This is a genomic window from Dactylosporangium sp. NPDC050688, from assembly GCF_040654515.1.
In the GTDB taxonomy this organism is placed as follows: Bacteria; Actinomycetota; Actinomycetes; order Mycobacteriales; family Micromonosporaceae; genus Dactylosporangium.
Genome location: NZ_JBFAIC010000001.1, coordinates 216,127 through 273,797, shown reverse-complemented (window position 1 = coordinate 273,797; position 57,671 = coordinate 216,127). Strand labels below are relative to the sequence as shown.

Below are 57,671 nucleotides of genomic sequence, written 5' to 3'. Positions count from 1 at the left end.
GCGCGTTGCCGCGCGACTCGGCGGGTTGCCGCTGACGCACGGCTTCCGCGATCGGGTGGCCCTCTCCGTCGGCGTCAAGACCGCGGACGACGACCTCAACGGCCGCACTTCCGACATTGTCGTGTCGAAGGGGGTCGCGCCACCCGAAACGGTCTGGCTCGCCGCGGCCGACGTCCTGCTCGCGGTCGAGATCGTGTCGCCGGGGTCGGAGCGGACCGACCGGTGGCTCAAGCCGCGCGAATACGCCGACGCGGGGATCGCCCACTTCTGGCGGGTGGAGCCCGACGGGACCGTGCTGCGGTTCCGGCTCACCGACGGGGTCTACGCCGAGGTCGGCAAGGATCCCCTCGACGCGCTGCTCGACGGTGATGTGCCGGAGCTCGGCTGAGACGCCGGACACACCGCGTCACGTTCCGGGGGCTGCGCCGTCTCATTCCACATGAAGCGAACAGTGCTCGTCACCGGCGCGACCGGGACGCTCGGGCGGGACCTCGTCGCCGTCCTCAGGGACCGTGGCCACGAGGTGCGCGGGTTGAGCCGGTCGAAGCCGGGCCACACGCACGGCGACCTGCTGACCGGGGAAGGGCTCGCCGCGGCCGTCGACGGGGTGGACGTCGTCGTGCACGCGGCCACCGACGGCCGCAGGGACGTCGCCGCCACCGCGAAGCTGATCGAGGCCCTCGAAGCCGGCGGCCGGCCGCAGCTGGTGTTCGTGTCGATCGTCGGGGTCGACCGGATCCCGCTCGGCTACTACAAGGACAAGGTCACGATCGAGCGGATGGTGGCCACGTACGGCGGGACCTCCCTGCGCGCGAGCCAGTTCCACGAGCTGGTGCTGACGCTGGCGAAGGCGCTGACGAAGCTGCCGCTCGTCGGCTTCTACCCGGCGTTCGACCTGCGGCCGGTCGAGGTGCACGACGTGGCGGTGCGGCTCGCGGAGATCATGGAGGGTGACCTGCCGGCGAAACCCGGCGACTTCTCCGGGCCGCAGCGGCGCAGCGCCCGTGACCTGTGGCAAGTCTACCTGCGGCAGGCCGGCAAGCGGCGGCTGCTGGTGCCGGTCAGGCTACCCGGCCGGATCTTCCGCGCGCTGCGCGCCGGCGCGGGGACCGGCCCCGGCGGCGGCGTCGGGACGTGGGAGGAGTTCCTCCTGCGGCGCCGGGGAGTGGCGGATCCGCCGCATGCCGACCGCCGCCGCGATGCCCGCGGCGGCCACGTCGGCGATGGTGAAGAGCAGGCGCGACACGAGCGTCAACGCCCACGCCGTCGGCCACGGCACCCCGAGGCCGGCCAGGCCGAGGGCCACCAGGAACTCGCGGGCGCCCAGGCCCGACGGGGCGATGATCACGAACGTGCTGATGCTCATCGCGAGCGCCATCGCGAAGATGCTGCCGGCGAGGCCGTCCAGCCCAGGCAGGTGCGCGCGGACCAGGAACCACAGGTGCAGGCCCGCCGCGAGATACCCGGCGACGCACCAGACGAGGCACTCCAGCAGGTGCCGCCAGGTGATCGGCCGGTCCAGCGGCGGCCGGCGCAGCACCCGCATGGCCCGGCTGACCAGCCAGGTCAGCAGCGGCGGGTAGGCGCAGGCGACGGCGAGCGGCAGCAGGATGATCGACGCCCACACCGCGATCGAGCCGAACACCTCGTGCCCGGAGGCCCGCACGCCGTCGAAGGCGGTGCCGAAGCCGGGCGAGGTCAGGACCAGCCCGGTCGTGACGCCGAGGCCGCTCACCAGGACCGAGCTGATGAACACCTTGGACCGCGACACGCCGGCCCGGCGGCCGAGCTCCATCTGCACCACATACGCCCACACCGAACCCGGCAGGTACTTGCCGAGCGAGCCGACCAGCATGATCGGGGCGGCGTCGCGGACCCGCAGCTTGTGATCGACGCTGCCGACCATCGCCCGCCACGCCATCATCGTCGTCCACAGCGACAGCACGGCGCCGAACAGCGCGGCGATCAGCGACGGCCACGACAGGTCACGGAACGTCTCCTTGACCGCGGACCACTGGTTGATCGTGGTGGCGACGATGAAGTAGACGATGCCGAGCACGGCGAGGACCCGGACGACGGTGATGAGGCGGGCCCGCCAGGGCTTGGCTGGTGCCACTTCGACGACAGGCTGACCCACAGACGGGAACGCTAGCACGGCTACGATGCGACGGTCCGAGCCCGAGGAGGCAGCGTGCGGTACGTCGTCATCGGTGGTGGCATCGTCGGCCTGGCCACGGCGCACCGGCTCACCCTGGAGCACCCCGGCGCCGAGGTCACCGTCGTGGAGAAGGAGCTGACCTGGGGCGCCCACCAGACGGGCCACAACTCGGGCGTCATCCACGCCGGCGTCTACTACAAGCCCGGCAGCCTCAAGGCGACGCTGTGCAAGGCCGGCAGCGCCTCGATGGTGGCGTTCTGTCGGGAGCACGACATCCCGCACAAGGTGACCGGCAAGCTGATCGTGGCCACCGACCCCGCCGAGCTGCCTCGCCTGCGCGGCCTGTACGACCGCGCGCTCGCCAACGGCCTGCCCGCCCGGCTGGTCGACGCCGCCGAGGCCCGCGAGTACGAGCCGGAGGTCGCCTGCGTCCAGGGCATCCATGTCGCCTCGACGGGCATCGCCGACTTCGGCGCCGTCTGCGTGACCCTCGCGGCACTGCTGGAGAAGGCCGGCGCGACCCTGCGCCTCGGCGCCCGCGTGACCGGCATCTCCACCCTGCACGGCGAGACGGTCGTGCACACCACCGTCGGTGACGTGTTCGGCGACGTCCTGGTCAACTGCGCCGGCCTGCACGCCGACCGGGTCGCGAAGATGGCCGGCATCCGGCCGCCGGCCCGGATCATCCCGTTCCGCGGCGAGTACTACGAGCTGCGGCCGGAGCGGCGTCACCTGGTCAACGGCCTGATCTACCCCGTGCCGGACCCGCAGTTCCCGTTCCTCGGCGTGCACCTGACCCGCATGGTCGACGGCAGCGTCCACGCCGGGCCCAACGCGGTCCTCGCCACCGCCCGCGAGGGCTACTCCTGGTCGCGCATCCGCCCGCGCGACATCGCCGACACGGTCAGCTACCCCGGCATGTGGCAGCTGGCCCGCAGGCACCTGCGCTACGGCCTCACCGAGGTCCGCCGCTCCCTGTCGAAGCAGCGCTTCGCCGCGAGCCTCGCCCGCCTGGTCCCCGCGGTGACCGCCGCCGACCTGGTTCCGGCCTCGGCAGGGGTACGGGCACAGGCCATCACCCCGTCCGGCGCCCTCGTCGACGACTTCCTCATCGTCGCCGAGGGCCGGCAGGTCCACGTCCTGAACGCCCCTTCGCCGGCCGCCACCAGTTCCCTGGAGATCGCCAGGTACATCGTCGACCGCCTACCCCGCTGAGCGGTAGGGTGCGCGCGTGCGAACGGTTGCCGGAGTGCTCGCGGTGCTGGTCCTGCTCTCCGGCTGCGACGATGCCGGCGCGCATCCGGGGCCCGCGGCGTCCACCGCCCCGGCCGCCCCGGCCGCCGCGGCCGGCGGCGCCTGCCAGCTGCTGGACTTCCCGGTCGTCAACGCCAAGCTCGGCCTCGACCTGGCCGTCGCCGCCGCGGCGACCCAGGACAACACCTTCACCTGCGTCCTGCAGCCCAGCGGCGGCGCCACCCCGGACCTGATCCTGTCGGTGACCGCCACCACCATCGGCGCCGACATCTACGCCTCCGCCGTCCAGCCGAAGGGCGCCGCCCCGGTCGAGGGTCTGGGCGCCGCCGCGTACCAGCTGACGACCCCGGCCACGGACACCGCCGGCCCGGGCGCGGAAGTGGGCTGGCTCGCCGGCAACAAGCGCATCATCCAGCTGTCGGTCCACCTGACCCACGGCACCGCGGACACCGCCGGCACCGACCTGCTGCCGAAGCTGGTCAGCCTGGCGAAGCTGATCGACCTGAGCAGCCTGTAGCGGCCATCCGGTTTGTTGACCTTGGAGACTCTGACACGTCCTGGCGGGCCAAGGCCTCCAAGGTCAGACTGACCCGGGGAACAGCGACCGGGCCTCGGCGCGCAGGATCGTCAGGAACGCGGCGACCGTGGCCGGCACCGTCCGACCCGCGGGTGTCGCGGCCAGCACGCTGCGCGGGGGCACCTCGTCCGGGTGCAGCGGCAGGAGCGCGACGTCCGCCGGTGCCGCCCGTGCCGCCAGCGCCGGCACCAGGGTCACCCCGAGGCCCGCGGCCACGAAGCCGAGCTTCGCGGTCCACTCACCGGCCACGAACGCGATCCGCGGCCGGAACCCGAGCCGCACGCTCGGCGCCAGCAGCGTCTCCTCCGGCACCGCCGAGCCCGCGATCCACGCCTCGTCCTCCAGCGCCGCCAGGCGCACCACCGACTCCTCCAGCGCCGCCAGGCGCACCACCGACTCCTCCAGCGCCGCCAGGCGCACCACCGACTCCTCCAGCGCCGCCAGGCGCACCACCGACGGGGACCCGGCGAGCGGGTGGGTCCGCGGTACGGCCAGCAGCACCGGCTCCGACAGGACGTGGTGGACGGCGAAGCGGGGATCGGCGCAGGCTGTCACCAGGACCACGTCGGCGTCGCCGGCGAGCAGGGCCGACAGCAGCGTGCCGGTGACGCCCTCGATGAGGGACAGCCGGACGTCGGGGTGGCCGGCACGGAAGCGGGCCAGCGCCCGCGGCACCAGCGTGGCGTCGGCGGTGGCGAACGCGCCGACGCGCAACCGGCCGGACGTGCCGGCGTGCACGGCGGTGACCTCGCGCCGGGCGAGGGCGAGCCGGTCGAGGATCGCGGTGGCGTGGGTGAGCAGGCAGGCACCCTCGGCGGTGAGCGCGACGCCGCGCGGCAGGCGGTCGAACAGCCGGGCGCCGACCTCCAGTTCCAGCGCCGCGATCTGGCGGGACACCGCCGACTGGGTGTAGCGCAGCGCGGTCGCGGCGGCGGTGATCGAGCCGTGCCGGGCGACCTCCCGGAACACCTCCAGCATCTCGGTCTGCACCGGCAGACATTCTCACACCGCATGGCAGGCATGCCAGACATTCGCTGGTGGCATGCGAGCGTGCCGCATACGGTCGCCGCATGCAGAAGATCGCTGTGCTCGGGCTCGGGCACATGGGGGCGCCGATCGCCGCGCGACTGGCCGCGCACGGGTTCGCGGTCACGGGGTGGAGCCGCACCCGGCGGACCGTCGAGGGGGTGGCCGTCGCGCCGGACCCGGCGGCCGCGGTCCGCGATGCCGACGTCATCATCACGGTGCTCACCGACGGCGCGGTGGTGCGTGACGTCGTGACCGCCGCTGCGGTGCCGGGGCCGGCGGCGCTGGTCGACATGTCGACGATCGGCCCGGACGCCGTGCGCGACCTCGCCGCGGTCCTGCCCGCCGGCGTGGACCTGGTCGACGCCCCGGTCGCGGGCAGCACCGGCGCCGCCGCCGGTGGCACGTTGCGCATTTTCGCCGGCGGTACCGCGGCCGCCGTCGACCGGGTCGAGCCGGTGCTCGCCACGCTCGGGACGGTGCACCGGTGCGGCCCGTCCGGCAGCGGTGCGGCGATGAAGGTGGTGCTCAACACCGCCCTCGTGACCGCGCTCGCCGCCCTGACCGAGGTGCTGCAGGTGGCCGACGCCGTCGGGGTGCCCCGCGCCGGGGCGCTGGAGGCGTTGCGCGGCGGCCCGCTGGGCAGCGCGGTCGAGCGGGTGACGGGCGCGCGGGCCGCGCACTTCCCCGTACGGCTGGCGCAGAAGGACCTGGCGCTCAGCCTCGGCGACCGGGACCTGCCCGTGGCGCTCGCCGCCGCACGGCACCTCGCCGCCGCCGACCCCGAGGCGGACCTGACCACCATCGTGACGGAAGGACTCGCATGCTCGTCATAGACAATCCCGCGACGGTCGCGGCGCCGGTCGGCGCGTACTCGCACGTGGCCCGCGTCGACGTCGGCACGGGGACGCTGCTGTTCCTGTCGGGGCAGATCGCCCTGGACGACGACGGCACGCTGGTCGGCCCCGGCGACATGGTCGCGCAGGCCACCCGCGTGTTCGAGCTGATCGGCGCGGTCCTCGCCGCGCACGGCGCGACGTTCGCCGACGTGGTGAACATCCGTACGTTCCTGACCGACATGGCGCAGCTGCCGCAGTACGGCCAGGTCCGCCGGCAGGTGTTCCCGGGCCCGCCGCCGACCAGCACGACCGTCGAGGTGACGCGGCTGTTCCGCGACGGGGCGCTGCTCGAGGTCGAGGTGGTGGCCGCCGTCGCCGGCTGAACCGTCCTGACCTGATCCTTACGTTGTCCCGCGGGCCGCGCTTACCCGCGGGACACATCATGTCTGGCATGAGACGAACGATCGCCATCGCGCTCGCGGCCGCGCTGCTGTTCGCCGGCGGCTGCGGGCGGCAGGACCGCAAGGACCGGCGCGACCAGCGCCCGGCCGCGGTCTCGACCCAGCCGGCGGCTCAGGACGCCCCGGCGACGGCAGCGGACACCACCGGCACCGGCGACGTCGACCAGCTGCTCGACCAGGTCGACCAGCTGCTCGACCAGGTCGACCAGCTGCTCGACCAGGTCGACCAGCAGCTGTCCGGGGACGCCCAGCCCGCCGGCGACGAAGACTGAGAGGGATCCATCGTGAAGCGCACCCTGATCGCCCTGACCCTCACCCTGAGTGTCGCGCTCGTCGCCGGTACGGCCGGTGCCGCGGCCGCCGAACCCTCGGCGCGACCTTCCGTACGCGCCGCGACCCTGGACGCGGTGAAGGACGCCGTCGCCGCCCGGATCGACCAGCGGCTGGCCGCGCTGCAGAAGTTCGAGACCGGCCTGGCCGCGGCCAAGCAGGTCCAGGCCGCGCACCGCGACACGCTCACGAAGCTCATCGCCGGCCAGCGCGCCGGCCTCACCGCCCTCAAGACCAAGGTCCAGGGCGAGACGACCGCCGCCGCCGTGAAGGACGACGCCGTGGCGATGGTCACCGGGTACCGTGTCTTCGTCCTCACCGGCCCGAAGGTCCGCCTCACCGCGGCCGTCGACACCGAGCTCGCCGTCATCGCCAAGCTGCGCACCATGCCCGGCGCCGACACCGGCAAGCTCGACGCCATCGAGGCCACCCTCAAGGGCAAGGTCGACGCGCTCCTGGCCATCCAGCCGGGCCCGGACGCCGACGCGATCAAGTCCCAGCTGCAGCCGGTCCGCGCCGCCGCGAAGACCGCCCACACCGACCTGAAGGCGCTGCGCAAGGCCACGAAGTAGCCCTCCGACCGGTCCGGCCGGCCGCCACGAGCGGCCGGCCGGTCAGGGCGTGACGATCTCGATCGAGGCGGCCGGGTGGCGGGCGCGGAGGGCCTCGGCGCGCACGCGGGCGTCGCCGGACAGGGCGAGCAGGCGCACCGGGCCGGGCATCCGGGTGACCACGGCGTCGAGGCGGGCCGGGGAGTTGATGGGGCCGACGTGGTACGTGGCGCCGGCCATCATGCCGGAGGTCCGCTGCAGCGTGGAGATGAACAGGGTCAGCCGGTAGGACTCGTACCCGGGGTCGTCGCCGATGACCACGACCGGGCGGCCCGGGCCGAGGGCGAGGGCGGCCCCGGCGTAGGCGCGCTGGTCCGGCCCGGCGCCGGCCAGCCAGCCGGCGGGCGCGTCGAGGTGGTCCTGCCGTTCGCCGGCCCGTGCGCCGCCGATGAGGGCGACGACCGCCATCAGTACCAGTGCCGCCTTGAACTGCGCATGGGGCAGCGGGCGGCGCGGCAGGTGCAGGGCCACGGCCCCGGTGCCGGCCAGCAGCAGCGCCAGGACCAGGAACAGCGCCTTGTTGGCGTAGTAGCCGCTGCCGGAGCCGAACAGCCGCTGCACGACCAGCATGCCGGCGGCGAAGCCGGCCACGGGGACGAAGACCAGGGCGTACGAGCGCCAGATCCGGCTGCGCCGGCCGCGCCCGGTGAGCATGCCCGAGGCGACCAGACACAGCAGCACGGCGAGCCCTTCGCGGCCGACCCGCAGGGATCCGACGCTGAGCAGCGCGCCGGCCTGACCGGCGACGAGGACCCCGACGGCGAGCGGCACGGCGCTGGTGACGGCGATCGCGAGGGCGAGGGCGGGGACGCGCCGGGCGCGGTGCCGGCGGCGTTCCCGCATCAGCCACAGGATCGCGGCGAGCCCGACCGGCGGCAGGTACAGGTAGTACGTGAACCCGACGGCCGCGAGCAGGGCCGCGACGAGCAGCAGCTGCTGGCGGGGGCGGGGCACCGGCCGGACGAGGACGCTCAGCAGCATGACCGCCTCGGCGAGGCCGAGCACCTGGCTCGGGTACCCGAGCCGGACGAGGTCGAGCAGCTCGCCGAACGCGCACAGGGCGGCGATCCCGCCCGCGACCACGACCGTGCGGGCGGGGGTGAGCCCGCCGGCGCCGATCCACTGCGCGGCCCAGACAAGGGTCGCGGCGAGCAGCAGGTACCCGCCGGCGACGAAGGCCAGGTAGTGGTCGAACATGCCGGCGCCGGAGCCGTGCGCGACGGCCGAGGACCGGACGAACCCGTCGAGCAGCCCGGCGGTCACGTGCTCGCCCTGCGGGTAGGTGACCATCCCCTCGAAGACGAGGCTCCTGCCCTGCGCCGGCTGCTGGAAGAGGTACCCGCCGGCGTGCCGGATCGCGTCGAACAGGGCCGCGTGCCGGGCCAGGTCCTCGCCCTCCATGACGAGCGCGAGCCGCCCGGTCCGGCCGTCGCGCAGCAGCGGCCAGGCGACGACCGCCCCGACCGCGGCGACGGCGGCCGCGGCGATCACGTCGACGGCGCCGGGCCTCGGCAGCGACGGCCGGCGCCCGGTCCTGGCGGCGGCGAGGATCAGGACGGTCGCGGCGGTCCCGCCGGCGGTCACCGGGTGCAGGCCCCACGGCCACACAGCGAACACCAGCGCGCCGAGGCAGGTGAGGCCGAGCAGCAGCCCGGTCGCGAGCATCACCCGGTCGAGGACGGTCCGCCCGCCCCGCAGCAAGGCGGCGGTGGCGACCAGCAGCAGCGGCGGGACCAGGACGGCCACTCCGGCGAGGTACAGCAGCGCGATGACCAGCCATGCGGCCGCCACCAGCGCGGCTGTGACGAGTTGCTTGGGTACGGCTTCCGCGGGCGCGGTCAGCGGTGTGGCGTCCGTGCTGAGGGGTACGGATACTGGCACGACCCACTTAACGACGAAGTCGGGCATCTGGTCGTTTGTCATGATGTGTTGTCTGATCGCTACTCGCCCCGCGCGAACGCCCTCGGATTCCTGCGGCTGTGCCTCGCCCTCACGGTCCTGGTAGGACACTCGTGGCCCCTCGGTGCCGGGCGGCCGACGCCCGGCCTGCGGTTCTCCCACGGGCAGGCGGACGTCGGCACGCTCGCGGTCGACGGCTTCTTCGTCCTGTCGGGCTTCCTGGTCACCGCCAGCGCGGCCCGGCTGGGGCCGGTGCGGTTCGCCTGGCACCGCGGCCTGCGAATCTTTCCGGGGCTGTGGGTGTGCCTGCTGGTCATCGCCGGTTTCGCCGGATTTTTCGCCTCATTTCCGGAAGCGCTGGCGTTCGCCCGCGGCAACGCGCTCGGGCAGCCGCACGAGTGGGGCATCGGCACCCTGTTCAGCGACAACCCCTACAGCCGGCTCACCGGCGGCGGCTCGGTCGTCAACGGCTCGCTGTGGAGCCTGTCGTTCGAGCTGTTCTGGTACGGCGTGTTCACCGCCCTCACCGCCTGCGGCGTGATCCGCCGCTGCCCGCGGCTCGTGCTGCTGCTCACCGCCGGCGCGTACACGGTCCTGATCAGCGACTTCCTCCACCAGCTGCCGGCGACGCCGTACACCGTCCCGCGACCCCGCGGCACGGTCGGCCCGATCCCGCTGTTCGGCGCACTGGACACCCAGACCCTCGTCTACCTGGGCTTCCTGTTCCTGCTCGGCGCGTCGGCGCAGCTGTACCAGCACCGCGTCCCGATGCACCCCGCCCTGGCCGCGCTCGCCGCCCTGGTCCTGCTGGGCACCCTGCGCCTCGGCGGGTTCCACGTCCTCGGCTACCCGGCGTTCGCGTACCTGCTGCTGTGGGCCGCGTGCAGCCTGCCGCCGTGGTCGCACCGGATCGGCCGGGCCCGCGACTACTCGTACGGCATCTACATCTACGCGTTCCCGACCCAGCAGACCCTGGCCGCCCTCGGCGTCCACCACTGGGGCCTGCCCGCCTACGTCGCGGCGTCGGCCCTGGTGACGACGGCGCTGGCGGCCGCGTCCTGGCACCTCGTGGAGCGCCCCGCGCTGCGCCTCAAGGACTGGACCCCGCCGGTGTTGCGGCCCCGCCCGGTACCGCCGCCGCCCGCCGAGGCCCCGGAGCCGGCCCTGCCCCGGACGGGCTGAACGGTCCGCGCCCTGGACAACGGAACGTCCCCCGGACGGTAGTGCCCGGGGGACGTCCCTCTGGTCAGACTCAGCTGCAGCCGCTGGTCGAGCCGCAGCCCTCGCAGACGTAGCAGCTGCCCGCCGGGCGCATCTTCGTGCCGCAGGTGAAGCACAGCGGCGCGTCGGCGGCCTTGCCCTGGACCAGTTCGAGCAGCTCGGTCGACGAGCCGACCCGGCGCGGCGCGGCGATCTCGACCGGCTTCGCGGCGGGAGCACCGGCGTCAGCGGACGTGGCGGCCGTCGCGTGCTTCGCGGTGGCCTCCACCGGGGCCGAGTTGCGCATCTCGGTCAGGTCGACGTCCGGCTCGCCCGCCTCGGCGCGCAGCTGGGCCGCCCGCTCCGCCGAGGTGAGGATGCCCAGCTCCGAGCGGGTGTCGAAGTCCAGGAAGTCCAGGGCCAGGCGGCGGAAGATGTAGTCCATCACCGAGGAGGCCAGGCGGATGTCGGGGTCGTCGGTCATGCCGGCCGGCTCGAAGCGCATGTTGACGAACTTGCTGACGTACGTCTCCAGCGGCACTCCGTACTGCAGGCCGATGGAGATCGCGACGGAGAAGGCGTCCATGACACCGGCGAGGGTCGAGCCCTGCTTCGACATCTTGAGGAAGACCTCGCCGAGGCCGTCGTCCGGGTACGACGACGCGGTCAGGTAGCCCTCGGCGCCGGCGACGGAGAACGACACGGTCGAGCTGGGCCGCTTCTTCGGCAGCCGCTTGCGCACCGGCCGGTACTCGATGACCTTCTCGGTCTTGACGACCTCCTGGACGGCCGGGGCCGGCTCTTCCTTCTTGGACTTGTTCACCGCGGACAGCGGCTGGCCGACCTTGCAGTTGTCGCGGTAGATCGCCAGGGCCTTGAGGCCGAGCTTCCAGCCCTGGAAGTAGATCTCCTCGACGTCCTCGACGGTGGCCGCCTCCGGCATGTTGACCGTCTTGGAGATCGCGCCGGAGATGAACGGCTGGATGGCCGACATCATCCGGACGTGACCCATGGGAGCGATGGTCCGCTCGCCCATGGCGCAGTCGAAGACGGCATAGTGCTCGGCCTTCAGGCCGGGGGCGTCGACGACGTGCCCGTGCTCGGAGATGTGCTCGACGATCGCCTCGACCTGCTCCTCCTGGTAGCCCAGGTTGCGCAGGGCCCGCGGGACGGTCTGGTTGACGATCTGCATCGAGCCGCCGCCGACGAGCTTCTTGAACTTGACCAGAGCCAGGTCCGGCTCGACGCCCGTGGTGTCGCAGTCCATCATCAGGCCGATGGTGCCGGTCGGGGCGAGGACGCTGGCCTGCGAGTTGCGCCAGCCGTGCTTCGCGCCGATCTCGTTGCCGCGGGCCCACTCGGCGGTGGCCGCGGCCTTGATTGCCACGTCGACGCCGCCGGCGGTGCTGATGGCGTCGTTGGCGGTGGCGTGCTGGCGCATGACCCGCTGGTGCGGGGCCGCGTTGCGGGCGTAGCCGTCGTACGCGCCGACGATCCCGGCCAGCTCGGCCGAGCGGCGGTACGCGGTGCCCGTCATGAGGCTGCTGATCGTCGCGGCGACCGCGCGGCCACCGTCGGAGTCGTACGCCAGACCGCTGGCCATCAGCAGCGCGCCGAGGTTGGCGTAGCCGATGCCGAGCTGCCGGTACGCGCGGGTGGTGGCGCCGATCTTCTCCGTGGGGAAGTCCGCGAAGCAGATCGAGATGTCCATGGCCGTGATGATGAACTCGACGGACTTGACGAACTTCTCGACCTGGAACGTGCTGTCGGCGTTGAGGAACTTCATGAGGTTCAGCGAGGCGAGGTTGCAGCTGGAGTTGTCCAGGTGCATGTACTCGCTGCAGGGGTTCGACGCGGTGATCCGGCCGGTCTCCGGGCAGGTGTGCCACGCGTTGATCGTGTCGTCGTACTGGATGCCGGGGTCGGCGCACTCCCACGCGGCCTGGGCGAGCTTGCGGAACAGCTCACGGCCCTTGACCGTGGACACGACGCTGCCGTCGAGGCGGGAGCGCAGCGCGAACTCGGCGTCGTCCTCGATGGACTGCATGAACTCGGCGGAGACCCGGATCGAGTTGTTGGCGTTCTGGTACTGGACGCTGACGATGTCCTTGCCGCCGAGGTCCATGTCGAAGCCGGCGTCGCGCAGCGCCCGGATCTTGTCCTCTTCGCGGGCCTTGGTCTCGATGAACTCCTCGACGTCGGGGTGGTCGACGTCCAGGATCACCATCTTGGCCGCGCGGCGGGTCGCGCCACCGCTCTTGATCGTGCCGGCGGACGCGTCGGCGCCGCGCATGAAGCTCACCGGGCCGCTGGCGGTGCCGCCGCTGCTCAGCAGCTCCTTCGAGGAGCGGATCCGCGACAGGTTCACGCCGGAGCCGGAGCCGCCCTTGAAGATCAGCCCCTCCTCCTTGTACCAGTCGAGGATGCTGTCCATCGAGTCGTCGACGGCGAGGATGAAGCAGGCGCTGACCTGCTGCGGCGACTGGGTGCCGACGTTGAACCAGACCGGGGAGTTGAAGCTGAACACCTGGTGCAGCAGCATCCAGGTCAGCTCGTGGGCGAACACCTCGGCGTCGGCGGGCGTGGCGAAGTAGCCGTGGTCCTCGCCGGCCTTGCGGTACACGGTGACCACGCGGTCGATCAGCTGCCGCAGCGACCATTCGCGGGCGTCGGTGCCGACAGCGCCGCGGAAGTACTTGGTGGTGACGATGTTCGCCGCGTTCACGGACCAGAAGTCGGGGAACTCGACGCCGCGCTGCTCGAAGTTGATCGAGCCGTCGCGCCAGTTGGTCATGACGATGTCGCGACGCTCCCACGTCACCTCGTCGTAGGGGTGGACCCCCTCCTTCGTCCACACCCGGTCGACGCGCAGGCCCTGTGCCTCCTTGCGCGACGCTGTCTTGGTCTTCGTCTCCCCCGCCATCCGCGGCCCCCTCATGTCTTCTGTGTTCTTTTGTCGGTGGTGCTTCGCTGGTGTGCTGCCGGTGCTTGCGCTTTGGCCTTTTCGTCTCAGCCGACGGGCTCGGCGGCGCGCTCCCCCTGTGATGGTGCTGCGTGGTGCTGTGTCGCGCTCGCCGGGCGGTTCGCCGCCGCGCGGAGCGAGGCGATCTCGCGCTCGAAGTCCTGCAGCGAGTCGAACGAGCGGTAGACGCTGGCGAAGCGGAGATACGCCACCTCGTCGAGCTCCCGCAGCGGCGCGAGGATGGCCAGGCCGACCTCGTGGCTGGGCAGCTCGGCGGCGCCGCGGGCGCGCACGGTCTCCTCGACCTTCTGTGCGAGCACCGCGATCGCGTCCTCGTCCACCGGGCGGCCCTGGCAGGCCTTGCGGACCCCCGCAATGATCTTGGATCGGCTGAACGGCTCGGTGACGCCGCTGCGCTTGACGACCGCGAGGACCGCCTCCTCGACCGTGGTGAATCTCCGGCCGCACTCGGGACACGACCGGCGCCGGCGGATGATCTGGCCGTCCTCGGCCTCCCGCGAGTCGACCACCCGCGAGTCGGCGTGTCGGCAGTACGGGCAGCGCATGCGGTGGCCTTCCAGTCTACGTCGGATATGTCCTGATAAAACGCACACGAACGCCCAGTGGCGGGCCCGGATCACAGGCCTCCACTGGTCTTCACCGTCAGTAAGGGTGATTGCCGAATCCACAACCTGTGGACGACTTACAGCCCTGTAACTACTACATCTAGGGGATGACGCTATGCCGACGCCTACGCGGACGCAAGTTGATCCGCGATTTCGGACCCTCGCGTGTCACACGCCACTTGCCAGGTGGCCCGTTTGCCCTGATCAGCCCCGTCGGGGCAGGGTCAGCCGCTGCCCGGCGTCAACACCGTAGTCGTCCAAGTGGTTGAGACGGCGGATCTCCTCGATCGTCGCGTCCCGCCCGCGGGCCCCGGAGTGCCGGGTCGCGATGTCCCACAACGTGTCGCCCGGCTGCACGATCACGACCGGTGCCGGCCCCGGCTCGCCGGCCGCCTGGCCCGGCGCCGACACGAGCGTGATCAGTGCGCCCGCGACGGCCAGCAGGAGGCAGAACAGCACCACGCGACCCCGGCGGGTGAGGCGGATGGGTGGGTTCTGGGCGTGTCGTCGCACGTCGGCCCTCGATTCCGTACAGCCGTTCGATCGAACGGACGTACGATGGTCTACCAGAGCGGGAAGACCCGAGTCCAGCGACGCGCCGAAAAAACGGCGCGCCACGTAGTACAGATGTTTGAAACTGTCACACCTCGGCGATACGGTGATCCACACACGATCGAGACGTTTGATCGGGATACCCGAAATTTGCGACAGCCAGCGCCGTCACACCCGGTGGCGGTCAAGGTGGCGGGCCACCCCACGGCCCGTCCGCACCCGCGGCAATCCCTGGCGCGGGTGCCAACAAGAGGGAGGACGACGTGTCAGCCGACGACCGCACCGACGAATCCGCCGAGGTCACCGCGATCGGCAGCGGCACCACCCGCCGCGCGAGCACCCGCCGCCGCGGAGGCGAGCCGGAGATGCGCGCGGTCACCGCGGTGGTCAGCGCCTTCCCCGACCTGTTCGCCGCCGACCTGACCGTCCGCCAGCGGCGCATCCTCGAGTTCATCCGCAGCGCCGTGGATCGCAACGGCTACCCGCCGAGCGTCCGCGAGATCGGCGAGGCCGTCGGCCTGGTCTCCCCCTCCAGCGTTGCCTACCAGCTCAAGGAGCTGGAGCGGAAGGGTTACCTGCGCCGCGACCCCAACCGTCCCCGCGCCGTCGACGTGCGCCCGCCCAGCGAGCTCATCTCCGTCGACGAGGAGGCCGAGCGCGCCGCCCGCCCCTCCCCGGCGTACGTGCCGGTCCTGGGCCGCATCGCCGCCGGTGGCCCGATCCTCGCCGAGCAGGCCGTCGAGGACGTCTTCCCCCTCCCCCGCGAGCTCGTCGGCGAGGGCACCCTCTTCATGCTCCAGGTCAAGGGCTCCTCGATGATCGAGGCCGCCATCTGCGACGGCGACTGGGTCGTCGTCCGCCAGCAGCCCACCGCCAACAACGGCGACATCGTGGCCGCCATGATCGACGGCGAGGCCACGGTGAAGACCTACCGCAACCGCGACGGCCACGTCTGGCTCATGCCGCAGAACCCGGCCTTCGACCCGATCGCCGGCGACCACGCCACCATCCTCGGCCGCGTCGTCACCGTCGTCCGCCGCATCTGACTCTGACGACCGCTCACCCGCGCGGCCTTCGGCCGCGCGGTTCCGGCCCTGCGGAGCGGCCTCGGTCGGAGCGGTCTCGGCCGCACGGTCTCGGCCGCACGGTTTCAGCCCCGCCGTTTCGGCCTCGCGGAGCGGTCTCGGGTCGAGAATTGCCCGGCCGGCTTCCAGCCGAGGTAGGCCTGCACCAGTTCCGTCCGGTCGGCCCTTGTCGAGCCGGGCCGCCTTTCCAGTCGGCTGGTCTCTGGGGCCGCCTGGCCTTTCGCGCCGCCGTCGGGCCTGGCCTGCCTTCGCGCCGTCTTCGGCGCTTGCCTGGCCCTTCGCTGGCGGGCTTTTTCGAGCCGGTCGCCCAGCGAGGCGGCCGAACAGCCGTCCGAACCGCAGCGCTGGCTGCGCCGCAGTGCTGGCTGCGCCACAGTGCTGGCTGCGCCGCCCTCCGTGCCCCGGCCGCGCGCCGCCGTTCGTCCCGAGTTGCCCCCGGTGCCCCGTCCACGCCGATCCCTGTCCTCTCTACGCTGCTCCCTACCCCAGCCGCGCCGCTCCCTGCGCTGGCTGCGCGGCCGTCTGCGGCCTCGGCTGTGTCGCGGCACCGGCGGCGGGCCGGGCACAACCCGGTGGATTTCCGGAACCCGGTGGATCCCTGTTGCCCACGCCACAGCCAGCCACCGGGTAGTTGGGCCGGCCGAGGCGGGCGAGGACTGGGATGCCCAGGCAACTCCCGTGTGCCGCACTTCGAACACGGCTGCAACCGGCGCGCGCCAGCCGCTGCCAGGGCAGGCGACGCCCGGCCCATCGTGGTCCGCGAGACGGGACCCAGGCCGGAAAACGACGTTGCACCACTAGACGCCGCAGAGTGTTGAGCCGGTCGCGTAGCGGGGATGACCAAGCGGGCCATCCACACCGCAACGCCGGCCCCGCCGCCGTCTGTGCCCTCGGCTGCGTCGCAGCACCAGCGGCGGGCCGGGCACAACCCGGTGGATTTCCGGAACCCGGTGGATCCCTGTTGCCCACGCCACAGCCAGCCACCGGGTAGTTGGGCCGGCCGAGGCGGGCGAGGACTGCGACGCCCAGGCAACTCCCGTATGCCGCACTTCGAACGCGGGCTGCAACCGGCGCGCGCCAGCCGCTGCCAGGGCAGGCGACACCCGGCCCATCGTGGTCCGCGAGGCAGGGCCCAGGTCGGAAAACGACGTTGACCACTACACGCCGCGGCGTGTAGTGGTCAACTTTTCTATGTCGGACGGGCTCGTCGGCCCGTCACTGGAGAAGTCTCTTGGTCAGCCGGTGTGCTCGGCCATGGCAAGGAACTTGCGCTTGCTCTCCAGGGCCTTCTCGGCCTCCTTGATGCGGCGCTGGTCGCCGGCTGCCTGGGCGGAGGCGAGCTGCTGCTCCGCGCGGGCCACCTGCTCCCGCATCTGGGCGAGCAGCGGGCTCGCCTCCGGCGGGGTACGGCGCCAGGCGGCGTCCATCGCCGTCTTGACCTTGTCCTCGATGACGCGGAGGCGACGGTCGAGGCCCGTCTGCGCCTCGCGGGGGACGCGGCCGATCTCGTGCCACGCGGCCTGGATGTCGCGCAGCTTGGCCTGGGCGGCCTTCGGGTCGGCGTCAACGTCGAGGGCCTCGGCCTCGGCGAGGAGCGCCTGCTTGGCGTCGAGGTTGCCCTTGAACTCGGCGTCGCGGGCGCTGAACACCTCGCTGCGGCGCTTGAAGAACGAGTCCTGGGCGGCGCGGAACCGCTCCCAGAGCTTCTGCTCGGTCTCCTTCGCGGCGCGCGGGGCGGCCTTCCACTCGGTCATGAGCTCCTTGAGGCGGGCGGCCGTCGCGTTCCACTCGGTGGACTCGGCGATCTGCTCGGCCTCGAGGACCAGCTCCTCCTTGCGACCCTGGGCCTGCTTGCGGCTGGCGTCGAGGGTGGCGAAGTGGGCGCCGCGGCGGCGGGTGAAGGCGTCGCGGGCGGCCGCGTAGCGCTTCCACAGCTCGCTCTCGGCCTTCTTCTCGACGCCGTGGATGGACTTCCACTCGTCGAGGATCTCCTTGAGGCGGTCGCCGGCGGTCTTCCAGCCGGTGGCCTCGGCCGCGATCTGCTCGGCCTCCTCGACCAGGGCGGTCTTGCGGGCGAGGGCCTCGGCCCGGGCGGCGTCGCGGGCCGCGCGGGCGGCGCCGGCCTTCTCCTCGGCGATCGAGGTCAGCTTGTCGAGGCGGGCGGCGAGCCCGTCGATGTCGCCGACCACGTGCGCCTCGTCGAGGCCGCTGCGCAGCCGCTTGATGGTGGACAGCGACTGGCCTGCGTCGGCTGCGCCGCTGCCGAGCCGGGCCTCGATCAGGTCGACCTCGGTCACCAGGTCGGCGAACCGGCGGGCGAAGTGGGCGAGGCCCTCCTCCGGTGTGCCGGCCTGCCACGATCCGATGGCCCGCTCTCCGGCTGCCGTCTTCACGAAGACGTTGCCGTCAGCGTCGATCCGTCCAAACGTCGTAGGCTCGCTCATCTGCCATCCTCGCTCCCGGCGCCCGTGGGATCGGGTATCCCACTGTCACGCCGCCATCGCACAGCAAAGTTCCCCATGGCATTCTCACAGGTGTGCCCCGGGGCCGGTCGAGGGCCTGCGGCCGAACCGTGACCATTCCGGTGCCGAACGGGTCGCAGGATGCCGCAAAGACCATCCCCGATAACGTTAAGAGGTGCCACTCGTCGCCGCCGCCGTCTGCCCACATCCGCCGATGCTCGTGCCGGAGGTGGCCGCCGGAGCCGCGGGTGAGCTGGACGACCTGCGCGCCGCCTGCCGCGCCGCCGTGGCGCACCTCGAAGCCGCCGACGTGCTCGTCGTGGTCGGTGCCGACGTTACGACGATACGCCGGGAACCCCCCTTCGGGGGCACCCTGGCACCGTGGGGCGTCGACCGGCGGGTCGGCGCCGCCACCAGCGACCCGCTGCCGCTCAGCCTCCTCATCGGCGCCTGGCTGCTCGAAGACGTAAATATCCGAAATGTTCAGTTCCAGAGTATCGCCGCCGACGCGACACCCGCCGAGTGCGCCGCACTTGGCAGCGCGCTGGTTGCCACCGGTACCAGATCCGCACTGCTCGTCATGGGAGACGGTTCGGCGTGCCGGGGCGAGAAGTCGCCCGGCTACGACGACCCGCGGGCCGAGGCGTTCGACACGACCGTCGCGGAGGCACTCGCCAAGGGTGACACCGCGACGCTGCGGCAGCTCGACCCCGCGCTCGCCGCGCAGCTCCTCGTCGCCGGCCGGGCGCCGTGGCAGGTGCTCGCCGGCGCCGCCGAGCGGCCGTTCGGCACCACCGAGCTGCTGCGCCACGAGGCGCCGTACGGCGTCGCCTACCTGGTAGCGAGCTGGCGGTGACCCGCGTCGTCGCCGTGGTCGGCCCGACCGCGGCCGGCAAGTCGGCGCTGAGCCTGCGGCTGGCCCACGAGCTGGGCGGCGAGGTGGTCAACGCCGACTCGATGCAGTTGTACCGGGGCATGGACATCGGCACGGCCAAGCTCACCCCGGCCGAGCGCGAGGGCGTGCCGCACCACGTGCTGGACATCTGGGACGTGACCGAGCCGGCGAGCGTCGCGGTGTACCAGCGCCTGGCCCGCGCCGCGATCGACGACATCGCCGGCCGGGGCCGGGTCCCGCTGCTGGTCGGCGGCTCGGGGCTGTACGTGCGGGCGGTCCTGGAGGACTTCGACTTCCCCGGCACCGACACCGCGCTGCGCGAGGCCCTGGAGCGGGAGCTCGCGGAGGTCGGCCCGGAGGCGCTGCACGCCCGGCTGCGCAGCACCGACCCCGAGGCCGCGGAGCGGATCCTGCCCGGCAACGGCCGCCGGATCGTGCGCGCGCTGGAGGTCAACGCGCTGACCGGCACCACGTTCACCGCCCGCCTGCCGTCGCAGCCGCGGCCGGTGTACGACGCGCTGCAGCTCGGCGTCGACGTCGACACGGCGGTGCTGGACGAGCGGATCGAGGCGCGGGTCGAGGCGATGTGGGCCGCCGGCCTGGTGGACGAGGTGCGGGCCCTCGACGCCGCCGGCCTGCGTTCCGGGCGTACCGCCGGCGCCGCACTCGGGTACAAACAGATATTGGACCTTTTTTCCGGTTTGTCGGACGAGGCCACCGCGAAAGCCGAGACGGTACGCGCCACCAGGCGGTTCGTGCGGCGGCAGCGGTCCTGGTTCCGCCGTGACGGGCGGATCGTGTGGCTCGATGGTGGCGCGGGCGACATCACCACAACGGCGCTGGGGCTCGTGCGGCAAGATTGACGCCATGCGCTTCGCCAAGGGACATGGAACGGGCAACGACTTCGTCATCCTGCCCGACCCCGACGGCGTGCTGCCGTTGACGCCGACGTTCGTCGCCGCGCTCTGTGACCGCCGGCGGGGCATCGGCGCCGACGGCGTCCTGCGCGTGGTCCGCAGCGCCGCCCACCCCGACGCCGAGGCGTCCGCCGGCACCGCCGAGTGGTTCATGGACTACTGGAACGCCGACGGCTCGCAGTCGGAGATGTGCGGCAACGGGGTGCGCGTCTACGCCCGCTACCTCGCCGAGGCCGGCCTGGTCGCCCCCGAGGGGTCGTTCAACCTGGTCACCCGCGCCGGGGTGGTGCCGGTGACCATCGGTGAGGAGATCTCCGCCGGGATGCCGATCCCGCGGGTGTACGTGCACAGCGAGGCCACCAGCGACGGCCACGTGTTCGGCGGCACCGCCGTGGACGTGGGCAACCCGCACCTGGTCTGCCCGGTCGACGAGCCGACCCTGGAGCGGCTCGATCTCACCCGCGCGCCCGGCATCGATCCGCTGATCTTCCCGGCGGGCGTCAACGTCGAGTTCGCCGCGGCGGGGTCACCGCCGGCCGGCGCCGACCTGTACCGGCGGATGCGCGTCTACGAGCGCGGCTCCGGCGAGACGCAGTCGTGCGGATCCGGCGCGTGCGCGGTGGCGGCGGTCGCCCTCGAGCACGCCGGGCTGGAAACCGGCGTGGTCGTGGTGGACGTGGCCGGCGGGCGGCTGACGATCACCCAGACCGCGTCGGAGTTCCTGCTGGCCGGACCGGCCGTGATCGTCGCGCACGGTGACGTCGACGCCCAGGCGATCCGGCAGCTGGCCCCGTCCTCCTGACCCTCAGACCCGCTCGACGGGCTCCGGGGCGGCGGACGCCTCGCCGTCCACGGTGCTGTCCAGGTGTGGGCCCTTCGCGGCGGCCCTGACCGCCGCGGCCACGGCCGGGGCGACCTTGACGTCGAACACGCTGGGCACGATGACGCTCGGGTTGAGCTTGTCCTCGCCGACGGAGTCGGCGATCGCCTGCGCCGCCGCCACGGCCATCGCCTCGGTGAACTCGCGCGCCTGCGCGTCGAGCATGCCGCGGAACACACCGGGGAAGGCCAGCACGTTGTTGATCTGGTTCGGCTGGTCGGAGCGGCCGGTCGCGACGATCGCCGCGTGCTCGCGCGCCTCCCGCGGGTCGACCTCCGGGTCCGGGTTGGCCAGGGCGAACACGATCGAGCCGGGCGCCATCGTGGCGATGTCGTCGCCGGTGAGCAGGTTCGGCGCGCTGACCCCGATGAACACGTCGGCGCCGCGCAGGGCGCCCTTGAGGTCGCCGCTGTAGCCGGTCTTGTTGGTGTTCTCCACCAGCCAGGACCAGGCGCCGGTCAGCCCGGCCATGCCGCGGTGCAGCGCGCCGGGCCGGTCGGTGGCGATCACGTCGCCGACGCCCCGGCGCAGCAGCAGCTTGATGATCGCCGTGCCGGCCGCGCCGGCGCCGCTGACCACGACCCGGATGTCGCTCATCGACTTGCCGACGACGCGCAGCGCGTTGGTGAGCGCGGCGAGCACGCAGATCGCGGTGCCGTGCTGGTCGTCGTGGAACACGGGGATGTCCAGCATCTCCCGCAGCCGCTCCTCGATCTCGAAGCAGCGCGGCGCGGCGATGTCCTCCAGGTTGATGCCGCCGTACGCGGGGGCGATCGCCCGCACGATCGAGATGATCTCCTCGGTGTCCTGGGTGTCCAGCGCGACCGGCCAGGCGTCGACGCCGCCGAACCGCTTGAACAGGGCGGCCTTGCCCTCCATGACGGGCATCGCGGCGGCCGGGCCGATGTTGCCCAGGCCGAGCACCGCGGAGCCGTCGGTGACGACCGCGACCGTGTTGCGCTTGATCGTCAGGCGGCGGGCGTCGTCGGGGTTCTCCGCGATCGCCAGGCAGACCCGGGCCACCCCGGGGGTGTACGCCCGCGACAGCTCGTCGCGGTTGCGCAGCGCGACCTTGGGGGTGACCTCGATCTTGCCGCCGAGGTGCAGCAGGAACGTGCGGTCCGACACCTTGCGCACGTCGACCCCGTCGAGCTTCTCCAGGCAGGTCACGACCTGCTCGGCGTGCGCGGAGTCGGCGGTGTCGCAGGTCAGGTCGACCACGACCGCGGTGCTGTCGGAGTCGACGACGTCGACCGCCGTGACAACGCCGCCGGCCTCACCGACCGCGGTGGTGAGGCGGCCGATCGCCGAGGCGTCGGCGCGGACAGAGACACGAATTGTGATGGAGAACCCGGCGCTGGGCAAACGGTGCGTGGCAGTCGTCACGTCACCCATTCTTATCCCCCGCCCCATTTCGATCTCGCACGGGGACATATCAAGTGCTGCGGAGGCGGCGAGGTGTCACGATTAGGGGGTCCTACAGATCGGAACAAGGAGAACATGTTGCGCGCAACTGCCGCAGAAACCTGGGATCTCGCCGAGGACGGCGACGGCCTGGAGCTCGAGGAGCGGCATGCGCTTCGCCGTGTCGCCGGTCTGTCGACCGAGCTCGCCGACGTCACCGAGGTCGAATACCGCCAGCTGCGCCTCGAGCGGGTCGTGCTCGTCGGGGTGTGGACCGAAGGCACCGCCACCGACGCGGAGAACTCCCTCGCGGAGCTCGCCGCCCTCGCCGAGACCGCCGGCTCGCAGGTCCTCGACGGGGTGATCCAGCGCCGCAGCCGCCCCGACTCCAGCACCTACATCGGCAGCGGCAAGGTCGACGAGCTGCGGGCCGTGGTGCAGAGCACCGGCGCCGACACGGTCATCTGCGACGGGGAGCTGTCCCCCTCGCAGCTGCGGACCCTGGAGGCGAAGGTCAACGTCAAGGTCATCGACCGGACCGCGCTCATCCTGGACATCTTCGCCCAGCACGCGAAGAGCAAGGAGGGCAAGGCCCAGGTCGAGCTGGCCCAGCTGCAGTACTTCCTGCCACGCCTGCGCGGTTGGGGTGAGGCGCTGAGCCGGCAGACCGGTGGCTCCGCCAGCGGCAACGGCGGCGTCGGCCTCCGCGGCCCCGGTGAGACCAAGATCGAGACCGACCGGCGCCGGATCCGGACCAGGATCAGCCGCCTGAAGCGCGAGATCGCCGCGATGGCGACGATCCGCGACACCAAGCGCGCCACCCGGCGCCGCAACCGGGTGCCCAGCGTCGCCATCGCCGGGTACACCAACGCGGGCAAGTCGAGCCTGCTCAACCGGCTCACCGGCGCGGGCGTGCTGGTGGAGGACGCGCTGTTCGCCACCCTGGACACCACGACCAGGCGGGCCCGTTCGCAGGACGGCAGGATCTACACGTTGTCGGACACCGTCGGGTTCGTCCGGCACCTGCCGCACCAGCTGGTCGAGGCGTTCCGCTCCACCCTCGAGGAGGTCGCCGAGGCCGACCTGGTCCTGCACGTCGTGGACGGCGCGCACGCCGACCCCGAGGAGCAGGTCCGCGCGGTCCATGAGGTGCTCGCCGAGGTCGGTGCGGACGCGGTACCGGAGCTGCTCGTCGTCAACAAGATCGACGCCGCGGACGAGGAGACCCAGCTGCGGCTGAAGTCCCTGTGGCCGGACGCGGTGTTCGCCTCGGCCCGCACCGGCGCCGGCATCGACGCGGTCCGCGCCGCGGTGGAGCAGCGGCTGCCGTGGCCGGCGATCGAGCTGACGGCCGTGGTGCCGTACGAGCGCGGCGACCTCGTCGCCAGGGTCCACACCCTCGGTGAGGTGCTCGAGACCGCGCACCTGGCGGAGGGCACCCGCATCCGGGCGCGGATCAACGACGCCCTGGCGGCGGAACTCGCCCCATTTGCCGTGAAGTCGTAGGTTCGGCCGATCACTGCGAGTGAGAGCCGGACCGGGCGCACCCACGACCGGTCCGGCTCTGCCAAACTTGTGCGATGCGACAGCGGGTGGCCTTTGTCTGTGGTGCGGTGACGAGTCTGTTGCTGGGGCTCGCGGCACCAGCCGCAGCCGCCCCGAGCCCCTCCGCCGGCGCGCCGCAGTCGGCCGCCCCGGGCGCCGGTCAGCCCGTGTGCACCCCGGACTCGCAGAAGATCAATGAGATCTCCGGCCTGGTCGCCACCGCCACCGGATACATGGCGATCAACGACAGCGCCCCGGCCGGCGGCAAGGCGCGCATCTTCACCCTCGACGCGGCCTGCAAGGTCGTCGGCACGCCGATCAACTACGACCCGACGGCCCGCGACCCCGAGGACCTCGCCGTCGACAAGAACGGCACGCTGTGGATCGCCGACATCGGCGACAACACGGAGGCCTCCGGCGGCAGCTCCACCCCCCGCCCCACGGTCGCCGTGTGGAACCTGCCGCAGGGCGCCAAGGCCCCGGTCATCAACCGGCTGGCATATCCCGACGGCAAGAAGCGCGACGCCGAGGCCATGCTCCTCAACGGCGACGGCACGCCGATCATCATCACCAAGGACCCCGTCGGCGAGATCTGGGTGCCCGAGGGCCCGTTGCAGCCCAACGCCAGCAAGGGCGTCAAGCTCACCCAGCGTGGCACGTTCACCCCGCAGGAGACGAAGACCGCCAATCCGCTCGCCTTCCTCGGCTGGAAGGCGATCACCGGCGCCGCCTCCTCCCCTGACGGCTCCCGCGTCGTCATCCGCACCTACTCCGACGCGTACGAGTTCGACGTCCAGGGCGGCGACGTCATCAAGGCGATCACCACCGGCAAGCCCCGCATCACGCCGCTGCCCAACGAGGCCCGCGGCGAGGCGATCACCTACTCCACCGACGGCAAGCAGTACATCACCGCCTCCGACGTGCCGTCCGACGTGAAGGCGCCGATCCTCAAGTACACGCCGCAGAACGTCACCCCCGGCAAGGGCGGCGGCGCGGTCCTGCCCACCCCGAAGCCCGATGACCGGTCGTTCCTGGAAGACCTGACGCTGCAGGACATCACGTACATGGTCGCCGCCATCGGCGTGCTCGGCCTGATCCTCGTGGTCGCCGGCATCATCGGCATCCGCCGCTCCCGCGCCGGCCGCCGCGCCGCGGCCTCCTCGACCGGCCCCGTCCGCGGCTCGGCCCGCGCCCCCGTCGACGACGACCTGCCCCCGTCCCCCGACGACAACACCACCGGCACCGTGTACGGCGCCCGCCCCGCCGCCTCAGCCGCCCGCGGCGCCTCGGCCGGCGGCACCGTCTACGGCGGCGGCGGCGGTCTGGGCGGCGGCCCCCAGCAGTCCGACCCGCGCGCCTTCGACCACCGCCCGGGTTATGCCCCACCGTCGTACGAGCCGCCCGGCGGCTTCCAGCAGGGCGGCTACCCGCCCCAGCCCGGCCCTTCCCAGGGCTCCGTGTACGGCGGCGGTGGTGGTGGCCGCTATGACCAGCGCGGCGGTTACCCGGGCGACCACGACGGCCACGAGCGCGGCTACGCCCCGCACCGCTGACCCAGGCCCCGCCGGTGCGAACGCCGCCGGCGCTGACGGCGACCCGGGCGGCAGGCGTCGGAGTCGCTGATGCCGGCGCTCACCACCTGCCCCGGCGTCCGAGATGCTGCCGCCGGCACCGACGCTCGCGCCGTTCGCGGCGGCACTGACCGCCCATGTCGCCCTCAGGACACCGCCTCACAGACGCTGTCCAGGCCGTCTGATCGCCGTTCCGGGGCGGCCGATTGCCGGTCAAGGAACGCCGGCGGCGGCGCTGCGCCCGGCCTCGCCGCAGGCGTCGACGCCGCTGATGGCCCGGCATCGCTGACCGCCCACACGCGCTGGCGCCCACACGCGCTGACAGCACACGTGCTGGCGGTCACACCGCTGGTGGTCCGCCCATGACCGCCCGCACCGCGGGCTCCGGGGTCAGCCCCGGCGGGCAGACTTCCGCACCGGTCGCGGCGCCCGCGGAAAACGGGTCAGCCCGCGGAAAACGGGTCAGCCCGCGGAAAACGGGTCAGCCCGCAGAAAAGGGTCAGCAGGAGCGGGCGGTGGCGGGGGCCGGGGGTGGGGTGCCGATGGTGGGCATGCCGAGTGAGACGCCCGGGGTGCGGGTGACCCGGCCGGCCTCCCAGGCGTCGCCGGCGCGGGTGCGGCGGTGGGACAGCAGGGGGCCGTCGGCGTTGAGGTGGTGGGGGGCGGCGTACGTCACCGTGGTGTGCACGATGTCGCCGGGGCGCAGGGTCAGCGACGGGTCGGCGGCGAAGTGCACGAGGCGGCCGTCGCGGGCGCGGCCCGACATGCGGCCGGTGGCGCCGTCCTTGCGGCCCTCGCCGACGGCGACCAGGACCTCGACCGGGGTGCCGACGAGCTTCTTGTTCTCGTCCCAGCTGATCTCCTCCAGGGTGGCGATCAGCCGGTCGTACCGCTCCTGGACGACGGCCTTCGGCACCTGCAGATCCATGGTGGCCGCGGGGGTGCCCGGGCGCTTGGAGTACTGGAAGGTGAAGGCGCTGGAATACCGGGCGGCGCGCACGACGTCGAGGGTGCGCTCGAAGTCGGCGTCGGTCTCGCCCGGGAAGCCGACGATGATGTCGGTGGTGATGGCCGCGTCGGGCATGGCGGCGCGGACCTTGTCGATGATGCCCAGGTAGCGCTCGGCGCGGTAGGAGCGGCGCATCGCGCGCAGCACGTCGTCGGAGCCGGACTGCAGGGGCATGTGCAGCGAGTGGCAGACGTTGGGGGTCTCGGCCATCGCGGCGATGACGTCGTCGGTGAAGTCCTTCGGGTGCGGGCTGGTGAAGCGGACCCGCTCGAGGCCCTCGACGTCGCCGCACGCGCGCAGGAGCTTGCCGAAGGCGAGGCGGTCGCCGAACTCGACGCCGTAGGAGTTGACGTTCTGCCCGAGGAGGGTGACCTCCAGGACGCCCTCGGCGGCCAGGGCGCGGACCTCGGCGAGGATGTCGCCGGGGCGGCGGTCCTTCTCCTTGCCGCGCAGCGCCGGGACGATGCAGAAGGTGCAGGTGTTGTTGCAGCCGACGGAAATCGACACCCAGCCGGCGTACGTCGACTCGCGGCGGGTAGGCAGCGTGGAGGGGAAGACCTCGAGCGACTCGAGAATCTCGACCTCGGCGGCGGCATTGTGGCGGGCACGCTCCAGCAGCACCGGCAGGGAGCCGATGTTGTGGGTGCCGAAGACGACGTCGACCCAGGGCGCCTTCTTGACGATCTCGCCGCGGTCCTTCTGGGCCAGGCAGCCGCCGACGGCGATCTGCATGCCGGGCTGGGCGAGCTTCGTCGGGCGCAGGTGGCCGAGGTTGCCGTAGAGGCGGTTGTCCGCATTCTCCCGCACGGCGCAGGTGTTGAACACCACGACGTCCGGCTCGGCGCCGGCGGGCACCGGGACGTAGCCGGCGTCCTCGAGCAGGCCGGAGATGCGCTCGGAGTCGTGCGCGTTCATCTGGCAGCCGTAGGTGATGACCTTGAAGCTGCGAGGGGTCTCAGTCATAGCAGCGCAAAGTCTAGCCGCCGACGTGTTCGCCGGCGGTATCCACCAGCCCGGGCAGCGCGATGTCCGCCGCCTCCCGGGACGGGCGCACCGGCGTGACCGCGACGTAGCCGTCCAGCAGCCACGCGTCGTCGCTGCCGGGCTCCGCGCCGTGGTCGCTCTGCTCCAGGGACATCCGCACGTACCCGTGGCCCTGCTCCATCAGGACCATCTGCACCGCGCCGAACTGGGCGAGGGTCGCCCGGCGGATGCCGCGCAGGTCGCCGGCGTCCAGGTTGGGTACGTTGACGTTGAGCACGAAGTCCGGGCTGAGCAGCGGCATCAGGTCGCCGGCCACCTCCGCGGCGGTCTCCCAGTGCGCGTACGGGCCGTCGTCGGAGGTGCGGAAGGACACGTCGAGGGAGACCGCCATGGCGCGGCAGCCGTTGGCGACGGCGGTGAAGGCGGCACCGACGGTGCCTGAGTGCAGGACCGCCGCGCCGGTGTTGGGCCCGCGGTTGATGCCGGAGAGCACGACGTCAGGCTCGGGTCCGTACGCGCCGCGGGTCGCCATCAGCGCGATGAACGCCGGCGACGCGGAGACGGCGAACGTCGGTACCCCCGGCAGCAGTTCGGCACGGATGTCGGTGGCGATGCGCCCGTCGGCCTCGACACCGGTCAGGGACGTCCCCGCGCCGCTCGCCTCGCGGGCGGGCGCCGCCACCACCACGTCGTGGCCCTGGCGGACCGCCATCGCGGCGAGCGCGTGCAGGCCGGGGCTGTCGATGCCGTCGTCGTTGGTCACCAGGATGCGCATGGCCGTCATTGTGGCAAGCCCAGGCCGTTATCCGTCCGTGACCGCTGCGCGGCTGTTCGTGGGCATCGCCACCGCTAACGTCGAGCGCACCGACGGAGCAGGATGCACAGCGATGGGGCGGATGATGACGAACGAGCCTTTGATCGTGCTCAGCGGCGTCAACAAGTGGTTCGGCGAGTTGCACGTCCTCAAGGACGTGAATGTGTCGATCGCGCGCGGCGAGGTGGTCGTGGTGATCGGCCCGTCGGGCTCGGGCAAGTCGACGCTGTGCCGGGCAATCAACCGGCTGGAGCCGATCAACAGCGGTGAGATCGTCTTCGACGGCACCCGCCTGCCGGAGGAGGGACGCCCCCTCGCCCGGCTGCGCAGCGAGGTCGGCATGGTGTTCCAGTCGTTCAACCTGTTCGCGCACAAGACCATCCTCGAGAACGTGATGCTCGGCCCGGTCAAGGTCCGCAAGGAGAAGGCCGACGTCGTGCGGGAGCGCGCCATGAGCCTGCTGGACCGGGTAGGCATCGCCGCGCAGGCGCAGAAGTACCCGGCGCAGCTGTCCGGCGGTCAGCAGCAGCGGGCCGCGATCGCCCGCGCGCTGGCCATGCAGCCGAAGGCGATGCTGTTCGACGAGCCGACCAGCGCCCTGGACCCGGAGATGGTCGGCGAGGTGCTCGACGTCATGACGGGCCTGGCGAGCGAGGGCATGACGATGGTCGTCGTCACGCACGAGATGGGCTTCGCCCGTCACGCCGCGAACCGGGTCGTGTTCATGGCCGACGGCCAGCTGGTCGAGGAGGCGGACCCGAAGACGTTCTTCGCCAACCCGCGCACCGACCGGGCCAAGGACTTCCTGTCGAAGATTCTCACCCACTGAAAGGGGATAGCGACCATCATGCGTATCACGCGGATCGCCGCGGCAGCCGCCGCCGTCACGCTTGCGCTGGGCCTGGCCGCCTGCGGCAAGGAGGGCACGCCCGCACCGTCGGCTGACGGTGGCACGTCCGGTGCGCCCACCAGCGACGCCTGCACGTCCTCGGGCACCACGTTCACGCCGGCCTCCGGCGTGGCCATCGCGGGCAGCCCGACGTTCGACAAGATCAAGGCGGCCGGCAAGGTCGTCATCGGCGTCAAGTTCGACCAGCCCAACCTGGGCTACAAGGACGCGGCCGGCAAGCGCTGCGGCTTCGACATCGAGATCGCCCAGTTGATCGCCTCGAAGCTCGGCATCGACCCGGCGAAGATCGAATACAAGGAGATCGCCTCCGCCAACCGCGAGACGGCGATCAAGGGTGGCGAGGTCGACTACTACGTCGGCACGTACTCGATCACCGAGAAGCGCAAGGCCGACGTCTCGTTCGCCGGCCCGTACTTCGTCGCCGCCCAGGACCTGCTGGTCCGCAAGGACGACACGTCGATCACCGGCTCGGACTCCCTGCAGGGCAAGACGGTCTGCTCGGCGACCGGCTCCACGCCGATCCAGCGGGTCCGTGACCAGAAGCTGACCGACAAGATCGTGGAGTTCAAGACCTACTCCGAGTGCGTGTCTCAGCTGCTGGACAAGAAGGTCGACGCGGTCACCACCGACGACGCGATCCTGAAGGGCTTCGCGGCGCAGAGCCCGTCGCAGCTGAAGGTCGTCGGCAAGCCGTTCGTCGACCCGACCACCGGCAAGGCCTACCCGGAGAAGTACGGCATCGGCCTGCCGCACGACGACAAGGCGCTGCGTGACTTCGTCAACGCCGCCCTCGAGGCCGCGTTCAGTGACGGCACCTGGCAGAAGGTGTACGACGGCACGCTCGGCAAGTCCGGCTCGGCGGGCAGCCCGCCGGCGCTCGAGAAGTACTGATCCTGCTGGTGACGGGGCGCCGCTTTCGCCGGCGGCGCCCCGTCCGCATGTCCTGACCCCACACAGCGAAGCGGAGGTGACGGCGTGAACGAATTCATCCACGTCCTGACGGACAACTGGGACGTCATCGGCTCCCACTTCCTGGAGACGATCAAGCTCTTCCTGATCGCCGCCGTCGGTTCGATGGCATTCGGCACGCTGCTGGCCGCGATGCGGGTCGCCCCCGTCCCGGCGCTGCGCGGCTTCGGCAGCGCGTACGTGCTGCTGCTGCGCAACACGCCCCTCACGCTGGTCTTCGCGCTGCAGGTGTTCGCGCTGCCGAAGCTCGGCGTGACGTTCGACTTCACCACCGGTGCCTGTGTGGCGCTGACGGCGTACACCAGCGCGTTCGTGTGCGAGGCGCTGCGCTCCGGCATCAACACGGTGCCCGTCGGGCAGGCCGAGGCCGCCCGTGCGCTGGGCATGACGTTCACCCAGGTGCTGACCAACGTGGTGCTGCCGCAGGCGTTCCGCACCGTGGTGCCGCCGCTGGTGAGCGTGCTCAACGCGATGCTCAAGAACACGACCGTCGCGGCCGGCTTCTCGGTCGCCGAGGCGGGCGCGATCACGTTCTACCTGTCCGAGCGCGGCGAGAACCAGATCTACGGCCTGCTCTGGATCACGATCGGGTTCCTCATCCTCGTCGTGCCGCTCGTGACAGTGCAACGGATCCTCGAACGACGCTGGAAGGTCGCGCGATGAGCAACGTCCTCTACGACCTGCCCGGCCCCAAGGCCCGGCTGCGGTACCGCATCATCGGCATCCTCAGCGCCGCCGGCATCGTGGTGCTGCTGGCGTACATCGGCTGGCGCTTCTACGACACGGGCCAGTTCGAGCCGATCCGCTGGGAGCAGTTCCAGTACGAGCAGATCCAGCGGGACCTGCTCAACGGCTACCTCACCACGCTGAGCGCCGCCGGGACCGCTGCCGTGCTCGCACTGCTGCTCGGCGCGCTGCTGGCCACCGGGCGGCTCAGCGACCACGCGGTGTTCCGCGCGCCGGCGACGGGCTTCGTCGAGCTGTTCCGCGCGGTCCCGCTGCTCATCCTGATCTTCTTCGCGTACTACGGCCCGATCCAGCTCGGTTACAAGGTCGGCCCGTTCTGGCCGCTCGTCATCGGCCTGACGTTCTACAACGGCGCGGTGCTGTCGGAGATCTTCCGCGCCGGCGTCCTCGCCGTGTCCCGCGGGCAGTCCGAGGCCGCGTACGCGCTCGGCATGCGCAAGACGCAGGTCATGCTGTCGATCCTGCTGCCGCAGGCGGTCCGGGCCATGCTCCCGGCGATCGTCAGCCAGCTGGTCGTGCTGCTCAAGGACACCGCGCTCGGGTTCATCATCCAGCTGCCGGAGCTGCTGTACTTCGGCAAGCAGATCGGCGGGCGGCTGCCGTTCGGCTTCCCGTACGTGCCGAGCTACCTCGTCGTCGCCGTCGTCTACATCGGTACCTGCGGCCTGCTGTCGTGGTTCGCGTTCTGGCTGCAGCGGCGCCTCATGGGCGGCCCGAAGCAGGTGAAGACGACCGCGAAGGCCGTCAAGCTGGCCGACGTCGGACAGGCCGTGTGAGCGGCCCGGAGCGCGGCGACGTACGCGATGTGAGCTGACCGAACGATGATTGGCAAGGTTGCGCAGAGTACGTACGCTGCGCGGGTGGCGGACACCGGCTTTCGTTTGGGCATCGACTTCGGCACCTCGAACACCGTCGCCGTGCTCCGCTGGCCGGACGGCCGCACGAAACCACTGCTGTTCGACGGTTCGCCGCTGCTGCCGTCGGCCGTGTACGTCAACGCCGACGGCACCATCCTCACCGGGCGTGACGCTGTGCACTCGGCCCGGCTGCAGCCGCACCGGTTCGAGCCCTACCCGAAGCGGCGCGTCGAGGAGGGCACCGTCTGGCTCGGCGAGCAGGACGTGCCGGTCATCGACCTCGTCGCGACCGTCCTGCGCCGGGTCGCCGCCGAGTCGTACCGGGTGGCGGGCACGCACCCGGCCGAGGTCAACCTGACCCACCCGGCGACGTGGCCGCCGCAGCGCCGCCAGACGCTCACGCAGGCCGCCACGGCCGCCGGCTTCCCGCAGCCGTTCCTGTCCTCGGAGCCGGTCGCCGCGGCGTCCTACTTCGTCGGCACCGTCGGCACCTACGTCCCCGTCGGCGGCATCGCCGTCGTGTACGACTTCGGCGCCGGCACCTTCGACGCGAGCGTGGTGCGCCGCAACGCCGGCGGCGGCTTCGACGTCCTCGCCAGCGAGGGCCTCCCCGACGCGGGCGGCCTGGACGTCGACGCCGCGGTCGTGGCGTACCTGGGCCGCAACTTCGCCGGCCGGGAGGGCGACCAGTGGCGCCGCCTGACCAACCCGGAGAGCGAGACCGACCGGCGCGCGGCGTGGCAGCTGTGGGAGGACGCCCGGCTCGCCAAGGAGATGCTCAGCCGGGCCGCGACGACCTACGTACACGTGCCGCTGTTCGACGAGAGCGTGCCGATCGGGCGTGAGCAGCTGGAGCAGCTCGCCAAGCCGATCCTGGACCGGACCGTCACCGCGACGCAGCTGGCGGTGTCCTCCGCCGGGGTCGCCGGGCAGCCGCTCGCGGCGGTGTTCCTGGTCGGCGGCTCCTCGCGCATCCCGCTCGCCGCGACGCTGCTGCACCGCTCGTTCGGGCTGGCGCCGACCGCGATCGAGCAGCCCGAACTGGTCGTCGCGGAGGGCGCGCTGCACCTGGCCCCGCCGACCGGGCGCGCGCACGTCGCCGGGGTGCCGGCCGGTGGCCCCGCCGGTCCGCCGGCGTCCGGCGCGTCCGGGCCGTTCGGTCCGGTGCCGACCTCCGGCGTGCCGTCCTCGGGCGGGCCGTCCTCGGGCGGGCCGTCCTCGGGCGGGCCGTCCTCGGGCGGGCCGTCCTCGGGCGGGCCGTCCTCGGGCGGGCCGTTCCCGGGCGGGCCTTCGTCCGGCGGGCCCGCCGGCGGTCACGAGCCGAGCGGGGACGTGTCGGCGCAGCCGATCTCCGCGCAGCCGGTGTCGCCGGGCTTCAGCGTGCCGTCGATGAACCCTGGGTTGCCGCCGCTGCTGCAGACCGGGTCGATGCCGGTGGTGCCGGGCCAGCAGCAGCCGCAGCAGGGGTACCAGCAGCCGCCGGCACAGCAGGCACCCCGCCAGCCGGCGCAGCAGTACCAGCAGCCGGCGCAGCGCCCCGGGGTCCCGCAGCAGGGGCACGGTGCCCCGCAGCAGGGGCCCGGGATGCCGCCGCAAGCTCCCGGCGTGCCGCCGCAGGGACAGCACCCGCAAGCGCAGCAGCGGCCGCCGGTCGTGCCTCCGGTCCCCGCGCAGCCCGGGCAGGGCTTCCCGCCGCAGGCGCAGCGGCCCGTCCCGCAGCAGGCTGTCCCGCCGCAGGCGCAGCAGCCGTTCCCGCCGCAGCAGCCGGCACCGCCGCAGGCGCAGCAGCCCCTTCAGCAGGCGGTGCCCGTACCGCTGCCGCAGCAACCCGCGCAGCAGGGCTTCCCGCAACAGTTCCAGCTGGTCGCCGGGGCGCGGCCGCAGGTGAGCGGAGTGCCCGCGTCCGTCCCGCCCGTTTCGGGGACGCCGGTCAGCCCCGCGCAGGGCTGGCAGTCCGGCGGGCAGGGCTACCCGCCCGGCAACGGCCGCACCCGGCGGACCGGCACGCTGGTCACCGCGGTCGGCGGCGGGGTCCTCGCGCTGATCCTCGTCATCGCCGGCATCGTCTGGGCCGTCAACCGCGACGGCGACGGCGGCACGCCCGGCGGCGACGGCAGCAACGGGCCGTCCTACCAGGCGGGTCCGGCGGTGTCCGCGGCCTGCGGACACAAGATCGCGTTCCTGGGCATCCTCGCCGGCACCGGCTCCAAGGACAGCAACGGCATGCGCAACGCCACCAAGCTGGCCGTCGACGACTACAACGCCAAGCACCCCGGCTGCAACATCGGGTTCGCGGAGTTCGACACGAAGGGCACCGAGGCGGGCAGCAAGACCGCCGCCGAGGACCTGGTCGCCGACAGCGAGGTGATGGGCGTCGTCGGCCCGGCGTACCGCACCGAGATCCTCGCCGCCGCGCCGATCCTGGAGAAGGCCGGCATCCCGTTCCTCACGCCGTTCGCCCCGGACGTGGACCTCGCCGGGAAGGGCTGGGCGACGTTCCACCGGCTCATCGCCAACGACAAGGAGCAGATCCAGGCCGGCGCCCGGTACATCAAGACCAAGCTGCGCGCGTCGAAGGTGGTCGTGGTGTACGACGACACCGACCTCGGCGGCCTGGCTCAGCAGGCGGTCGTGAGCAGCCTCGGCGGCCCGGTCGCCGCGAGCGTCGCGATCCGGCGCAAGGACACCGACTTCGCCGGCCCCGTAGGCCAGGTGACGAACGCCGCCCCCGACGCGGTGTTCTACGTCGGCGAGTCCGACGACGGCACCGCGTTCATCAAGGCGCTGCGGACCGCGAAGCCGGGCCTCCCGATCGTCGTCACCGACCGGCTGTTCACCCAGCTGTTCGTCGACACGCTCGCCAAGGCCGCCGACGGCATCGTGGTCGTCTGCCCGTGCATCCCCAGCGACCAGGCCGGCGGCGACTACGCGTCGCGCTATCAGGCGGCGTACAAGGCCAGCGCCGGCTACTACGGCCCCGAGGCGTACGACGGCGCGAACATCCTCCTGGCGGGCTTCACGGCGGGCAAGGGCAGCCGGGCGGACATGCTCGCCTTCGTGGCCAAGTACGAGGGCAAGGGGGTCGCGCGCTCGTACAAGTTCTCGGCCACCGGCGACCTGACGGTGCCGGACCCGGTGATCTGGTCGTACAAGATCACCAGCCCGTACACGTCGCCGGAGGCGGTGATCGCCCCGTAGGCGGCTAACGGGCGATCTCGGTGACCCTCGACTCGCGCACGACCGTGACCCGGATCTGACCGGGGTAGGTCAGCTCCTCCTCGATCTGCTTCGCCACGTCGCGGGCGAGCACGGCGGCGCCGATGTCGTCGACGTCGTCGGGGCGGACCATGACCCGGATCTCGCGGCCGGCCTGCATCGCGAAGACCTTCTCGACGCCGGACTTGCCGGCGGCGATCTCCTCGATGCGTTCGAGGCGCTTCACGTACGCCTCGAGGCTCTCGCGGCGGGCGCCGGGGCGGCCACCGGAGCAGGCGTCGGAGGCCTGGGTGAGCACGGCCTCGATGGTCTGCGGGAGGACCTCGTTGTGGTGCGCCTCGATGGCGTGCACGACGTCCTCGGACTCGCCGTACTTGCGGGCCACGTCGGCGCCGATCAGCGCGTGGCTGCCCTCGACCTCGTGCGTGAGGGCCTTGCCGATGTCGTGCAGGAACGCGCTGCGCTTGATGAGCTTCGGGTCCAGGCGCAGCTCGCTGGCCATGATGCCGGCGATGTGGGCGGTCTCGACGAGGTGCTTGAGCACGTTCTGCCCGTAGGAGGTCCGGTACCGCAGCCGCCCGAGCAGCGTCATCAGCTCCGGGTGCAGGTCGGTGATGCCCACCTCCACGAGGGCGTCCTCGGCGGCGCGCAGGCAGAGGCGCTCGACCTCGTGCTTGGCCTGCTCGAACACCTCCTCGATACGGTGCGGGTGGATCCGGCCGTCGAGCACGAGCTTCTCCAGCGTCAGCCGGCCGATCTCGCGGCGCACCGGATCGAAACAGGACAGCAGCACCGCCTCCGGCGTGTCGTCGATGATCAGGTTCACCCCGGTCGTCGACTCGAACGCACGGATGTTGCGGCCCTCGCGGCCGATGATGCGGCCCTTCATCTCGTCGCTGGGCAGGTGCAGGACGCTGACGACGCTCTCCGCGGTCTGCTCACTGGCGACCCGCTGGATGGCGTCGACGACGATGTGCCGCGCCCGCTGGTCGGCGGTGTTGCGGGCGTCGTTCTCGATGTCCCGTACGAGCAGCGCGGCCTCACGCTTCGCCTGCGCCTCGATCGTCTCGATGACCTCGATCCGGGCGGCGTCGGTGGTGAGCCCGGCGACCCGCTCAAGCTCCTCCCGGTGCCGCTCCTCGCCCGCGGCGATCTCGGCCTCGCGGCGGGTCAGGGCAGCCTCCCGCTCGATCAGGTCCGCCTCGGTGGCGGTGATGCGCCGGTCACGCTCGGCGAGCCGCTCGGCCTCCTCGGCCAGCAGCCGCTCCCGCTCGTCCAGCCGTCGCTGGCGCCGCTCCGCGTCCTGCGACTGCTCCTTCGCCACGGTCGTGAGCTGGCTGACCTCGCGTTCCCCGGCGCGGCGCGCGGCGGCCCGGGCCTGCTCGGCGTCGACCTCGGCCTGCCGGTGGGCCCGCTCCAGCAACGAGTCGGCCTCGGCCCGCGCCCCGTCGAGGATGCGCCGCGCCTCCGACCTCGCGGAGCTGGCTTCCGCCTTGGCCGCCGCAGCCTCGGTACGCGCGGCGGCCGCCACGGCCCTTGCCTCTTCGACGGCGGCGGTGGCATCCTCGGCGGCGGTCCGCAACGAGGCGAGCGAGTGCTCCTGCCGGTCCTTCTCGGCGAGGAACGCGGGATCTTCGGCGACAGGCTGAGCGGGCGCGGTGGCGGCGGTGTGCAGCCGGCGCATGACCTTCAGTGAGAGCAGCAGCGCGGCGAGCACGCCGAGGCCGATGACGACGACCACGACGACGAGCACGACCTGCAGGCCGGTCACGCGGTCACCCCGGCGGCGGTGGTCCCGGCGCGGTGGCTGGCGGACTGGTGGTCGTCGGCCTGATGGCTGGCAGACTGGTCACTGGCGGGCTGGTGGCTGCCGGGTCGTCTGCTTGTGGGTCGTTGGCAGAGGATGACAGGGGCGCATGCCGTCACGACGTCACCTCGCTCCGCTCGGCGCTGCGCAGAGTGGCGCAACGCGGGATGTTGTGGAGGAGACGCCCGACCACACACTCTCATCAAGATGTATCAATATCGAGGCACAGGGTACCCCGACAACGGGTCGACACCGCCACCTCCCGCAAGGCGCGGCGCTTATATGTCATACGTAAACGTTGCTGATCTGTGACGCGATCTATGTTGTGCGGTAAACCCGCGGTGGTTGGGCGGTCTCCATCTGGTAACGCCGAGGCTAGGTCGTGAAGGGCGCTTCGGTCAAGGACTCATGATCGGGCACCATACGGCACGTAAGTCCGTCAAGACCCTTGCCAGGCGAAACACCCTAGCAGCGACATATGACCAGAACTTTCCGGCATGTCGGTCGCTGACCGGCCAACTTTATCGACCGGCTGTAGCCACCCGGACGCAGCCCGCTCAACTCAGCCTCCAACACCGCTGCAATCATTCCACCACAGACCGTGCGCCCGCCAACCACCGCATCGACGCCTGTCGCATCCCGAAGGGTGCTGGTGACCGCTCACAATCACCCCTTCCTGACGGACCGTGAAGCGCTGCGTGACGGTGCACTGACGGCCATAGAAAGTTTCCACCGGGCACTGTTGAGACCAACACCGCCCGGCCAGTGTGAACAGGGACGGACCGGTCACCGCGGACCGGCGGGCGGCAGGACAGCGGGACGGCAGGACAGCGGGACAGCTTAGGGGTGGCGCGGTCAATACGGGCGGTGCGGTCAATACGGGCGGTGCGGTCAATACGGGCGGCGCGGTCAGCTCGAGAGACGCGGACAATGCGGGCAGAGCGGACAGCACCGGCAGCGCGGACAACACGGGCAGCACGGACAACACGGGCAGCGCGGTCAGCAACGGCTGACCGGTCCTGGTGGCGATCAGCGCTGCGGCGTACCCGCCCACTGCGGGCGGGCGGGACAGTCAGCCCGGGGCGGGGCGGCAGGGCGATGGGCGCGGGCCGGGCTCGGCGGTCACCGCCAGCGGACTCGGACCATTCAGCCGGCGCTGGTCCGGGTCGGGCCAGCCGCTCACAGCCGGCGCCGATCGGGATCGGGCCAACCGCTCGTGCTCGAACCGTCAGCCGGCACCGTCCGAACTCGAATCGGCCGACCGGAGTCGAACCAGCCGACCGGACTCGGACCACCGGCCCACGCGAACGCCCAGAACGGCGGCCGACCGGGGCCGAGCCTGGACCGGCCGTCCGCGGCAGTCGGGCTCGACCGGTCGGTCAGCGCTGGTCAGGGTCGAGAGCGGCGTCGGCGAGGGCGTCCGGGTCGATCCCGTCGGCGAACTCGGCGGCGTCGGCGCGTTCGGCCAGGCACTCCTTCACGATGCGGATGGCCATGCCCGGTGGGTACCCCTTCCTGGCCAGCATCCCGACCAGCCTGCGGAACACCGCCTCGGGAGGTGCGCTGGACTCGACCCGGAGCCGCCTGGCGACCAGGGCCCTGGCGGTCTGCTCCTCGACGTCGGGGTCGAGCTCGTCGAGCGCCTCGCCGACCTCGTCCGACGAGACCCCCTTGCGCCGCAGCTCCCCCGCGAGCGCCCGCCTGGCAAGTCCCCGCCCGTGGTGCCGGCTGGCGACCCAGGCCCGGGCGAACGCGGCGTCGTCGATGATGCCGACCTCGTCGTACCTGTCGAGGATCTCGTCGGCGATCTCGTCCTCGACCCCCCGCTTGCGCATGGCGGTGGCAAGCTCGAGCCGGGTCCTCGGCCGCACCGCGAGCTGCCGCAGGCAGATCTCCCGGGCCGCTTCCCTCGGATCGAGCGGTGCGGCCGGCTGACCGCCCCCGCCCCCGCGCCCGCCGGCGCCTCGCCGCCCGCCACGTCGCCGTGCCCCGGTCTCGTCCTGCTGAGGCTCGGCCCCGTCCTGCTGGGACTCGGTCCGATCCTGCTGGGGCTCGACAGTGTCCTGTCGCGGCCGGGCGATGTCTCGTTGAGGCCGTGCGGTGTCCTGTCGCGGCCCGGCGATGTCCCGTGGGGGTCCGGCGCCGTGCTCGCCGCGGCGTGAGCGGTTGCCGCCGCGTGCGGACCGGCGGCCGGATCGGGCGTCGCCGTCTTCGATATCGGGCAGCGGATCGGTGGTGGACGAGCTGCGAGCGCCCGGAGCGTCGCCGCCGGAGGATCGGCCGGTCCGGGTGCGGGACCTGCCGCCGGCGGGGGTGCCGCTGTCGAGGTCGGCCAGCCAGGCAGGCGGGGCGACGCGTTCGGCGGGAGGAATGCGGGTGGCCGAGACGTCGCTGTGCTCGGGGTCGGACGGCCAGCCCGCTGGCACGGTGCCGGGGGCGGCCCTCCTGGAGCTCACCGGTGGCGTGGCCGTGGCACCGCCCGGCTGGAGCCCGGCGCCCGGGTCGGCCCAGGGGTCGAAGGAACCTGCGCCCAACGGTCCGGCCTCCAAGGACCCGCCGGTCGAGGACCCGGTCGAGGGTCCGCGGGCCGAAGACGCGCTGGTCGAAGGTCTGGTGGTCGGTGGAGCCTCGGCGGACAGCCAGGGGTTGTCGTCGCCCATGTCGGCGAAGAGCCAGGGGTTGCTCGCCGTCGCGGCGGCAATCGCCGCCGCAGCATCAGGCGCAGCAGGCCTGAACTCGACCGTGTCAGCGCCGACAGGGTCAGCGCCGGCGGGGTCAGAACCGGCGGCGCCGGGCCCCGCGGCAACTGCGGCCGCGGCCGGGTCGGGCCGCTGGCCCGCCTCGCCGGCGGCGGCGGAATCGTCCGGCTGATCGCTGGGACCGGTGGGATCGCTGGATCGCCGCCTGGCCGGCACGAGCACACCTCCGAAGAACATGAACGAGCCCGCGGCGGGCGACGCACCGGTGTCACCCCGAGGGCAAGGCCGTCACCCACGCATCAGGTCGACCGGTCGGCGAGCGGGCCGAGCGGCCGGACGAACAAACGGCCGGCGGTGCCGGGCCGCGGGCCGGGCCTCCGGACGGAGGTCCTCCCGCGGACCGGCACCGAACGCCGTGGGTCGCGCGTGGAAAGGAGCGGCTGGGGTCAGAAGTCGACCGGGACGGCCTCGGGGCCGCTGGCGGCGTCCGTGGACTGGCCGACACCGACGCCGAGCTTCTCCTTGATCTTCTTCTCGATCTCGGCGGCGACGTCGGGATTCTCCCGCAGGAACTTGCGGGAGTTCTCCTTGCCCTGGCCGAGCTGGTCGCCGTCGTAGGTATACCAGGCGCCGGCCTTGCGGATGATCGTCTGCTCGACGCCGACGTCGATGAGGGAGCCCTCGCGGGAGATGCCCTTGCCATACATGATGTCGAACTCGGCCTGCTTGAACGGCGAGGCCACCTTGTTCTTCACGACCTTGACGCGGGTGCGGTTGCCCACCACGTCGGTGCCGTCCTTGAGGCTCTCGATGCGGCGCACGTCGAGGCGGACCGACGAGTAGAACTTCAGCGCGCGGCCACCGGTCGTGGTCTCGGGGCTGCCGAACATGACGCCGATCTTCTCGCGGAGCTGGTTGATGAAGATCGCGGTGGTGCCGGAGTTGTTGAGCGCACCGGTGATCTTCCGCAGCGCCTGGCTCATGAGGCGGGCCTGGAGGCCGACGTGGCTGTCGCCCATCTCGCCCTCGATCTCGGCGCGCGGCACGAGGGCGGCGACCGAGTCGATGACGATGATGTCGAGGGCGCCGGAGCGCACCAGCATATCGACGATCTCGAGGGCCTGCTCACCCGTGTCCGGCTGGGAGACGAGCAGCGCGTCGGTGTCGACGCCGAGAGCCTTGGCGTAGTCGGGGTCGAGGGCGTGCTCCGCGTCGATGAACGCCGCGATGCCGCCCTGCGCCTGCGCGTTGGCGATGGCATGGAGGGCGACGGTCGTCTTACCGCTGGACTCCGGTCCGAAGACCTCGATGACCCGGCCGCGCGGCAGGCCGCCGATCCCGAGCGCCACGTCGAGGGCGATCGAGCCGGTCGGGATCACGGACATCGGCGCGATGACCCGCTCGCCCAGCCGCATGACCGAGCCCTTGCCGAACTGCTTGTCGATCTGCGAGAGGGCGAGCCCGAGCGCCTTCTCCCGGTCAGGTTGCACTGCCATGTCCGTCACCCCTGAGTTCGCGGTCTTCGTTGTCGGCGTTCGTTTATTCACGCTGACAAGGTAAGCGCCGGGTATGACAAAAAACCGGCACCGACGCCTGAGGAGACTACCCGTACATCTGTACGATCAACGAGCCGACACGCCAAAAAACATCACCGTAGCCTGCTAGGAACACGCTCCGGGTATGCGGCGACCACAGCGCGCCACACCACCGCGGTGTCCTCGCCACCTGCGAGGGCCTCCTTGATGGTCCGGCCGCCGAGCTGCGTCAACACCTGGTCGTTGGCGACGCTCCCCGCGTACGCCGCGCCGAACACCTGCTCCAGCCGCTGCCAGAAATCCGTCAGTCGCACGGGGCCAAGACTAAGACCTTCGCAGCGCCAGAGCAGCCAGCGGCACCACGGCGACGGCCGCCAGCACCGACAACGTGGCGAACCCGAACAGGTCGACCACGACGCCGGCCAGGGCGCCCGCGGAGGCCGCCGCGACCCCCATGATGACGTCGGACAGACCCTGCACCCCGGCGCGCTGCACCACGGGCACGGATTCGGACAGCAGCGTGGAGCCGGCCACCATCGTGCAGCCCCAGCCCACGCCGAGCAGGCCCATCGCGACGGACAGCTGGACCGTGCGGTCGCCGGCGGTGCCGTTCAGCGCGCACGCCAGGGTCAGCAGCACGATCCCCGCGAGGATGACGGGGCGGCGGCCGAAGCGGTCGGCGGCCCAGCCGACGAGCGGCGACAGCGCGTACATGCCGGTGATGTGGATACTGATCACCAGGCCGACGATGCGCAGCAGGTCGCCGTGCTCGTGCACGTAGCCGCCGATGTGCACCGGCGTCATCGACATCACGCCGACCATCACCACGTGCCCGACCGCGACGGTGGAGACGCCGAGCCGCGCCCCGGCACTGTCCCGGATCGCCGCGAAGGCCGACCGCCAAGATACTGTTTTATCCGATAAATCGGATAAGTCGGCGAGCCGAGCCGTCACCAACGGATCCGGCCGCAGCAGGACGAACAACACGAACCCCGCCAAGCCGAACGCCAAAGCGCTGAACAGGTACGGCCCCGCGTACTCCGGCGCGCCCCACGGCATCGTCACCCGGTCGGCGAACGGCGCCAGGTTCGGCCCCACGACCGCCCCGAGCGTCGTCGCCCACACCACCAGCGACAGGTGCCGCGCCCGGTGGTCACTGTCGGCGAGGTCGACCGCGGCGTACCGTGACTGCAGGTTGGCCGCGCTCGCCCCGCCGAACAGAAACGTGCCCGCGAACAGCAGCGGCACCGAGTTCAACCAGACGGCGGTGACGACCAGCAACGCGCCGGTCACTCCCGCGGCGTATCCGAACACCAGCCCGGGGCGCCGCCCGCCGGTGCGCATCAGCCGGGCCGCCGGGATCGCGATCAGCGCCGCCCCGATGACCGCGGCGCTGCCGGACAGCCCGGCGGCGGTCGGCCCGGCCATCTCCGCGGCGAGCAGCGCGCCGATCGACACTCCGCTCGCCACGCCCAGACCACCGACGACCTGCATGGAGACGAGCAGGCGGAGGGTGCGCCGCTGGAGCGTGGCGACGGGGGGAGCGTCGATCATGGGCTCATCCTCGCGTACGCACCGCGAAGCGCACCACTCCTTACTCGGTGACCGCCAGCACCGCCACGGCGGCATCGACCGCGGCGCCGGCGTCCTCGCCCATCGCACGCACGAGCACCGAGGACCCCGCGCGGGCGTTGAGGCCCATCACCGCGAGCACGCTGCGGGCATTCACCTGCCTCCCGCCGAAATGGATCTCGACGGTACTGGCGAAGCCCGCCACGGCCCGCACCAGCGCACCGGCGGGTCTGGCGTGCAGGTCGGCCGGCAGCACGACCGTCGTCTCAGAGCTTGCGGACATCGCGGGCCTCCGTCGCGGCCCGGGTGCACTCGGCGAGATCGGCACCGGCGCCGGCCAGTACCGCCGCCGCGACCGCACCCTCGACGAACGGGGCGTCGACCAGCACGGCCGTGTTGGCGACCCGGTCCTCGAGCACGGTCTGCGCGGTGAGGACGGCACTGCCCAGGTCGGTCAGGACCAGCACCCCCGCGCCCCGGTCGGCCCGGTCGATCGCGACGAGGATGCGGTCGTAGCTGGTGCCGAGTCCCCCGTCGTCCGTGCCGCCGGCCGCTTCGATCGGCACCTCCTCCCCCGCCACCTGTACGAGCAGGTCCCGCAACCCGTGCGCGAGCCGTTCACTGTGCGAAACAAGGACGATTCCCACCATGTGTGCCACGCCGGCAATGCTATGCAGCCGCCGTACCCGCAAAATGGCAGGCATGAAGAAGTTCATCAACGACCCGGACACCGTGGTCCGGGAAGCCCTCGCCGGGATGGCCGCCGCGCATCCCGACCTGCGGGTCGACCTCGACGAGCAGATCATCGTGCGGGCCGACGCACCGCGCCCCGGCAAGGTCGGCATCGTCTCCGGTGGCGGCTCCGGGCACGAGCCGCTGCACGGCGGGTTCGTCGGGCTGGGCATGCTCGACGCCGCCTGCCCCGGGGAGGTCTTCACCTCACCCGTGCCCGACCAGATCCTGGCCGCCACCAGGGCGGTCGACGGCGGCGCCGGGGTCGTGCACATCGTGAAGAACTACACCGGCGACGTCATGAACTTCGAGCTCGCCGCCGAGGACGCCGAGACCGAGGTGGAGAGTGTCCTCGTCGACGACGACGTCGCGGTCGACGGCTCCACGTGGACCGCGGGCCGCCGCGGTACCGGCGCGACACTGCTCGTCGAGAAGATCGCCGGCGCGCTCGCGGAGGAGGGCGCCCCGCTCGCCGCGGTCGCCGCCGTCGCCAGGGACGTCAACGAGCGTTCGGCGTCCTTCGCCGTCGCCCTCACCGCCGGCACCACCCCGGCCGCCGGCAAGCCCGGGTTCGACCTGCCCGAGGACGAGATCGAGGTCGGCGTCGGCATCCACGGCGAGCCCGGCCGCGCCCGCGAGAAGCTGCGCCCGGCGCGCGAGCTCGCCGCCCGGATCGTCGAGCCGGTGCTGGCCGCGAAGCCGATCGAGCCGGGAAGCCAGGTGATCGTGCTGGTCAACGGGCTGGGCGGCACGCCGCTGCTGGAGCTGTACGTGATGTTCGACGAGATCAGCCGGCTGCTCGCCGCCGCCGGGGTCCGCATCGCCCGCAGCCTCGTCGGCAACTACGTGACCAGCCTCGACATGGCCGGGATGTCGCTCACCGTGTGCCGGGTCGACGAAGAGCTGCTGCGGCTCTGGGACGCCCCGGTCCGCACCGCCGGCCTGCGGTGGGGTGCCTGACGTGGACGCCGCCCTGGCCCGCGCGTGGATCGCCGCCGTCGCCGGCTCGGTCACCGCGCACGCCGCCGAGCTGACCGACCTCGACGCCGCCATCGGCGACGGCGACCACGGCGTCAACCTGCGCCGCGGGTTCGACGCCGCGGTGGCCGCCCTGGCCGCGTTCGAGGCGGACACCGCCGGCGCGGTCCTGACGAAGACCGGCACGACGCTGGTGTCGAAGGTCGGCGGCGCCTCCGGCCCGCTGTACGGCAGCTTCTTCCGCGCCCTCGGCAAGACGCTGACCGACGACCCGGACGCCGTCGCCGACGGGCTGCGGGCCGGCCTCGACGCGATCGTGCGGCTCGGCAAGGCCGCACCCGGCGACAAGACCATGGTCGACGCGCTCGGCCCGGCGGTCGACGCCTACGCCGCCGCGGCGCCGTCCGGCTTCGCGTCGGCCGCGGCCGCGGCGGCCACCGCGGCCGCGGAAGGGGCGGCCGCGACGACACCGTTGCAGGCCCGCAAGGGCAGGGCCTCCTACCTCGGCGAACGCAGCATCGGTCACCAGGACCCGGGCGCCACGTCCACCGCGCTGATCTTCGCCGCGCTGGCCGGCCTGGGCTAAACCCCCAGGCTCCGGCCGATGATCTCCTTCATGATCTCGGTGGTGCCGCCGTAGATGGTCTGGACGCGGCTGTTCAGCCAGGCCTTCGCGACCGGGTACTCCATCATGAAGCCGTACCCGCCGTGCAGCTGCACGCAGCGGTCCGCCACCTTGTTCTGCAGCTCCGTGGTCCACCACTTCGCCTTGGCCGCGTCGGCGACGGTGAGCCGCCCCGCGTTCTGCTCGGCGATGCACTGGTTCAGGAACGTCCGCGCGATCGTCACCTCGGTGTCGAGCTCGGCGAGCACGAACCGGTTGTGCTGGAACGACCCGATCGGCTTGCCGAACGCCTGCCGCGTCTTGGCGTACTCGAGCGTGATCGCCAGCACCTGCTCGGCCGACGCGACGGCGGCGACCGCGATGCCGAGCCGCTCCCGCGGCAGGTTCGCCATCAGGTGGTAGAAGCCGGCGTTCTCCTGGCCGAGCAGGTGGTCGGCGGGGATCCGGCAGTCGTCGAAGAACAGCTCGGCGGTGTCGTTGGCCTTGAGCCCGACCTTCTCCAGCCGCCGCCCCCGCGTGAAGCCCGGCGTGCCGGTCTCCACCACGAACAGGCTGATGCCGTGCGCCCCCTGCGCCGGGTCGGTCTTCGCCACCACGACCACCAGGTCGGCGAGCTCACCGTTGGTGATGAACGTCTTCTGCCCGTTGAGCACCCACGAGTCGCCGTCGCGCACCGCCGAGGTTCGCACGCCCGCGAGGTCGCTGCCGGCGCCCGGCTCGCTCATCGCGATGGCGGTCACGATGTCCCCGGAGCAGAAGCCGGGCAGCCAGCGCTTGCGCTGCTCCTGCGTGGTCAGGTCGGTCAGGTACGGCGCGACGACGTCGTTGTGCAGCCCGAACCCGAGCCCGGACGCACCCGCCGCGACGATCTCCTCAACGAGGACCGCGTTGAAGCGGAAGTCCTTCTGCCCGCCGCCGCCGTACTCCTCGTCCACGTCCATCCCGAGCAGCCCGGCCGCGCCCGCCTTGCGCCAGATCTCCCGGTCGACGATGCCGGCCTTGTCCCACTCGTCGTTGTACGGCACCGCCTCCCGAGCCAGGAACGCCTTGCACAGTTCCCGGAAGGCTTCGTGTTCGGCTTCGTACAGGTGCTGTTCCATGACGTGCAGTGTTGTCCGTGAGACACGGTCTCGCCTAGGGCCTCCGACAGCCGCCGCGCGGCCGCCGGTCCGGGGCGCGCAGCGTCATAGGCCGAGCATGCCGTAGAGGTGGTCGGGCAGTGATGTGGCGCCGGTCGGGGCCGTCGCGGTCACGGTGGCGCCGAAGTCCGAGTACGTCGCGGTGACCGGATTGTCCGGGATCTCAACCTTCATCGACACGAGGCGGTCCTGGTCGTCGACGGTCGCCTCGAACGGCATCCTGGTGGCGACCTCGCCGAGCTGGATCACCTGCGGGATGTTGACCGGGCCCCAGGTCGTCACCCGGGTCAGGTCGACGGTGCCGGTGAAGGAGCGGTTCTCGCGGCGCACGTCGTGGGTGGCGGCGACCAGCGCCTGCACGCCGGTCGGGTCCTTGTTGGCGCTGAGGCCGAGCGAGCCGGGCCGCGTCACCCGGGCAGGGTCCACCCGATACCAGGTCGCGCCGTCGAAGCCGGGCATCGGCAGGCCGGTCAGGCGGATGTACGCGGATGCTCCCACGGCGATCGTGTCGATCTTCAGGCTGGCGCCGTCGGAGGAGACGCTGACCGTGGCGTTGAGCAGGCCGGCGACGGGGTCGATGCCGCCGGTGTAGGTGCCCTCCTTGGCCACCACCTTGAACCGGTACCTGCCGCTGAGCGCGTGCAGGCTCCTGGTCAGCTCGCTCTGCGACGGCGCCACCGACGGCCCGGTGGTCGGCCGCGGCGGGGCGCCGCCGCCGAACGAGCAGCCGGCGAGCGCGACCACCGCCGCCAGCGCCGAGGCCAGCGCCGCCGGCCGCGCCGGCCGCGCCGACCGCTCGGAGCCCCCGGATCGCAGCCGCACTGGGGTCAGCCGCACCTGCCGCGGCCACACCAGGGTCAGCCGCATCAAGGGAAGCCGCATCGGGTCAGCCGTTGAGCAGGCCGTACACGGCGGCGGGGGCGGCCAGGACATCGGCGGCCTTCGGCGCGGCGACGGTCACCGGCTGGCCGTGGCCGGTGTAGTCGACGGTGAGCGCCTGCTCAGCGACCGTGCCATATGCCGGGACGGTGATCTTCAGCGAGACCAGGTGCTGACCGTCGAGGGTCGCCGTGAACGGTGCCGCCTTGGCCTTCTCGCCGAGCGCCTGAAGCACGGCGTCGTCGTCGATGCCGAGGTCGCCGCCGCCGGTCAGGTCGTAGGTGCCGGTGATCGTGGTCGGGGCGGTCTGGTTCGCGGTGACGACCCGGGCGACCAGGCCCTGGCTGCCGGTGGGGTCCTTCGCCTCGATCAGCCCGATGATCGCGTCCTTCTTGATCTTCGAGCGGTCCAGCTTGTACCACTTCTTGGCGTTGATGCCGACGGTCGGGATGCTGGTCTTGAAGTAGTAGTCGGTGGCGAGCGCGATGCCCTCGATCGTGTACTTGACCCCGCCCGCGGCGACCCCGTCGACCTTGACCTGCTGCTTGCCGGCCGGGTCTACGGAGCCGGTGAACGTGCCCTCGGGGATCTTCATCGCGTAGGCATAGGTGCCCGCGTTGAGGTCCTTGACGGCCGCGGCGAGCACCTCCTTGGCGGCCGGCGTGGCCGACGCGGCGCCGCCGGCGCTCTTCGAGCCGCTGCTGGTGGCCTTCTCGTCGTCGCCGCCGCAGGCGGTGGTCAGTGCCAGCGCGATCGCCGCGACGACCGTGCCGAACGTCCTGAACGTGCTCGTGCGCATGTCACTGCCTCCCTGATGACGCGCCCCGAACCGCGTGGGGCCGGTCGCGGACCGTGCCCGGCCCTGCCTTCCTCGCTGTTCAACCGCCACTCGGCGATTTCGGGTGCGTCGATGACCGTGGCAGCGGCCGGCGGCACCACCCGTGATGCGATGTCATGCCGTCGGACACTAGCGGCAGGGTCCGACAGTTCCCGGCTCGAGGGGCCACGAAGCCGGAACAAGGGGCGTTCGTCACACCTGTCGCCGGGACGGGTCGGTGAGCCTGCGGGTCACGGCCGCCGCGACCCGTCCGGCGTCGCGCGGGTCGAGCGTGGCCGTGGTGATGCGGATCGCGGGCGGTGTGAGCAGCCGGTACATGGATCCGGGCGTTACGGCGATGCCGTCCTCGCGCAGGCCCGCGACCATCGACGTCTCGTCGGGCACCGGCAGCCACACGTTGATCCCGCTCACCCCGTGGGCGGGCAGGTCACCGAGCTCGGCGCGCAGCGCCTCGCGGCGGATCGCGTACAGGTCGCGGGCCCGGTCGACCGCCGCGGTGGCCTGCGGGTCCTGCCACAGGGCCACGACCAGGCGCTGCAGGACGGTGGAGACCCAGCCGACGCCCAGCCGCATGCGGCCCTCGATGCGCGCCACGGTCACCTCGTCGCCGACGATCGCCGCCACACGCAGGTCCGGCCCGTAGGGCTTGGACAGCGACCGCACATACGCCCACGAACCCGTCGACCCGACCAGCGGATGCACCCGCTCGTGCGCCAGCTCCGCGGCGTGGTCGTCCTCGAGGACCAGCAGCTGCCGGTACCCGCTGAGCTGCCGCCGCAACGCCGCGGACCTGCGGCTGGTGATCACCGCCCCGGTGGGGTTCTGCGCGCGGGAGGTCACGACGAGACCCGCGACCCCCGCCTGCAGCGCCGCGTGCAGTCCGTCCTCGGTGGGCCCCTCGTCGTCCACCGGCACCGGCACCGGGGTGAACCCGAGCGCCGCGACCAGGTCCAGCAGGTTGGCCCAGCCGGGGTCCTCGACGGCGATCTTGTCGCCCGGGCGCAGGTGCGCCACGAGCGCCCGCTCGAGGCCGTCGAGCGCGCCGCCGGCGACCGTGAGGCGCCCGGACGGGATGCCGTCGGCGGCGAACCGCTCACCGGCGAGCTCGAGCAGCTCCGGCAGCGGGCCGCCGCCGGAGTAGCCGACCGGTGGCATGCTCGCGGCGAGCCGGATGAGGTGCGGCGCGTAGTGCGGCAGCAGGTCGTGGTCGGGGCCGCCGGTGGCCAGGTCGAGGGCGCCGGCGGGGACGGGCAGGGTGTGCCGGGTGCGCCGGGACACGGGCGGGCGCGGCCGGACCCGGGTGCCGCCGCGTCCGGCGGTCTCGACCAGCCCCCGGTCGCGCAGCACCCGATACGCGGACGCGACCGTGGCGGGGCTCACCCCGAGGTCGACGGCGAGTGCCCGCACCGAGGGCAGCTGCGTGCCGGGATCGAGCGCACCGGTGCGGATGCCGCTCTCGACGCTGGCCGAAATCTCGGCTGCCGTGGCACCCGTCGGCTGATACTGTACTGCCACAGTTGCGAGATTGTACTAGAACAAACGAGGTCACGTGGAGACATATCAGAAGACGGCGCGGACGACCCCCAGACGGTTGGGCGAGCGTGCGTCGTACGACGCCGATCTGGTGCACGCCGTGCTCGACGAGGCCTACGTCTGCCACCTCGGGTTCGTCGTCGACGGCGAGCCGCGCGTGCTGCCGACCCTGCACGCGCGCGTCGGCGACACGGTCTACCTGCACGGATCCACCGGCAGCCGGCCGTTGCTCGCGGCCCGCGACGGCGGGCTGCCGGTCTGCGTGACGGTGACGCTGCTGGACGGTCTGGTGCTGGCCCGCTCGCAGTTCCACCACAGCGCCAACTACCGCTCGGTCGTCGCGCACGGCACCGCCCGCCTGGTCACCGACCCGCAGGAGCGGGACACGGCGTTCGCGGCACTGGTCGACAAGGTCGCGCCCGGCCGCGCCGCCGACAGCCGCCCGCCCAACGCGAAGGAGCAGGCACAGACCGCCGTGCTGGCCCTGCCGCTGCGAGAGGTCTCCGCCAAGGTCCGCACCGGCGGCGTGTCCGACGATGCGCCCGACCTCGCCCTGTCGCATTGGGCAGGGGTGGTACCGCTGAAGCTCGTCGCCGGGACGCCCGAGCCGGCACCGGACGTGCGGGTTGCCGTTCCCGCGTACCTGCGACCGGCCGCGACGGGTTGGCAGGGTGCGCCCACGCTGCGGGGCCGGCACGTGGTGATCGAGCCGCTGGACCGCACGCACGCGGCGGGACTGTTCGCCGCGCTCGACGACGCCGAGGTCTGGACCCATCTCACCGTCTCCCGTCCCGGCTCGGTCGAGGAGATGGCGGCGATCATCGACGCCGCGATCCAGGATCCGGGGCGGACCCCGTTCGTCCAGCGCGCCCCGGACACCGGCGAGATCCTCGGCAGCACCTCCTACTACGCGATCGACGAGGCCCGGCGCTCGATCGGGATCGGGCACACGATGCTGGGGCGGCCGCACTGGCGCACCGCGATCAACACCGAGTCGAAGCTGCTGCTGATGGCGCACGCGTTCGACACGCTCGGCGCGCTGCGGCTCGAGTGGCACACCGACATCCGCAACGAGCGCTCCCAGCGGGCGATCGCCCGGCTCGGTGCCGAGCGGGAAGGGGTGCTGCGCGCGCACCGGCAGCGCCCCGACGGCAGCTGGCGCGACACGGTCTGCTTCGCGATGCTCGCCGGGGAGTGGCCCGCGGCGCGGGAGCGGCTGACCGCCGCGTTGGAAGCCGGTGCGCGCTGATGCTCGGCGTCACCAACCCGTGGACCTATGTGCTCGGCACCGCCGCAATCGTGCTGCTGCCCGGGCCCAACTCGCTGTACGTGCTGTCCGTCGCGGCCCGCCGCGGCGTGCGGGACGGGTATCGGGGCGCCGCCGGGGTGTGGCTCGGCGACGCGGTGCTCATGATGTTGTCGGCGGGCGGCGTGGCCTCGCTGCTGCACGCGTACCCGTGGCTGTTCGTGCTGGTGAAGTACGCCGGCGCAGGCTATCTGGCCTACCTCGGCGTCCGGCTGGTGGTCGACACGGTGCGACGGCTGCGGGCACCCGCGTCGGCGCCCCCGCCCGAGCCGCCGGCGGACCGGCCGTTCCGGCGGGCGCTGATGATCAGCCTGCTCAACCCGAAGGCGATCCTGTTCTTCGTGTCCTTCTTCATCCAGTTCGTCGACCCGGACTACCCGTACCCCGCGGTGAGCTTCCTGCTGCTCGGCATCGTCGTGGAGGTCTTCAGCGCGATCTACCTGACCGTGCTGATCTTCGCCGGACGGTATCTGGCCGAGCAGTTCCGCTCGCGGCGCAAGCTGGCCGCCGGGCTGAGCACCACCGTCGGCGGGCTGTTCCTGGCGTTCAGCATCAAGCTGGCCACGGCAAGCCTGTCCTGAGCGCATGGAGGGTCCCCCACTGGTTCATGGGGGACCCTCTTCGCTGCCCGGCCAGGCAAGTCCTCAGTGCTCCACGATCAGGTCCGCCCGGCCAAGCTCGCGGAGCAGGTCGTTGACCACACGGTCGTCGTCGCCCTGACGGCGGCGTTCGGCGGGCGCGCGGCCGCCGGTCAGCAGCGCCAGGCGGGCGCCGCCGGGGCGGGCCGGGCCGTCGCCGGTCGCGCCGCGGTAGACGAAGTAGTGCACGGCGGCCCGTACACGGGCCCGGTCCACCGCGCTCGACCTGGCGGTGTCGGCGATGAGCTGGCGCAGCGCGGCGGCCATCCGCTCGGCGTGCCCGAGGTCGACGGCGCCGCGGCCGGCCCGCACGGCGGCGAGATAAGCGTCCAGCTGGCGCAGCAGCACATCCGATTCCTGGCGGATCGCCCGCTGGGCGATCGTGCGCTGTGCTGCCACCGGCTGCTCCTGTGCTTGGGGATTGGCACACTCTAGCCAAACTCCCCTTTTCGTACAAATCGGACTAATCCGATCGACGGAGCCGGCCGGTACGGGAAAAGTGTCGTACCCCGAGGGCAGGATGGAGGCATGGATGAGCTGGGTCGATTCGGGGCGGCGACGCGGGAATGGTTCGGTGCGGCGTTCGCGGCGCCGACCGCCGCACAGGCCGGTGCCTGGCGTGCGATCAGCGCCGGCCGGCACGCCCTCGTGGTGGCGCCGACCGGATCCGGCAAGACCCTGGCCGCGTTCCTCTGGTCGCTCGACCAGCTCGCCGCCCGCCCCGACGTGGAGGCCGCGAAGCGCTGCCGGGTGCTGTATGTCAGCCCGCTGAAGGCGCTCGCCGTCGACGTCGAGCGCAACCTGCGGACGCCGCTGGCCGGCATCAGGCAGGCGGCCGCGCGGATCGGCCAGGAGCCGCCCGACATCCGGGTCGGCATGCGCACCGGCGACACCCCCGCCGACGAGCGGCGCGCGTTCACCAAGACGCCGCCCGACATCCTGATCACCACGCCCGAGTCGCTCTACCTGCTGCTCACCTCGCAGGCCCGGGAGTCGCTGCGCAGCGTCGAGACGGTGATCATCGACGAGGTCCACGCGGTCTGCGCCACCAAGCGCGGCGCGCACCTGGCGCTGTCCCTGGAGCGGCTCGACGCCCTGCTGGAGCGCCCGGCGCAGCGGGTCGGGCTGTCCGCGACCGTCCGCCCGATCGACGAGACCGCCCGGTTCCTCGGTGGGTCCGCGCCGGTCGAGGTCGTACAGCCGCCGACCGCCAAGACCATCGAGGTCGAGGTGCAAGTGCCCGTCGAGGACATGACGGCCCTCGGCGAGAGCGACCCGGCGCAGGACGACGACGGCGCACCCCGGCAGGTGTCGATCTGGCCCGCCGTGGAGGAGCGGGTGCTGGACCTGATCGAGGGCCACCGCTCCACGATCGTGTTCACCAACTCCCGCCGCGGCGCCGAGCGGCTCTGCGCCAGGATCAACGAGCTGGCCGCGGCCCGCGCCGGCATCCCCACGCCGGCCGCGCCCAGGACCCCGGCGGAGATGATGGCGCAGGCCGGCACCGCCAACGGCGCGGCGCCCGTCGTGGCCCGCGCCCACCACGGCAGCGTGTCCCGCGAGGAGCGCAAACACATCGAGGAGGCGCTCAAGTCGGGTCAGCTGCCGGCCGTCGTGGCCACCTCCAGCCTGGAGCTGGGCATCGACATGGGCTCCGTCGACCTCGTCGTGCAGATCGAGGCGCCGCCGAGCGTCGCGGCGGGCCTGCAGCGGGTCGGGCGCGCCGGGCACCAGGTCGGCGCCGTCTCCCGGGGCGTGGTGTTCCCGAAGCACCGCGGCGACCTCGTCTCGTGCGCCGTGGTCGCCGAGCGGATGGTCGAGGGCGGCATCGAGGAGCTGCGCTATCCACGCAACCCGCTCGACGTGCTGGCGCAGCAGATCATCGCGATGGTCGCCATGGAGCCGTGGCACGTCGACGAGCTGGCGGCACTGGTGCGCCGCACCGCGGTCTTCGCCGACCTGCCCGAGTCGGCGCTGTTCGCGGTGCTGGACATGCTCGCCGGGCGCTATCCGTCGACCGCGTTCGCCGAGCTGCGGCCGCGGGTCGTGTGGGACCGCACCGACGGGGTGCTCACCGCCCGGCCCGGCGCCCAGCGGCTCGCCGTCACCAGCGGCGGCACCATCCCCGACCGCGGGCTCTTCGGCGTGTTCCTGGCCGGCGCCGAGAAGGCCGCCCGCGTCGGCGAGCTCGACGAGGAGATGGTCTACGAGTCACGCGTCGGCGACGTCTTCCTGCTCGGCTCGACCTCGTGGCGCATCGAGGACATCACCCCCGACCGGGTGCTGGTGTCCCCCGCCCCGGGTGCCGCCGCGAAGATGCCGTTCTGGAAGGGCGACTCCCCCGGCCGCCCTGTCGAGCTGGGCCGCGCCATCGGCGCCCGGCTGCGCGGCTTCGTGAAGGCCGGCGACGAGGCCGCCCACGCGCAGCTGCGCGGCGGCGGGCTCGACGAGTGGGCCGCCGGCAACCTGCTGTCCTATCTGCGCGAGCAGCGCGAGGCGACCCGCCACCTCCCCGACGACCGCACCGTGCTGGTCGAGCGGTTCCGCGACGAGCTGGGCGACTGGCGGATGACCGTCCACTGTGTCCTCGGCGCCCGGGTCAACGCGCCGTGGGCCCTCGCGATCGCCCGCCGGCTCAACGAGCGGTATGGCGTCGACGCCCAGGTCATGCCGAGCGACGACGGCATCGTGGTCCGCCTGCCCGACGTCGCCGACGACCCGCCGGGCGCGGACCTCGTCGCGTTCGACCCCGACGAGATCGCCGGCATCGTCGAGGAGACCGTCGGCACGTCGGCGATGTTCGCCGCGCGGTTCCGCGAGTGCGCCGCCCGCGCGCTGCTCCTGCCGCGCCGCGACCCGCGCCGCCGCCAGCCGCTGTGGCAGCAGCGGCAGCGCTCCGCCCAGTTGCTCGACGTCGCCCGCGACTATGCCGACTTCCCGATCACGCTCGAGGCCGCCCGCGAGTGCCTGCAGGACGTGTTCGACGTCGCGGGGCTCGTCGGGGTCATGCGCGACATCGCCGGCCGCAAGCTGCGCCTGGTCGAGGTCGAGACGCCGCGGCCGTCGCCGTTCGCACGATCGCTGCTGTTCGGGTATGTCGGCGCCTTCCTCTACGAGGGCGACTCGCCGCTCGCCGAGCGCCGGGCCGCCGCCCTCGCCCTCGACCCGACGCTGCTGGCCGAGCTGCTCGGCCGGGTCGAGCTGCGGGAGCTGCTCGACCCCGAGGTCGTCACCGAGACCGAGCGGACCCTGCAGTGGCTCGGCGACCAGCGCACCCCGCGCGACGCCGAGGACGTCGCGGAGATGCTGCGCGTCCTGGGCGACCTGTCCGACGCCGAGTTGACCGCCCGCGGCGCCGACCCGGCGTGGGCCGCCGAACTCGCCGCCCAGCGCCGCGCCATCCAGGTCCGCGTCGCCGGCGAGGCCCGCTGGATCGCGGTCGAGGACGCCGCCCGCTACCGCGACGCTCTCGGCGTGGCGCTTCCCGTCGGCCTGCCCACCGCCTACCTGGAGCCGGTCGCGGACCCGCTCGGCGACCTCGTCACCCGTTACGGGCGGACCCACGCCCCGTTCAGCGCGGCCACCAGCGCCGCCCGCTTCGGTCTCGGCGTCTTCGTCCTCGAGCAGGCCCTGCGCCGGCTGCCGTCGATGGTGTCCGGCGAGTTCACCCCCGGCGGCGCGGGCACCGAGTGGTGCGACGCGGAGATCCTGCGGCTGCTGCGCCGCCGGTCCCTGGCCGCGCTGCGCCGCGAGATCGAGCCGGTGCCGCCCCGCGCCCTCGCCCGGTTCCTGCCGCAGTGGCATCAGATCGGCTCGTCCCGGGCCCGGGGCATCGATGCCGTGGCCGCCGCGGTCGAGCAGCTGCAGGGCATCCCCATGCCGGCGTCCGCGGTGGAGCGGCTGATCCTGCCCGCCCGCGTCGCCGACTACACCCCGGCCTATCTCGACGAGCTGTGCGCCTCCGGCGACCTGCTCTGGTCCGGTGGCGGCGCCATCGGTGAGCACGACGGGTGGATCAGCCTGGCGTTCGCCGACACCGCTCCGCTGCTCCTGCCGCCACCGGCCGAGGTCGGCGGCCCGCTCCACGCGGCGATCCTCACCGCTCTCGCCGGTGGGCAGGCCCTGTTCCTGCGCACGCTGGCGGAGCGGGTCAACGAGATCCTCGCCGCGTCGCCGCCGGCCGTCGTCGACCTGTCCGATCCGGGTGGCGCCGCCGCCGGGAAGCCGCCGTTCGGCGGCACAGGCGGCGGGGGGTCGCTGCCCGGCTCGGCGGGCGGGGGGCGCAGCTCTCCGGCAGCGGCCGGGGCGTCCGGTGACGGCTCCGCGGGCGCCGGTGCTTCCGCTGAGGGCTCCTCGGGTGCCGGCGCTGCCGCTCAGGGCTCCTCAGATGCGGATCTGGTCGTGCCGCCGCCGGGTGCGGATCTGGTCGTGCCGCCGCCGGTTCCGGTCGCCAGACTGCGGCGGGCTCGGGGTGTGCCCGGCGACGGTTCGATCAGCAGCACCCTGCGCGGGGTCGAGGCGTCACTGCACGGCGGCAGCTCCCCGGCCGGTGGGCGGCCCACGTTCGTCGGCGAGGCCGAGCTCATCGACGCCGTGTGGGACCTGGTGTGGGCGGGGCTGGTCTCCAACGACACCCTCGGCCCGCTGCGGGCGAAGCTCAGCGGCGGCGGAGGGGCACACCGGGCCAAACCGGCGGCGCCCCGGTCGCGATACCGGCGCGCCGGGATCGCGGCGGCACGCGCATCCCTCGCGTCGGGCCGGTCCGGGCCGCCGACCGGCGCGGGACGCTGGCACCTGCTGCCGGACCGGGACCTCGACCCGACCCGCCGGGCCACGGCCAACGCCGAACTACTCCTCGACCGGCACGGCATCGTGACCCGCGGGGCGGTGATGGCCGAGGACCTGCCGGGCGCGTTCGCCGGCGTCTATCCGGTGCTCGCCGCCATGGAGGAGCGCGGCGCCGCCCGGCGCGGATACTTCGTCGAAGGGCTGGGCGCCGCGCAGTTCGCGCTGCCGGGGGCCGTCGACCGGCTCCGGGGCGGCACCGACGGCCGCGACGCGCTGGTGCTCGCCGCGACCGACCCCGCCAACCCGTATGGTGCGGCACTCCCCTGGCCGGAGCGGGTCATCGACGCCGGCGACGGGGAGCGGTCCGGGCACCGGCCGGGCCGCAAGGCTGGCGCGCTCGTCGTCACCGTCGGCGGCGACCTGGTCATCTACGTGGAGCGCGGCGGGCGGACCCTGCTGTCCTACGTCGAGGACACCGACCTGCTCGCGCTCGCCGCGAAGGCCCTGGCCGACGCGGTCCACGGCGGGGCGCTCGGCGCGATGTCGGTCGAGCGCGCCGACGGCGAGTCCATTCACGCCTCGGCACTCGGCGACGCGTTGTCCGCGGCCGGCTTCCGGACCACGCCGAAGGGCCTGCGCCTGCGGAGCTGAACGACGACCGATCGACAGGGCCTCCGCCTGCGGAGCTGAGCAACGACCAACCGACAGGGGCTCCGCCTGCGGAGCCGAAAGGCTCCGCTACGGAGCCTTTCGACGATCACGGGAGGAGGGCGGCACGATGGCCGAGCCAGTGGACGAGGGACGGGTGTCGCTGTTCGAGTACGCCGGTGGTGCACCGGCCTTCCAGGCCCTGGCGGCGGCGCTGCATGAGCGGTGTCTCGCCGATCCGGTGCTCAACCATCCGTTCTCAGGTCCGGGGCACCATCCCCAGCATGTCGAGCGGCTCGGCTGGTATCTGGCCGAGGTGTTCGGCGGCCCGCCCGCGTACTCCCAGGTGGACGGCACCCACTTCGGCATGCTCGACCTGCACGCCCGGCAGGGTGCCGACGACGACCTCGGCGAGCGGTTCGTGCAGTGCTTCGTGCTCGCCTGCGACGACGCCGGGCTGCCGGCCGACCCCGCGTTCCGGGCCGCGCTGCGCGACTACATGACCTGGGCAGCGGCCGACGTCATGCAGTACTCGCCCCCGGGCTCCCAGGTCCCCGCCGACGTCCGCATGCCGCACTGGACCTGGGAAGGCCCCGGCTGACCACCCGGCATCGCCGACCGCGCGCGGTGGTGGTCAGGCAGGCGACGGGTCGGCGAGGCGTTCGAGCTGGATGATCGCGTCGCCGTCGGTGAGGTGGGAGGTCCGGCCGGTCGGGGTGTACCCGGTGGTGGCGTAGAGGCGCTGGGCGCGGTCGTTGGATCGCCGGGTCCACAGCGTCGTCCGGGTGTAGCCGAGGGCGTGGACCGCTCGGAGCAGGTGGCGACCGTAGCCGTTCGACCAGTGGGAGGGGTGGACGAACACCATCGATACGTGACCGTAGCCGGGGACAGGCTCGCCGGCGCCGTCGGCGGCGCGGCCCGGCTCGACCAGCGCCATGCCGACCACCGACCGGGGGTGGCCGGCCGCTACGCAGGGACCGGTGGCCGCCAGGTCCGAAGCAGCGACCGCCGCAGCCGGCGCCACCGTCGGAGTGGGCAGCGCTGTCAGCGCGGAAGTCGCCGTCGGGGCGGAAGTCGCCGTCGAAGCGGACGGCACCGTCGAAGCGGACGGCACCGTCGAAGCGGACGGCACCGTCGGAGCAGAGACCGCCGTCGGAGCGGGCGCCACCGTGTCCGATGCAGGTGCGGCCACGC

General features: G+C 72.6%; 46 protein-coding genes and 4 pseudogenes (1 of these 50 running past the window's edge). 27 read left to right on the top strand and 23 right to left on the bottom strand.

Features of this window, described 5'->3' with window-relative positions:
- On the top strand, nt 1-388 hold the 3' portion of the coding sequence (locus AB0H83_RS01325; RefSeq protein ID WP_360085557.1) for a Uma2 family endonuclease. It extends 131 nt beyond the left edge of the window; only the last 388 of its 519 coding nucleotides appear in the window; its start codon lies beyond the left edge, outside the window; the stop codon is at nt 386-388.
- Nucleotides 389-439: 51 nt separating this feature from the next.
- Nucleotides 440-736, top strand: a pseudogene (locus AB0H83_RS01320) (NAD(P)H-binding protein); the annotation flags it as partial.
- 330 nt (nt 737-1,066) lie between these two features.
- On the opposite strand, the gene AB0H83_RS01315 reads toward AB0H83_RS01320, so the two are convergent.
- Entirely contained in the window at nt 1,067-2,137 is a 1,071-nt protein-coding gene (locus tag AB0H83_RS01315; RefSeq protein WP_360084910.1) for a lysylphosphatidylglycerol synthase transmembrane domain-containing protein, read from the bottom strand.
- A 54-nt stretch (nt 2,138-2,191) separates the two neighbouring features.
- On the opposite strand from AB0H83_RS01315, the gene lhgO reads away from it, so the two are divergent.
- Nucleotides 2,192-3,373 (top strand): L-2-hydroxyglutarate oxidase, encoded by a 1,182-nt coding sequence (gene lhgO / locus AB0H83_RS01310; RefSeq protein WP_360084907.1) that lies wholly within the window; start codon nt 2,192-2,194, stop codon nt 3,371-3,373.
- A gap of 16 nt (nt 3,374-3,389) precedes the next feature.
- Nucleotides 3,390-3,929 (top strand): hypothetical protein, encoded by a 540-nt coding sequence (locus tag AB0H83_RS01305; RefSeq protein ID WP_360084904.1) that lies wholly within the window; start codon nt 3,390-3,392, stop codon nt 3,927-3,929.
- A gap of 63 nt (nt 3,930-3,992) precedes the next feature.
- Here AB0H83_RS01305 and AB0H83_RS01300 read toward each other — a convergent pair whose 3' ends face one another.
- On the bottom strand, nt 3,993-4,979 hold the full coding sequence (locus AB0H83_RS01300) for a LysR family transcriptional regulator (protein ID WP_360084901.1): 987 nt from the start codon (nt 4,977-4,979) through the stop codon (nt 3,993-3,995).
- A gap of 80 nt (nt 4,980-5,059) precedes the next feature.
- On the opposite strand from AB0H83_RS01300, the gene AB0H83_RS01295 reads away from it, so the two are divergent.
- The 4 genes from AB0H83_RS01295 to AB0H83_RS01280 all read left to right on the top strand — a co-directional run bounded on the left by AB0H83_RS01295 (nt 5,060) and on the right by AB0H83_RS01280 (nt 7,217).
- Nucleotides 5,060-5,851, top strand: a complete 792-nt coding sequence (locus AB0H83_RS01295; protein ID WP_360084898.1) for an NAD(P)-dependent oxidoreductase — start codon at nt 5,060-5,062, stop codon at nt 5,849-5,851.
- Nucleotides 5,839-6,237 carry a RidA family protein gene (locus tag AB0H83_RS01290; RefSeq protein WP_360084895.1) on the top strand — a complete coding sequence of 133 codons (399 nt, stop codon included), beginning with the start codon at nt 5,839-5,841 and terminating at the stop codon, nt 6,235-6,237. The genes AB0H83_RS01295 and AB0H83_RS01290 overlap by 13 nt, the downstream gene beginning before the upstream one ends.
- 68 nt (nt 6,238-6,305) lie before the next feature.
- Nucleotides 6,306-6,587: a hypothetical protein gene (locus AB0H83_RS01285; protein WP_360084892.1), complete on the top strand. Its 282-nt coding sequence runs from the start codon at nt 6,306-6,308 to the stop codon at nt 6,585-6,587.
- A 12-nt stretch (nt 6,588-6,599) separates the two neighbouring features.
- Entirely contained in the window at nt 6,600-7,217 is a 618-nt protein-coding gene (locus AB0H83_RS01280) for a hypothetical protein (RefSeq protein ID WP_360084889.1), read from the top strand.
- 42 nt (nt 7,218-7,259) lie between these two features.
- Here AB0H83_RS01280 and AB0H83_RS01275 read toward each other — a convergent pair whose 3' ends face one another.
- Nucleotides 7,260-9,179, bottom strand: a complete 1,920-nt coding sequence (locus tag AB0H83_RS01275) for a hypothetical protein (protein WP_360084886.1) — start codon at nt 9,177-9,179, stop codon at nt 7,260-7,262.
- A 6-nt stretch (nt 9,180-9,185) separates the two neighbouring features.
- Here AB0H83_RS01275 and AB0H83_RS01270 point away from each other — a divergent pair, with 6 nt between their 5' ends.
- On the top strand, nt 9,186-10,337 hold the full coding sequence (locus AB0H83_RS01270) for an acyltransferase (protein ID WP_360084883.1): 1,152 nt from the start codon (nt 9,186-9,188) through the stop codon (nt 10,335-10,337).
- Nucleotides 10,338-10,407: 70 nt separating this feature from the next.
- Here AB0H83_RS01270 and AB0H83_RS01265 read toward each other — a convergent pair whose 3' ends face one another.
- The 3 genes from AB0H83_RS01265 to AB0H83_RS01255 form a co-directional block, all read right to left on the bottom strand.
- Entirely contained in the window at nt 10,408-13,278 is a 2,871-nt protein-coding gene (locus AB0H83_RS01265) for a vitamin B12-dependent ribonucleotide reductase (RefSeq protein ID WP_360085554.1), read from the bottom strand.
- A gap of 86 nt (nt 13,279-13,364) precedes the next feature.
- Nucleotides 13,365-13,883, bottom strand: coding sequence for a transcriptional regulator NrdR (nrdR, locus tag AB0H83_RS01260; RefSeq protein WP_360084880.1), 519 nt, complete (start codon nt 13,881-13,883; stop codon nt 13,365-13,367).
- A 264-nt stretch (nt 13,884-14,147) separates the two neighbouring features.
- Nucleotides 14,148-14,456 carry a LysM peptidoglycan-binding domain-containing protein gene (locus AB0H83_RS01255; protein WP_360084877.1) on the bottom strand — a complete coding sequence of 103 codons (309 nt, stop codon included), beginning with the start codon at nt 14,454-14,456 and terminating at the stop codon, nt 14,148-14,150.
- Between the two features lie 404 nt (nt 14,457-14,860).
- Here AB0H83_RS01255 and lexA point away from each other — a divergent pair, with 404 nt between their 5' ends.
- On the top strand, nt 14,861-15,541 hold the full coding sequence (lexA, locus tag AB0H83_RS01250; protein ID WP_360085551.1) for a transcriptional repressor LexA: 681 nt from the start codon (nt 14,861-14,863) through the stop codon (nt 15,539-15,541).
- A 1,274-nt stretch (nt 15,542-16,815) separates the two neighbouring features.
- Here lexA and AB0H83_RS01245 read toward each other — a convergent pair.
- Nucleotides 16,816-18,024, bottom strand: a complete 1,209-nt coding sequence (locus tag AB0H83_RS01245; RefSeq protein WP_360084874.1) for a DUF349 domain-containing protein — start codon at nt 18,022-18,024, stop codon at nt 16,816-16,818.
- 232 nt (nt 18,025-18,256) lie between these two features.
- Here AB0H83_RS01245 and AB0H83_RS01240 point away from each other — a divergent pair, with 232 nt between their 5' ends.
- The 3 genes from AB0H83_RS01240 to dapF are packed head-to-tail and all read left to right on the top strand — an operon-like array spanning nt 18,257 to nt 20,656.
- The gene (locus AB0H83_RS01240; RefSeq protein ID WP_360085548.1) at nt 18,257-18,898 is read left to right on the top strand and encodes a class III extradiol dioxygenase subunit B-like domain-containing protein; all 642 of its coding nucleotides are present in this window, start codon (nt 18,257-18,259) and stop codon (nt 18,896-18,898) included.
- The gene (gene miaA, locus AB0H83_RS01235; protein ID WP_360084871.1) at nt 18,895-19,800 is read left to right on the top strand and encodes a tRNA (adenosine(37)-N6)-dimethylallyltransferase MiaA; all 906 of its coding nucleotides are present in this window, start codon (nt 18,895-18,897) and stop codon (nt 19,798-19,800) included. Before AB0H83_RS01240 ends, miaA begins: the two co-directional genes overlap by 4 nt.
- Nucleotides 19,801-19,804: 4 nt before the next feature.
- The gene (dapF, locus tag AB0H83_RS01230) at nt 19,805-20,656 is read left to right on the top strand and encodes a diaminopimelate epimerase (protein ID WP_360084868.1); all 852 of its coding nucleotides are present in this window, start codon (nt 19,805-19,807) and stop codon (nt 20,654-20,656) included.
- Nucleotides 20,657-20,728: 72 nt separating this feature from the next.
- Here the strand turns inward: dapF and AB0H83_RS01225 are convergent.
- A pseudogene (locus tag AB0H83_RS01225) lies at nt 20,729-22,147 on the bottom strand (NAD-dependent malic enzyme); the annotation flags it as partial.
- An 87-nt stretch (nt 22,148-22,234) separates the two neighbouring features.
- Here AB0H83_RS01225 and hflX point away from each other — a divergent pair.
- Entirely contained in the window at nt 22,235-23,644 is a 1,410-nt protein-coding gene (gene hflX, locus AB0H83_RS01220; RefSeq protein ID WP_360084865.1) for a GTPase HflX, read from the top strand.
- A 107-nt stretch (nt 23,645-23,751) separates the two neighbouring features.
- The gene (locus tag AB0H83_RS01215; protein ID WP_360084862.1) at nt 23,752-25,236 is read left to right on the top strand and encodes a hypothetical protein; all 1,485 of its coding nucleotides are present in this window, start codon (nt 23,752-23,754) and stop codon (nt 25,234-25,236) included.
- A 517-nt stretch (nt 25,237-25,753) separates the two neighbouring features.
- Here AB0H83_RS01215 and miaB read toward each other — a convergent pair.
- Both miaB and AB0H83_RS01205 read right to left on the bottom strand, forming a co-directional pair.
- On the bottom strand, nt 25,754-27,226 hold the full coding sequence (miaB, locus tag AB0H83_RS01210) for a tRNA (N6-isopentenyl adenosine(37)-C2)-methylthiotransferase MiaB (protein ID WP_360084859.1): 1,473 nt from the start codon (nt 27,224-27,226) through the stop codon (nt 25,754-25,756).
- 13 nt (nt 27,227-27,239) lie between these two features.
- Nucleotides 27,240-28,022 carry a 5'/3'-nucleotidase SurE gene (locus AB0H83_RS01205; RefSeq protein ID WP_360084856.1) on the bottom strand — a complete coding sequence of 261 codons (783 nt, stop codon included), beginning with the start codon at nt 28,020-28,022 and terminating at the stop codon, nt 27,240-27,242.
- Between the two features lie 112 nt (nt 28,023-28,134).
- Between AB0H83_RS01205 and AB0H83_RS01200 the strand changes: the two genes are divergently transcribed.
- The 5 genes from AB0H83_RS01200 to AB0H83_RS01180 all read left to right on the top strand — a co-directional run bounded on the left by AB0H83_RS01200 (nt 28,135) and on the right by AB0H83_RS01180 (nt 34,742).
- On the top strand, nt 28,135-28,890 hold the full coding sequence (locus tag AB0H83_RS01200; protein WP_360084853.1) for an amino acid ABC transporter ATP-binding protein: 756 nt from the start codon (nt 28,135-28,137) through the stop codon (nt 28,888-28,890).
- 18 nt (nt 28,891-28,908) lie between these two features.
- Nucleotides 28,909-29,862: a glutamate ABC transporter substrate-binding protein gene (locus AB0H83_RS01195; protein ID WP_360084850.1), complete on the top strand. Its 954-nt coding sequence runs from the start codon at nt 28,909-28,911 to the stop codon at nt 29,860-29,862.
- Nucleotides 29,863-29,946: 84 nt separating this feature from the next.
- The gene (locus tag AB0H83_RS01190) at nt 29,947-30,603 is read left to right on the top strand and encodes an amino acid ABC transporter permease (protein WP_360084847.1); all 657 of its coding nucleotides are present in this window, start codon (nt 29,947-29,949) and stop codon (nt 30,601-30,603) included.
- Nucleotides 30,600-31,463 (top strand): amino acid ABC transporter permease, encoded by an 864-nt coding sequence (locus AB0H83_RS01185; protein ID WP_360084844.1) that lies wholly within the window; start codon nt 30,600-30,602, stop codon nt 31,461-31,463. Before AB0H83_RS01190 ends, AB0H83_RS01185 begins: the two co-directional genes overlap by 4 nt.
- 84 nt (nt 31,464-31,547) lie before the next feature.
- A complete protein-coding gene (locus AB0H83_RS01180) occupies nt 31,548-34,742 on the top strand; it encodes an ABC transporter substrate-binding protein (protein WP_360084841.1) in 3,195 nt (1,064 codons plus the stop codon).
- A gap of 4 nt (nt 34,743-34,746) precedes the next feature.
- Here AB0H83_RS01180 and rny read toward each other — a convergent pair whose 3' ends face one another.
- The 7 genes and pseudogenes from rny to dhaM all read right to left on the bottom strand — a co-directional run bounded on the left by rny (nt 34,747) and on the right by dhaM (nt 43,023).
- On the bottom strand, nt 34,747-36,531 hold the full coding sequence (gene rny / locus AB0H83_RS01175) for a ribonuclease Y (protein ID WP_360084838.1): 1,785 nt from the start codon (nt 36,529-36,531) through the stop codon (nt 34,747-34,749).
- A 1,415-nt stretch (nt 36,532-37,946) separates the two neighbouring features.
- Nucleotides 37,947-38,474: pseudogene (locus AB0H83_RS01170) on the bottom strand (regulatory protein RecX); the annotation flags it as partial.
- 1,238 nt (nt 38,475-39,712) lie between these two features.
- Nucleotides 39,713-40,762, bottom strand: a complete 1,050-nt coding sequence (gene recA, locus AB0H83_RS01165) for a recombinase RecA (protein ID WP_360084835.1) — start codon at nt 40,760-40,762, stop codon at nt 39,713-39,715.
- Nucleotides 40,763-40,914: 152 nt separating this feature from the next.
- Nucleotides 40,915-41,115 (bottom strand): DUF3046 domain-containing protein, encoded by a 201-nt coding sequence (locus AB0H83_RS01160; RefSeq protein WP_360084832.1) that lies wholly within the window; start codon nt 41,113-41,115, stop codon nt 40,915-40,917.
- Nucleotides 41,116-41,125: 10 nt separating this feature from the next.
- Nucleotides 41,126-42,355, bottom strand: coding sequence for an MFS transporter (locus AB0H83_RS01155; RefSeq protein ID WP_360084829.1), 1,230 nt, complete (start codon nt 42,353-42,355; stop codon nt 41,126-41,128).
- Nucleotides 42,356-42,395: 40 nt separating this feature from the next.
- Nucleotides 42,396-42,656: an HPr family phosphocarrier protein gene (locus AB0H83_RS01150; RefSeq protein ID WP_360084826.1), complete on the bottom strand. Its 261-nt coding sequence runs from the start codon at nt 42,654-42,656 to the stop codon at nt 42,396-42,398.
- The gene (gene dhaM / locus AB0H83_RS01145) at nt 42,640-43,023 is read right to left on the bottom strand and encodes a dihydroxyacetone kinase phosphoryl donor subunit DhaM (protein ID WP_360085545.1); all 384 of its coding nucleotides are present in this window, start codon (nt 43,021-43,023) and stop codon (nt 42,640-42,642) included. Before dhaM ends, AB0H83_RS01150 begins: the two co-directional genes overlap by 17 nt.
- Before the next feature lie 52 nt (nt 43,024-43,075).
- On the opposite strand from dhaM, the gene dhaK reads away from it, so the two are divergent.
- Together dhaK and dhaL are read left to right on the top strand one after the other, a co-directional pair.
- Complete coding sequence (gene dhaK / locus AB0H83_RS01140; protein WP_360084823.1) at nt 43,076-44,065, top strand: dihydroxyacetone kinase subunit DhaK; 990 nt, start codon at nt 43,076-43,078, stop codon at nt 44,063-44,065.
- Nucleotide 44,066: 1 nt separating this feature from the next.
- On the top strand, nt 44,067-44,669 hold the full coding sequence (gene dhaL, locus AB0H83_RS01135; protein ID WP_360084820.1) for a dihydroxyacetone kinase subunit DhaL: 603 nt from the start codon (nt 44,067-44,069) through the stop codon (nt 44,667-44,669).
- On the opposite strand, the gene AB0H83_RS01130 is transcribed toward dhaL, so the two are convergent.
- The 4 genes from AB0H83_RS01130 to AB0H83_RS01115 all read right to left on the bottom strand — a co-directional run bounded on the left by AB0H83_RS01130 (nt 44,666) and on the right by AB0H83_RS01115 (nt 49,079).
- A complete protein-coding gene (locus tag AB0H83_RS01130) occupies nt 44,666-45,808 on the bottom strand; it encodes an acyl-CoA dehydrogenase family protein (protein WP_360084817.1) in 1,143 nt (380 codons plus the stop codon). The two genes, dhaL and AB0H83_RS01130, sit on opposite strands and share 4 nt — an antisense overlap.
- 84 nt (nt 45,809-45,892) lie before the next feature.
- Entirely contained in the window at nt 45,893-46,729 is an 837-nt protein-coding gene (locus AB0H83_RS01125; RefSeq protein WP_360084814.1) for a hypothetical protein, read from the bottom strand.
- A gap of 4 nt (nt 46,730-46,733) precedes the next feature.
- Complete coding sequence (locus tag AB0H83_RS01120) at nt 46,734-47,525, bottom strand: hypothetical protein (RefSeq protein WP_360084811.1); 792 nt, start codon at nt 47,523-47,525, stop codon at nt 46,734-46,736.
- A gap of 231 nt (nt 47,526-47,756) precedes the next feature.
- Nucleotides 47,757-49,079: an aminotransferase class I/II-fold pyridoxal phosphate-dependent enzyme gene (locus AB0H83_RS01115; protein ID WP_360084808.1), complete on the bottom strand. Its 1,323-nt coding sequence runs from the start codon at nt 49,077-49,079 to the stop codon at nt 47,757-47,759.
- 34 nt (nt 49,080-49,113) lie between these two features.
- Between AB0H83_RS01115 and AB0H83_RS01110 the strand changes: the two genes are divergently transcribed.
- The gene (locus AB0H83_RS01110) at nt 49,114-50,346 is read left to right on the top strand and encodes a bifunctional pyridoxamine 5'-phosphate oxidase family protein/GNAT family N-acetyltransferase (protein WP_360084805.1); all 1,233 of its coding nucleotides are present in this window, start codon (nt 49,114-49,116) and stop codon (nt 50,344-50,346) included.
- Nucleotides 50,346-50,984, top strand: coding sequence for a leucine efflux protein LeuE (leuE, locus tag AB0H83_RS01105; protein ID WP_360084802.1), 639 nt, complete (start codon nt 50,346-50,348; stop codon nt 50,982-50,984). The genes AB0H83_RS01110 and leuE overlap by 1 nt, the downstream gene beginning before the upstream one ends.
- A 63-nt stretch (nt 50,985-51,047) precedes the next feature.
- Here leuE and AB0H83_RS01100 read toward each other — a convergent pair whose 3' ends face one another.
- A complete protein-coding gene (locus tag AB0H83_RS01100; protein WP_360084799.1) occupies nt 51,048-51,440 on the bottom strand; it encodes a hypothetical protein in 393 nt (130 codons plus the stop codon).
- 129 nt (nt 51,441-51,569) lie between these two features.
- On the opposite strand from AB0H83_RS01100, the gene AB0H83_RS01095 reads away from it, so the two are divergent.
- Both AB0H83_RS01095 and AB0H83_RS01090 read left to right on the top strand, forming a co-directional pair.
- Nucleotides 51,570-56,480 (top strand): DEAD/DEAH box helicase, encoded by a 4,911-nt coding sequence (locus AB0H83_RS01095; protein WP_360084796.1) that lies wholly within the window; start codon nt 51,570-51,572, stop codon nt 56,478-56,480.
- Nucleotides 56,481-56,607: 127 nt separating this feature from the next.
- The gene (locus tag AB0H83_RS01090) at nt 56,608-57,078 is read left to right on the top strand and encodes an oxidoreductase (RefSeq protein ID WP_360084793.1); all 471 of its coding nucleotides are present in this window, start codon (nt 56,608-56,610) and stop codon (nt 57,076-57,078) included.
- Nucleotides 57,079-57,111: 33 nt separating this feature from the next.
- On the opposite strand, the gene AB0H83_RS01085 is transcribed toward AB0H83_RS01090, so the two are convergent.
- On the bottom strand, nt 57,112-57,501 hold the full coding sequence (locus AB0H83_RS01085) for a GNAT family N-acetyltransferase (protein ID WP_360084790.1): 390 nt from the start codon (nt 57,499-57,501) through the stop codon (nt 57,112-57,114).
- Between AB0H83_RS01085 and AB0H83_RS01080 the strand changes: the two are divergent.
- Nucleotides 57,458-57,671 (top strand): annotated as a pseudogene (locus tag AB0H83_RS01080) (hypothetical protein); the annotation flags it as partial. The gene AB0H83_RS01085 and the pseudogene AB0H83_RS01080 overlap by 44 nt on opposite strands.

Coding starts and splice junctions, on each gene's coding strand:
- AB0H83_RS01295 (WP_360084898.1), top strand. CDS start 5,060: ATGCAGAAGATCGCTGTGCTCGGGCTCGGGCACATGGGGGCGCCGATC.
- AB0H83_RS01290 (WP_360084895.1), top strand. CDS start 5,839: ATGCTCGTCATAGACAATCCCGCGACGGTCGCGGCGCCGGTCGGCGCG.
- AB0H83_RS01285 (WP_360084892.1), top strand. CDS start 6,306: ATGAGACGAACGATCGCCATCGCGCTCGCGGCCGCGCTGCTGTTCGCC.
- AB0H83_RS01275 (WP_360084886.1), bottom strand. CDS start 9,179: ATGACAAACGACCAGATGCCCGACTTCGTCGTTAAGTGGGTCGTGCCA.
- AB0H83_RS01265 (WP_360085554.1), bottom strand. CDS start 13,278: ATGGCGGGGGAGACGAAGACCAAGACAGCGTCGCGCAAGGAGGCACAG.
- nrdR (WP_360084880.1), bottom strand. CDS start 13,883: ATGCGCTGCCCGTACTGCCGACACGCCGACTCGCGGGTGGTCGACTCG.
- lexA (WP_360085551.1), top strand. CDS start 14,861: ATGCGCGCGGTCACCGCGGTGGTCAGCGCCTTCCCCGACCTGTTCGCC.
- AB0H83_RS01245 (WP_360084874.1), bottom strand. CDS start 18,024: ATGAGCGAGCCTACGACGTTTGGACGGATCGACGCTGACGGCAACGTC.
- AB0H83_RS01240 (WP_360085548.1), top strand. CDS start 18,257: ATGCTCGTGCCGGAGGTGGCCGCCGGAGCCGCGGGTGAGCTGGACGAC.
- dapF (WP_360084868.1), top strand. CDS start 19,805: ATGCGCTTCGCCAAGGGACATGGAACGGGCAACGACTTCGTCATCCTG.
- hflX (WP_360084865.1), top strand. CDS start 22,235: ATGTTGCGCGCAACTGCCGCAGAAACCTGGGATCTCGCCGAGGACGGC.
- miaB (WP_360084859.1), bottom strand. CDS start 27,226: ATGACTGAGACCCCTCGCAGCTTCAAGGTCATCACCTACGGCTGCCAG.
- AB0H83_RS01205 (WP_360084856.1), bottom strand. CDS start 28,022: ATGCGCATCCTGGTGACCAACGACGACGGCATCGACAGCCCCGGCCTG.
- AB0H83_RS01200 (WP_360084853.1), top strand. CDS start 28,135: ATGGGGCGGATGATGACGAACGAGCCTTTGATCGTGCTCAGCGGCGTC.
- AB0H83_RS01195 (WP_360084850.1), top strand. CDS start 28,909: ATGCGTATCACGCGGATCGCCGCGGCAGCCGCCGCCGTCACGCTTGCG.
- AB0H83_RS01185 (WP_360084844.1), top strand. CDS start 30,600: ATGAGCAACGTCCTCTACGACCTGCCCGGCCCCAAGGCCCGGCTGCGG.
- recA (WP_360084835.1), bottom strand. CDS start 40,762: ATGGCAGTGCAACCTGACCGGGAGAAGGCGCTCGGGCTCGCCCTCTCG.
- AB0H83_RS01155 (WP_360084829.1), bottom strand. CDS start 42,355: ATGATCGACGCTCCCCCCGTCGCCACGCTCCAGCGGCGCACCCTCCGC.
- AB0H83_RS01150 (WP_360084826.1), bottom strand. CDS start 42,656: ATGTCCGCAAGCTCTGAGACGACGGTCGTGCTGCCGGCCGACCTGCAC.
- dhaM (WP_360085545.1), bottom strand. CDS start 43,023: ATGGTGGGAATCGTCCTTGTTTCGCACAGTGAACGGCTCGCGCACGGG.
- dhaK (WP_360084823.1), top strand. CDS start 43,076: ATGAAGAAGTTCATCAACGACCCGGACACCGTGGTCCGGGAAGCCCTC.
- AB0H83_RS01130 (WP_360084817.1), bottom strand. CDS start 45,808: ATGGAACAGCACCTGTACGAAGCCGAACACGAAGCCTTCCGGGAACTG.
- AB0H83_RS01125 (WP_360084814.1), bottom strand. CDS start 46,729: ATGCGGCTTCCCTTGATGCGGCTGACCCTGGTGTGGCCGCGGCAGGTG.
- AB0H83_RS01120 (WP_360084811.1), bottom strand. CDS start 47,525: ATGCGCACGAGCACGTTCAGGACGTTCGGCACGGTCGTCGCGGCGATC.
- leuE (WP_360084802.1), top strand. CDS start 50,346: ATGCTCGGCGTCACCAACCCGTGGACCTATGTGCTCGGCACCGCCGCA.
- AB0H83_RS01095 (WP_360084796.1), top strand. CDS start 51,570: ATGGATGAGCTGGGTCGATTCGGGGCGGCGACGCGGGAATGGTTCGGT.
- AB0H83_RS01090 (WP_360084793.1), top strand. CDS start 56,608: ATGGCCGAGCCAGTGGACGAGGGACGGGTGTCGCTGTTCGAGTACGCC.